The sequence below is a fragment of the Sphingobium sp. genome (assembly GCF_049304695.1).
In the GTDB taxonomy this organism is placed as follows: Bacteria; Pseudomonadota; Alphaproteobacteria; order Sphingomonadales; family Sphingomonadaceae; genus Sphingobium.
This window is the reverse complement of sequence record NZ_JBAQOK010000026.1, coordinates 1-55,555: the sequence shown is the minus strand read 5'-3', so window position 1 is coordinate 55,555 and position 55,555 is coordinate 1. Positions and strand designations below refer to the sequence as shown.

Genomic DNA, 55,555 nt, shown 5'->3' with positions numbered 1-55,555 from the left:
GTCATCGCCCACCATATTCCATCATCATCCATTTGTGCGGCTCGCCGTCGCTGCGCGCCATATTGCGGCGCAGCGCCGCCGCTGCTAGGCCGACGCCATGATCCAGCCGCCCGAAACCATCCGAGTCTCCAAGTCCCGCGTGTCCTGTGATGGATCGGGCGATATTCCCGCCGCATTGGGCCATCCGCGCGTCTATCTGGAAATCGACGAGCATGGCTATGTCGATTGCGGCTATTGCGATCGACGCTTCGTCCTGATCGGCGGCGTGGCGGATACACCCGAAGCGGTCAATCTGCCCGACATCGCATCGGGCGCCAGTCTCTAACGCGATTTTTCGTTGGGCTTGGGGACTGCCGCTCCTATATCGGACGGCATGACCGATCTTACCGCGCAATACACCGACGCCCGTGGCCTGCTCTATCGTCCGGGCCTGCTTGATCCTGACGGCGCGCGCCGCCTGACCGCCGACGCGCTTAAAGGCTGCGACGACGGCGAGCTTTATCTGCAATATCGGGCGAGCGAGAGCTTCGGCTTCGATGATGGGCGGTTGAAAACCGCCGATTATTCGACCGATGCGGGATTTGGCCTGCGCGGCGTGTCGGGCGAGATGACTGGCTTTGCTCATGCCAACGACATCAGCGAAACCGCGATTCGCCGCGCGGCGCAGACACTCAGCCTGCTCGATCCCGCCAAGGGTCAGCCTTCCCCGCCGCCGCGCAACACCAACCGGCATCTTTATACCGACGTCAATCCGTTAGAAATCGTGCCGTTTGCGGAGAAGGTCACGCTGTGCGCGGCGATCGATGCCGCCGCGCGGGCGCGCGATCCGCGCGTGGCGCAGGTATCGGTCAGCCTGGCCGGTAGCTGGTCGGTGGTGGAGATCGTGCGCGCGGACGGCTTTACCGCAACCGACATCCGCCCGCTTGTCCGACTGAATATCTCGGTCATTCTGGAAGAGGATGGCCGCCGCGAAACCGGCGTTTTCGGCATTGGCGGACGTTATCTCTACGATCAGGTCATGGACCCGGCGGTGTGGAACCGGGCCATCGATGAAGCGCTGGCGCAGGCGCAGATCAATCTGCGCTCCGTCGCTGCGCCTGCGGGCGAAATGACCGTGCTGCTTGGTCCCGGCTGGCCGGGTATATTGGTGCATGAAGCGATCGGCCATGGGCTGGAGGGTGATTTCAACCGCAAGGGCACCAGCGCCTTTTCGGGGCGAGTCGGCGAGCGCGTGGCGGCTCCCGGCGTCACCGTGGTCGATGACGGCAGCATGTCGAACCGGCGCGGGTCGCTGTCGATCGATGACGAAGGCACGCCGACACAGGAAAATATCCTGATCGAGGACGGCATATTGCGCGGCTATATGCAGGATCGGTTGAATGCCCGGCTGATGGGTGTTGCGCCGACCGGCAATGGGCGGCGCGAAAGCTATGCCCATGGCCCGATGCCGCGCATGACCAATACATTCATCAAGGGCGGGAATGACGATCCGGCGGAATTGCTGTCGCGGATGAAGTCGGGCATTTTTGCCAAGAGTTTCGGCGGTGGTCAGGTTGACATCGTGTCGGGCAAGTTCGTTTTTTCCTGCACCGAAGCCTATCGCGTCGAAAACGGCCGGTTGGGCGACCCGATAAAAGGCGCTACGCTGATCGGCGATGGCCCGACGGCGCTGACCAAGGTCGTGGGCATCGGAAACGACTGGGCGCTGGATGAAGGCATCGGCATGTGCGGCAAGGGCGGGCAGAGTGTGCCTGCTGGCGTAGGTCAGCCGACGCTGCTGATGGAAGGCCTGACCATCGGCGGTACGGCGACCTGAGCCAGATGCGCCCTCAACAGCGGAACCGGGGCGCGGCTGGCGATTTAAGCAATCATGGATATGCCCGCTGACCGTCGTGAATCCGTGACCGCCGATTGGGCGGCACCGCTGCTCGATTTCTGGTTCAATCAGGTTGGTGAGGATCGCTGGTATAGCCATGATCCTGCGCTGGACGTCCAATGTGTTACGCGGTTCTGCGACTTATGGGCCGGGAAACAGGCTATGGCTCCTGAAGTTTTCCTGGGCCGTGCCGATGAGGCGCTCGCCGCCACGCTGCTGTTCGATCAGTTGCCCCGCAACATGTTTCGCGACAGTGCGCAGGCGTTCCAGACCGACCCACTGGCGCGGGACGTGGCGCGCGGGGCGATCGCATTGGGCTATGACATCCAGATCGGCGGGGCGGGACGCCTCTTCTTCTACATGCCGTTCATGCATAGCGAGGCGCTGGAGGACCAAGAATTGTCTCTGACCCTATTCGAGGGCGCTGGGGATGCCCACTCGCTGGATTTTGCGCGCAAGCATCACGCGATGATCGAACGGTTTGGGCGCTTTCCGCATCGCAATGCGGCGTTGGGCCGCATATCTCTGCCCGAAGAAGAGCAGGCCATCGCGCAAGGGGCCGATTGGTAAGTCAGCCTGCCCATTTTTTGTGCATGGCTGAGCGATTGCCCATTTTTTTGGCGTGCTGTCGCGCCATCATCTCCCCCTATCGCCTGTTAACCCGCGTTTAACGAACTGGCACGCCTCTTGCTGAGTATGTCTTTGGCACACCAGTAACAGGGGGCGACATGAAACTTGTCATGGCTATCATCAAGCCGTTCAAGCTTGACGATGTCCGCGAGGCACTCTCCTCGCTCGGCATCGCAGGTATGACGGTCAGCGAAGTGAAGGGCTTCGGCCGCCAAAAGGGGCAGACCGAAATCTATCGCGGCGCGGAATATTCGACGAATATGGTTCCCAAGATCAAGATCGAAGTCGTTTGCGACGACGATCTGGCGCCACGCGTCGTGGAAGCGACGCAGGCTGCGGCCAATTCGGGCGCCATCGGAGATGGCAAGATCTTCGTCCTCGATGTCGGTCAGGCCGTGCGTATCCGCACCGGCGAGACCGGCGAAACCGCGCTGTAAGAAGGGGGGAATGATGACCTTTTCCAAGAAAATCTGCGGGATGGCGGGGGCAGCGGGGCTGTCGCTCTTCGCCGCCCTGCCCGCCTTTGCACAGGACGCCGCTGCGCCCGTGGTCGCCACCGTCAACAAGGGCGATACCGCCTGGATGATGATGTCGACCATCCTCGTGCTCGCCATGATCCTGCCTGGCCTCGCGCTGTTCTACGGCGGTCTGGTCCGCAGCAAGAACATGCTGTCGGTCATGACGCAGATCGGCGCTGCCGCCTGTCTCGCCATGCTGATCTGGGTCATGTACGGTTATTCGATGGCCTTTGGCCCCGACTACACGAGCGGCCTGTCCAACTTCGTATCGACATTCGACAAGGCGTTCCTGAAGGGCGTTACGCCTGCCTCGCAGGCTGCGACATTTACCGCCGGCGTCGAAATCCCCGAATATGTGTTCATCTGCTTCCAGATGACCTTTGCCGCGATCACCGTGGCGCTGGTGCTGGGTTCGGTCGTCGAACGCATCAAATTCTCCGCCGTGATGGTGTTTGCCGCCGTCTGGCTGACGATCGTCTACTTCCCTATCGCGCACATGGTGTGGGCGGCCAGCGGGCTGTTCTTCAAGCTGGGCGCGCTCGATTTCGCGGGCGGCACCGTGGTGCATATCAATGCAGGCGTGTCCGCACTGGTGGCCTGCCTCATCCTAGGCAAGCGTCTTGGCTTCCCCAAGGAGCCGATGGCACCGCACAGCCTGACGCTGACGGGTGTCGGCACTGGCCTGCTGTGGGTCGGCTGGTTCGGTTTCAACGCCGGGTCGGCGCTCGAAGCCAACGGCTCGGCCGCGCTGGCCATGATCAACACCTTCGTCGCGACCGCTTCGGGTGGCCTGTTCTGGATGCTGGCCGAAAAGCTCAATGGTCATAAGGGTTCGGCGCTGGGCTTCTGTTCGGGCATCATCGCCGGTCTGGTCGCGGTTACGCCAGCTGCTGGCAACTCCGGCCCGTTCGGTGCGATCATCCTGGGCGCTGTCGCCTCGATCGTCTGCTTCTACGCCGTCACCGTGCTCAAGCCTAAGCTGGGCTATGACGACTCGCTGGACGCATTCGGCATCCACGGCGTGGGCGGCATGATCGGCGCGATCGGCACCGCCATCGTCTACTCCCCCGCCTTCGGTGGTCCGGGCGCAGCGGACTATGACATGGGTGCCAAGCTGATCGTCCAGATCGAAGCGGTCCTGGCGACCATCGTCTGGGCATCGATCGGCACGGTCATCGCCATCTTCATCGCCAAGGCCGTCACCGGTCTGCGGGTTGCCCAAGAGGTCGAATATGAAGGCCTCGACCTCGGCGAGCATGGCGAACGCGCCTATAACGCATAAGTTTGGCAGGGCGGGCCGCCCGACAGGGACATGGCCCGCCCGCCCCACCTTGTTCCTCCTGCGAACATCCCTGGGACCGGTACGCAAGTATCGGTCCTTTTTTTTGGGCGTGAGGCAGAGAAGAAGGGCGCGCGCAGAGGCACGGAGAACATAGGAGAATAAGGACTTCCTTGCGCTCTCTGGGCCTCTGGGCGAATGAATCAGCCCTGCGGGCGGGTCCACAGATGATCGGCGCGCGCTGCGTCGGCCGGCCAGCGGCGGGCGCGACCGATCACCTGCCGACCGGCGCGCACGACCCAGCGCAGCTTGTCGCTCTTGGGCGTGATGACGCGATGGTCCCACGCCTGTTCCCCGCGCCGTCCCACTTCGCGGGCGATGTCGCCGTAGATGCCCGCCGCCGCCAGCACCGCCCAGGCCGCGCGCGGAGGCAAAGCGCCGGTGCCGTGGCGCGCGCTATCTTCATAAGCCGCCGCCATGTCCGCCAGCCGCCGCCCCAACACCGCCAGTTGCGGGCGCGCCCATGGCTTCATATGTTCGCCGGGCGGAATATCCATTTCTGCCAGCCACAACTGCGGCAGGTAGCAGCGGTCGGCCGCCTCATCCTCGCTGATGTCGCGGGCGATATTGGCCAGCTGAAAGGCGAGGCCCAGATCGCAGGCCCGGTCGAGCGTTGCATCATCATCGGGATCGACACCCATCAGCACGGCCATCATGCAACCGACCGCGCCCGCGACATGATAGCAATATTGCAGCATGTCGTCTTGTGTGCGGGGCCGCCATTCGCGGGCGTCGAGTGCGAAGCCCTCGATCAGGTCATGGGCGTAGCGATGGGGAATCGCACATTCGCGCATGACGACGCCAAAGCCGTCGAAGGCCGGATCACCCGTAGCTTCGCCGCGCAGCGCCTGATCGGTCAGGACGCGGATGGTGGACAGGCGCGCCTGCCCGTCCTGCACCCCGCGCAACGTGCCGCCATGGTCCTGACCATCGGCGATGTCGTCGCATTTGCGGCACCAGGCGTAGAGCAGCCAGGCCCGTTCGCGGATGACGGGGTCGAACAGTTTCGACGCCATGGCGAAGGATTTGGAGCCGCGCGCGATGCTGTCGCGGGCATGGGTGACGAGGGCTTGGCGGTCTGGGAGATCGGAGGACATGGGCAGGACATGCCCGGCCAGTCGCGTGCCTGCAAGCCGTGGCGGAACAAAGGGCAGGGTTCTCCCGCGTAGGCGGGAGTCCAGTTCCGGCGTTTCGACTAGGTTCCCGCCTGCGCGGGAGCACGGCTTTCTATGACTTTCCTACAGCCGTTCCGCTTTCATCGCGAAGATCGTTTCGTGCGGCTGGTAGGCGGCCATGGCGTCGAGCAGTGTATCAATGCCGTCGGCGTGCAGCATGATCCCGGCGTGCTGCGCGCGGATGAAGCCTGCCTCCACCATCTGGCGGTTGAAGCCGATCAACTGGTCGTAAAAGCCCGCGACGTTGAGCAGGCCGACCGGCTTTTGATGATAGCCAAGCTGCGCCCAGCTGATTGCTTCCCACAGTTCGTCCATCGTGCCGACGCCGCCGGGCAAGGTGACGAAGCCGTCCGACAGGTCGGTGAACATCTGCTTGCGCTGGTGCATGGTCTGGACGACGTGCAGTTCCGTGCAGCCCTTATGCGCGACTTCCGCGCCGACCAGCGCGTCGGGGATGACGCCGATCACTTCGCCGCCCGCCTCCAGCGCGGCGTCGGCCACCGCACCCATGAGGCCGAGGCGCCCGCCGCCATAGACGAGGCCAATGCCCCGCTGCGCCAATGTGCGACCGACATGGCGCGCTGCATCGATATAGGTGAGGTCGGCGGGAGTGGCCGAACCGCAATAGACTGCCAGTCTTTTCATCGTCATTCCATGTTGCGGGCGTGCGCCCTATGCCAGATCCTGCACCATCAGCGCCGCCGTCGCCTTCGCGCTGCCGACGACGCCGGGGATGCCCGCGCCCGGATGGGTGCCTGCGCCCACCAGATAGAGGTTGGGGATGACGTCGTCACGATTATGCGCGCGGAACCACGCGCTTTGCGTCAACAGCGGTTCGAGGCTGAACGCGCTGCCCAGATGGGCGTTGAGGTCGCGGCCGAAATCGCTGGGCGCATAGTGGAATTGCGTGACGATGCGCGAGCGGATGTCGGGGATGAGCCGATGCTGGATCTCGTCCAATATGCGCTCGGCATAGGCCGGGGCGAACTGGTCCCAGTCGATCGGCAGCTTGCCCATATGCGGCACCGGGGCGAGCGCGTAGAAGGTCGAATGCCCCTCCGGCGCCATCGACGGGTCGGTGACGGTGGGATGGTGCAGGTAGAGCGAAAAATCCTGCGGCAACACGCCATGGTCGTAAATGTCGGTCAGCAGCCCTTCGTAGCGCGGGCCGAACAGGATCATGTGGTGGGGGATGCCCGGCCAGCTGCCCTTGATGCCGAAATGCAGCACGAACAGGCTGGGCGACCAGCGTTTGTTGGCGAGCTTCTCGCCCTGCTTTTGCCCGCGCACATGATGGCCGAGCAGATCGCGATAGCTGTGCATCAGGTCGGCGTTGCTGGCGACTGCATCCGCCTCCCCGCGCCAGCCGGACGCGGTGTGGACGGCGGTGACGCGGTCGCCCGACGTTTCGATGCGGGTGACGGCATCGCCAAGGCGCAACGTGCCGCCCAGCCGTTCGAAATGCTTGGCCATGCCCTCGACCAACTGGTTGGTGCCGCCCTTGGCGAACCAGACACCGCCATCCTTTTCCAGCTTGTGGATCAGGGCATAGATGGAACTGGTCTTCATCGGATTGCCGCCGACCAGCAGCGTGTGGAAGGACAGCGCCTCGCGCAGCTTCTCGCTCTTCACATGGGATGCGACGACCGAATAGACCGAACGCCAGGCCTGATATTTCGCCAGTGACGGCGCGGCCTTTATCATCGACGCGAAGTCGAGGAAGGCGACGGAGCCGAGCTTGCGATACCCCTCTTCATACACGCCTGCGGCATATTCGAGGAAGCGTTCGTAGCCCGCGACATCGGCGGGATCGAGTTTGGCGATTTCGGCGCGCAGCGAGACTTCGTCGTTGCTATAGTCGAAATTGGTGCCGTCGCGCCAGTTGAGGCGATAAAAGGGGCTGACTGGCAACAAGGTCACGTCCTGCGCCATGTCATGCCCGCTCAACCGCCAGAGTTCGGCGAGGCAGTCGGGATCGGTGATGACGGTCGGCCCGGCGTCGAAGGTAAAGCCGTCCTTCTGCCACATATAGGCGCGGCCGCCCGGACGGTCGCGGGCTTCCACCAGCGTGGTGTCGATGCCCGCGGATTGCAGGCGGATGGCGAGCGCCAGGCCGCCAAAGCCCGCGCCGATGATGATGGCTTTCCGCGTCATCGGGCGGAGGATTTCAACAGGGTTCGCATGGCATCCCTTATGGGTACAGGCGGTCGGCCGCACAAGATGCGGGCGCGATCGGTCAGGGTGGAGCGCCCGGCATAGAAGCGCTGGATGAGGTCGGGGGAGAGGCGGTAGAAGCGATCGAAGATGCGCCAACGTTCCATGGGCTGCGCCGCGCCGAACAGCATCTTGCCCAGCAGGCGATAATAGCCGCCGCTGCGCCAGTGGCGGGCGGCATAGGCGCGGGTGGCGGCGGGCAGGGTGTCGAGCGGCTGGTCGGCGAGCCAGCGGGCAAAACGCACCGCGTCGGGCAGGGAATAGCCGGTCATCGGCTGGAACAGGCCAGCGCGGACACCGGCTCTGGCAACGGGATCGTCCTTTGGCCAGTAGCGGTCGAAGTCGCCGCCATGGACGACGGGCAGCACGCCCTGTTCGCGGTGGACCACCCTGCCCTGCCAGCCTTTGGCGGCGGCGTAGGCGGCGATCCGGGCGTCTATGGCCGGGACGTTCAGGTCGGGCGTGTCGCTATAATAGGTATCCTCGACAAAGATGGTGTGGTCGTCCCAGGGGAGGAGATAGACGAAGCGATAGCCGTCGATCTGGTCCACGGTGGCGTCCATGATGACCGGGCGGTCGAGGCCGTGCGGAGCGTCGAGTTGCAGGGCGTGGCCGACGAATTTCTGCCACCCGCAATCGAGCGTCGACAGGTCGCCTGCGCCGCGTGCGTCGATGACCGCGCGGGCGTTGATTTCCTGAGTGAGGGCCACAGTAATTTGCATTGGCGCGACTTTGGTGACGGGTGCGCCAGTCAGGATCGAATCGCCCAGGACGGCGCGGACATGGGCGTCCAGCCGGGGGGAGGCGATGCTGTTATAGGGGGTGTCGAGACGGCGGGCGTGGCCGGGGAAGCGTACGTCATGGCCCAACGGCCAGCGGTGGGTGATGAGCGGATCGACCAGCCAGCGGTCCTGCGGCGCGACATCGCCGTCGAAGAAGGACCAGATATGGTTGCCACCGATCACATCGTCCTGCTCCACCAGCAGCAGGCGGACTTCGGGGCGCAGGGCGGCGAAGGCGAGCGCGATCAGGCTGCCCGCCAGGCCACCGCCAAGGATCAGCAGATCAGGGTCGGGTCGTTGCGTCATTGCCCCCTGTTAGGGGAAGCAGGCCGACAAGGCCATGTTGGAGATGCCGGATCGGGCAGACTTTAGGGAAGGTTGCTGGGGACTTGCCCAGCGCGCCACTATAGGATACCCCCCTACCCTATGCACATCGTCGAGAATCGAGACAAGCTGTTGGCGCGGGTGCGCCGGATCGCCGGACAGGTGGCCGCCGTGGAGCGGCAACTGTCGGGCGACGCGGGCTGTTCGGAGACGTTGCAGCTGGTGGCGTCGGTGCGCGGCGCGGTCGGCAGCCTGATGGAAGAGCTGATCGAGCAGCATATGCGCGAGCATGTCGCCCGGCCCGGCCTGTCCGACGAAGCGCGCACCGCAGCCACCGAAGAAATGCTGGCGCTGATCCGCCGTTACGGGAAATGACGATGCATAACGATCACGATCATCACGACCACGATCACGCCCCCGATCAGGGATTGGCCAACATCGACGCGTTTCAGTCCGGCGATGGCGAAGACAGCCATTATTTCGACCATATCTATTTAAGCGCAGGGCATGACCAGAATGCGCGGCGAACGCTATGGGTGGTGTGGCTGACCGCCGCGACGATGGTGGTGGAAATCGCGTTCGGATGGATCACCGGTTCGATGGCGCTGCTGGCCGACGGCTTTCATATGGCGACCCATGCCGGTGCGCTGGCGGTGGCGGCGGCGGCCTATGGCTATGCCAGACGTCATGCGCGCAACCCACGCTTCACATTCGGCACTGGCAAGGTCGGCGACCTGTCGGGTTTTGCGTCCGCGCTGATACTGGCTGGCACCGCATTGTTCATCGCGATCGAATCGGGCATGCGCCTGTTCGAGCCGGTCCATGTCGCCTTTGGTGAAGCGACGCTGGTGGCGGTGGTCGGGCTGATCATCAACATCATCAGCGCGTTCCTGCTCGGCCATGACCATAGCCACGATCATGGGCATGGGCATGGGCATGGGCATGACGAGGCTGCGCATGATGGTCATGGCGGGCATACGGACAATAATCTGCGCGCCGCCTATGTCCATGTGCTGACCGATGCGCTGACGTCGGTGCTGGCGATCGGCGCGCTGCTGGCAGGGCGCTATCTGGGCTGGTGGTGGATGGACCCGGCGGTCGGCCTGCTGGGCGCAGTCGTCATCGCACGCTGGGCATGGGGTTTGATGAAGGATACCGCCGCGATCCTGCTCGACACCGCCGAACCGGCGTTGATGGCGCGGGTGCGCGGCGTGGTGGAGGGCGAAGGCGCGACCATCCGCGACCTGCATGTATGGCGCATCGGCCCGCACGCCCACGCCGCCATCGTCAGCATCGCCGACGGCGTGGACTGCGCCCGCGTGAGGGCCAGCGTGCGCGCCCTGCCCCGGATGGAGCATGTGACGGTGGAGATGGGGTAAGGCGTAACTGCCCATTGCGCATCGGCGCGGCTTTGCCGATGATAAGCTCATGGACTTCATGAAATGGATCAACTCGCTCGACGAGCTTCTGTACGAAGTCATGAGCTGGTTGCTGTTCTTTCCGATCACGCTGTGGCGGGCGGTTACACGGCCTTTCGCCATGATGGCCTATGCGGACGATCAACTCGCCCAGCCCGATGGCGAGCAATATAGCGCCGCGCTTAGTCCGCCCCTGTTTCTGGCCATATCCCTGCTGATCGCACATGGTGTTTCGGTGTCGCTGGGGCAGGTCGATCAGATCGTCGCCGACCGGCACGGACTGGCGGGGCTGGTTTCCGACGACGCGAGTGCGCTGGTGCTTCGGCTGGTCATCTTTGCATCCTTTGCGCTGTTCGCAGCCACGCGGATGGTGCGCAGACGTGGCCTGCCGGTCGATCGGACGACGCTGCGCGCGCCCTTTTACGCGCAATGCTATCCGGCGGCGGTGTTCGCGCTGGGGCTGAGCATTGGATTCAGCCTGGCCAGTGTCGCCCATCCGGTAGCGCATCATGGGGGACAGGCGCTGGCCGTGGCGAGCATCCTGCATTATGTCATAGTGGAAACGCGCTGGTTCGCGATGACATTGAAAACAGGCTATCTTTCCGCAGCCGGTGCGGTGATACTGACGCTGCTGGAATCATTTACCCTGCTGTTGTTCGTCGGATTTCTGTTCACGCGCTGATCGTCATGACCCGGCGCATCATCGGAAGGATCGAAGCCATGCGTCCCATCTATGCAATTCCCCTGTTACTGGCCGCCTCTGCCACCGCTGCGTCGGCCCAGACGCCGCCCGACGTCGCCGATCTGGTCGGCGCGCGCGGGGCCGGGGGCGAAACGCAACTGGAGGCGCGGGGCTATAGCTTCGTGACGAACAACATGGTTCGGGACACCAAATGGTCCTTCTGGTGGAGCGAGCGGCAGCGCCAGTGCATTTCCGTCGCGACCACGGACGGGCGCTATGCGGCGATCAATGTCGTGCCCGCCGCCAATTGCAGGGCGGCAGCGCCGGACGCGGCAGCGCGCCCTTATGGCGGGGACGGCCAGCGCGTGTCGCTCGTGTGCATCGGGGCGGGCAGCGGGCTGGCGACGCAAAGCACGTCGGGCTATCGCTACAACCGCAAGTCGCGCAAATTCGAATCGGAATATGGCACGACGCTGGGCCGCGAAGGCTTTTCATCCGACATCGAGATCGAGATTGATGGCAATGCCGGGCGGGTGCATCCGAGTGGCAAGCTGGTCTCACCGCTCCATTCCGGCGGGACGGATGGATGGTGGCCAATCACGGACCTGGTCGTGACGCCCGACCAGATCAGCGGCAGTTATCGCATGAACGGGCTGAACAAGCCGCGCATCGACTATAACCGGCGCACCCGCATCATCCGCATCCACGCGTCCACCGACTTTACCGGGCGGTGCGAGGAGCAGTGAGGGCTGGCTTTACTGCCCGGCGAGCGTGTCCATGATCTGGCGCACCGGGGCGATGTCGTATCCGGCCGCTGCCGCCTGCGCGGCCAGCACATCGCCATTGTCGCCTGCGCGCGCGCGGGCCAGCGCCCAAAGGAGCGTGCTGCGCGTGCCGGAGCGGCAATAGGCGAGCAGCTTGCCATCCTTTGCCTGTTCCAGCGCGGCGGCCATGCCGTCGAGTTGCCACGGTGCGAAGCCGCCATGGGCGACCGGCACGGCGACATAGGCGATGCCTGCCGCCTTCGCCGCTGCTTCGATTTCCGCGCCGTTGACCTGGCCCGGTTCTTCGTCATCGGGGCGGTTATTGACGATGAGGGTCACGCCCTGCGCCTTGGCCTGCGCCACCTGATCGATGCTGATCTGCGGGGCGACGAGGATGCGGTCGGTCAGTTGGCGGAACATGGGCGGTCTCCTTTGCCCGTCCCATGCGCCGGGACGAAGCGGGTTTCAAGATCAGGCGTTAGAGAAAGGGTCGGATCGCCGCCAGAAACGCGTCGCCCCACGCGTCGAGTTTCTTTTGGCCGATGCCGCTGATGTGGCTCATGTCGCGGATGGAGGACGGGCGCTGTTCGGCCATTTCGCGCAGGGTCGAATCGTGGAAGATGACATAGGGTGGCACGCCTGCATCCTGCGCCAGTTCGCGGCGGCAGGCACGCAGGGCGTCGAACAGCGGATCGCCGACCGGGTTGGCGGCGTTGCCGGAACCGCTGCCGTTGCGGGCGTTGCGCCTGCCCCGTTCGCGTTTGGGCGGCACGAGGATGCGCACCTCCTCCTCCCCGCGCAGGATCGGGCGGGCGTTGGGACCAAGCATCAGGCCGCCATGTTCATTCGTTTCGAGCGCGTCGCGGACCAGCAGCGCGCGGGAGACGGGGCGCAGCAGCGCGGTTTCATCGCCCGACACGATGCCATGGACGGAAATCTTGTCATGGCCGCGTTCGCGCACTTTATCGTTGGCCGCGCCGGTCAGGACGGCTTCGATATGGCCCGACCCGAAGCTCTGGCCAGTGCGATAGACGGCAGAGAGATATTTGCGCGCGGTTTCGGTGGCGTCGATGCTGGCCGGGGGGGACAGGCAATTGTCGCAGTTGCCGCAGGTGGCGGGTGGGTCTTCGCCGAAATGGCGCAGCAGGATGGCACGACGGCAAGTGGCGGTTTCCACCAGTGCGCCAAGCGCGGCAATGCGGGTGCGTTCGCCCTGCTGGCGGCTCTGGTCCAGTTCCATGATCCGCTGGCGCGCGCGGGCGAAATCCTCCGCCCCCCAGAAAAGATGCGCGACCGCCGGTTCGCCGTCGCGGCCAGCGCGGCCCGATTCCTGATAATAGCCCTCGATCGACTTGGGCAGCCCGGCGTGGGCGACGAAGCGGACGTCGGGCTTGTCGATGCCCATGCCGAAGGCGACGGTGGCGACCATCACCATATCTTCGCTGGCGATGAAGGCGGACTGGTTGGCGGCGCGGACCTTGGGGTCGAGACCGGCGTGGTAGGCACGGACGGCGCGGCCGCCCTTCCCCAGCGTTTCGGCCAGTTTTTCGGTCGCGGCGCGGGTCTGGGCATAGACGATGCCGGGGCCGGGATTGGCAGCGACCAGATCGGACAACTGGCGCGTCAGGCCATCGCGCGGGTGGACGGCGTAGCGGATATTGGGCCGGTCGAAGCCCGAAATGATCATGCCTTCTTCGGGAATACCAAGCTGACGCAGGATATCGGCGCGGGTGTGCGCATCGGCGGTGGCGGTCAGCGCGAGGCGGGGGACGTCGGGAAATTCGTCCAGCAACGGGCGCAGCAGGCGATAGTCGGGGCGGAAATCATGGCCCCATTCGGATACGCAATGGGCTTCGTCGATGGCGAAGAGGGCGACCTTTGCCGATCGGAGCAGATTGCGGAAGGCTTCCTGGCTGGCGCGTTCGGGGGCGACGTAGAGCAGGTCGAGATCGCCATTGCGCAGCCGATCCTGCGTTTCGCGCCAGTCGGCGTCGACGCTGGTCAGGCTGGCGGCGCGGATGCCCACGGCGGACGCCGCGCGCAGCTGATCGTGCATCAGGGCGATGAGTGGGGATATGACGACGCAGCAGCCGTCCAGCGCGACCGAGGGGAGCTGATAGCAGAGCGACTTGCCCGCGCCGGTCGGCATGATGGCGAGCGTGGCCCGGCCCGCCATGACGCGCGCGACCACCTGTTCCTGCACGCCGCGAAAGGCGGAAAAGCCGAATATGTCGTGGAGCAGCGTGGGGATGTCGGGGCGCATGGAGGGCGCTGTAGCGAGTGCAGGCGGCGGGGGCCAGCCCGCGCGCGCTACTTGGTCGGATCGAGCAGGCAGCCCCAGCCGGGGCGGAAGCGGGCGCTGGCATGGGCGAGCAGGGGGACGTGCGCGTCCACGGCGCGATCGTCAGGCCGGTCGGTCAGGCCCACGATCCACATGCCCGGTTCCTTGTCATCCTCGCAACTGCCCATCGCGCGTCCTTCGACATAGCGGCACGAGCAGGTCAGGCGCGCGCCATAGGCCGCGCCCAGCCGGGCACGGTCGCGAAGGGCGCTCCAGTACCAACCCAGCGCGACGATGGCGATGAGGGCAACCAGAGAAATGAGGGTCCGACGACGCGGCATATTCCCGACTCATATGGGCATGGGGTAGGGCGCGGCTTATGAAGAGTGAAATGAAGAGCGTAAAGCGCCTTGGCATGATGATCGGGCTGGTGGCGTTGGCCGGAGCTGGCGGCGCGTGGGCGGTGCGGGCCGCCGACCCGCAGCCGATCTATCGGGTGGCGGGCGATGCGGTGGTGGGGCAGGCCGCGCTGCGTGGTGCGATCGACCCGCTGTTCGATGATTCGGCGATGGGCGATACCCGCGCGCTGATCGTCATGCGCGATGGGGACGTGATCGCGGAACGCTATGCGCCGGGATTCGGGCCGGATACCAGGCTGATGTCCTGGTCGATCGCCAAGAGCGTGACGGCAGTCCTGGTCGGATTGATGGTCGCGGACGGGCGGCTGGCGTTGGATATGCCGGTGCCGGTGGCGGCGTGGAGCCAGCCGGGCGATCCGCGCGGCAAGATCACGCTGCGCCAATTGCTCCAGATGACGAGTGGCCTCGATCATGTCGAGGATGGCGATCCCCAGCCTGCGGGCGATACGGTGCGGATGCTGTTCACCGACGGGGCGCAGGATATGGGCGGTTTTGCCGAATCGAAACCTTTGGCGCACACGCCCGGCACGGTCTTTTCCTATTCGACGGGCAGCAGCGTCATCCTGGCCGACCTGATGGCACGGATGCTGACCAACAGCAGCGACCCGGACACGCGGCGGCGGGCGATGCAGGCGTTCATCGACGGGCGGTTGAAGGCGCCGGGCAAGCTGCCCAGCCTGACGCCCGAATATGATGCGGCTGGCACGATGATCGGCGGGAGCATCATGCATATGACCGCGCGCGATTATGGCCGCTTTGGCGAATTGTTGCGGCGGCAGGGGCGCGGCCCGGCGGGGCATCAGATATTGCCGGAAAAATGGGTCGATTTCATGCGCACGCCGTCCACCCGCAATGCAGCCTATGGCGCGCATCTGTGGCTGAACCGGGCGAGCGAGGACAGTGCGCTGATGCCCGGCCTTGCGCCCGCCAGCCTGTTTGGCTGTGTCGGGCATAATGGGCAGTATATATTGGTGTCGCCATCGCAGCGCCTGACGGTCGTGCGGATCGGCATGTCGCCCAGGAAGGAGCAGCGCGCGGCGGTTAGGGGTGCGCTGGCGAAGCTGGTTGGGTTGTTTCCGGGGTAAGGACACCGGGGGTTTGGGAGGTTAGAGGAAGAAGCTTCCCTCTATCACCGTGCGGCATGCGCCGGTCAGGATGACGCGGTCGCCCGACAGGGTGCAGCCCAGCCGCCCGCCCCGCGCCGACGCCTGCACCGCGCTGATCGCCGTCTTGCCCAGCCGCTTGGCCCAGAAGGGCGTGAGCAGGCCATGGGCCGATCCGGTCACGGGGTCTTCGTCCACGCCGCCGCCCGGCACGAACACGCGGCTGACGATGTCACTGTCGTCGCCCGGTGCGGTGGCGATCAGCATCGTGTCGCCCAGTGTTTTCAGTGCGGCGAAGTCGGGGGTGAGCGCACGCACGGCGGCGGCATCGGGGAAGAGGAACAGGCTGTAGCCGCCATCGCGCCAGTGCGATTCGATCGGCTGGCCACCCAGCCCCGCTGCCAGATCCGGCAGCGCACGCGGGGCCATGTCCCACGCGGGGAGGGAGAGCGCATAGCCCTCTCCTTCGCGCGTAACGGTCAGGATGCCGGCGTGGCGGGTGCGAAAGCGTATGGCTTTGCGATCCCCGATCAGCACATGGCCGCTGGCCAGCGTGGCGTGACCGCATAGCTGGACCTCCACCGTGGGGGTGAACCAGCGCAGGGCATAGTCGGCTTGCGGATCGTCGGGCGTCGCTATGGTAAAGGCGGTTTCCGAGAGGTTGTTTTCCGCCGCGATGGATTGCAGCGTTGCATCGTCCAGCCATGCGTCGAGCGGCATCACGGCGGCAGGGTTGCCGGTGAAGGGCGCGTCGGCGAAGGCGTCTACCTGGGTGAAGGGCAGGTTGGGCATGAGATGTGTCCTTGTCGTTGCGCCTGTTGTGGCGGATGGTCGCGATAGCGAACAGGGCCGCAAGGAGCAGACTGGCTATCCCTACTCCAGCAGCACCAGCGTCGTGCAGACGGCCAGTCCCACCACGATGTTGATCGGCACGCCGATGCGCACGAAGTCGGAGAAGCGATAGTCGCCCGCCGCATAGACGAGCGCGTTGGTCTGATAACCGATCGGCGTTGCGAAACAGGCCGAAGCGCCGATCATCAGCGCGATGATCAGTGGGCGGGCATCCACGCCCAGTTGATGCGCCAGCGCGATGGTGATGGGCGCCAGCAGCGCAGCGACCGCATTGTTACTGAGCAGTTCGGACAGGATGAGCGCGAAGAAATAGATGAGGAACACCAGCGACCATTGCGGCGCGCTTTGCAGCAGTGGCGTGATCCAGCCGACCATCAGCGCGACGCTGCCCGCCTGTTCGAGCGCGAGGCCCACGGCCAGCATCGCGAAGATGAGGATCAGCACGTCGCCGTCGATCGCGCTCCACGCTTCCTCCGGGTCGATGCAGCGCGTGACGAGGATGAGGCCAACGGCGATGACGGCGGCAAGGCCAATGCCGATGATGTTGAGCGCGGACAGCAGGACGACCCCGGCCATGGCGGCCATGGCGATCCACGCCTTTTTCCGGCGGAAGGCGCGCACGCGGCTGACATCGACGCCGATCAGATGCTGGTTATCGCGCAACGAGCGGATGGCGTCGGCGCTGCCCGCGATCAACAGCCGGTCCGCGCCGCGCACGCGGGCGCCCGACAGGTCGGGACCGGGCAAGTGTCGCGCGCGATGGATGCCGATGATCCGCACGCGCAGCGCGCTGAGGAACGGAATGTCCATCAACCGTTCGCCGATCGACGGATGGCTGGGGGCGACCATCGCCTCCACCACCGCGCCTTCGTCCGACGGCGTGCTGGAATCCGCCGCGATGCCAAGGCTTAATGCACCGGATTCGCGCAGCGTCATGATCGCCGCGCCGTCCGCCCGAACGATCAGCCGGTCGCCCGCGCGCAATTCTTCGTCCAGCAGGTCGCGCCGTCGGATATCGCCGCCACGTTTGAGCGCCAGCAATTCGACCGAGCGGCCCCACATGCCAAGCGATGCGATTTCCCGCCCGATCAGGTCGCTGTCATGCGGAACCACCAGTTCGGTGAGATAATCCTGTACATTGCCGCCGCCATTTTCGCCGTCGATCGTGGGCGGATCGCTGGGTAGCAGGAAAGACAGGGCAGCGAGCGCGGCTACGCCCGCGAGCGTCCCGGCGAGGCCATAGAGGGTGATGTCGAAGATGCCGAAGGGGGCCATGCCCTGATCGGCGGCGATGCCCGCGACGATCAGGTTGGTGGAGGTGCCGACCAGCGTCAGACATCCGCCCAGCACGGCAACGGTGTTCATCGGGATCAGCAGTTTTTTGACCGGATAGCCGGTCGCCTGCGCCAGTTTGAACATGATCGGGATCAGCAGCACGACGACGGGCGTGTTGTTGAGGAAGGCGGACAGGACGATCGTGCCGACGGCGACCTCCGCCAGGGCGAGGCGCGGATGCTTTTCCGCGCGCGCCATGATGATGTCGGCCACGCGGCTGATGACGCCGGTGCGGATGAGCGCGCCCGACAGGATGAACATCGCCCCGACGGTCAGCGGCGCGCTGTTGGAAAAGACCGAGAAGAGCGATTTTTCATCGAGCATGCCAAGCAGCGCATAGGCACATGCCCCGACCACCGCGATGACGGTGGGCGAATAGCGTTCGCGCACGAAGGCGAAGAACATCGCGGCCAGAATGACCAGACCGATTTCCGCGCGGTACACGCCCAGCAGCGCGGTGATGAAATGCATATCGCCCCGTTTCCCCTCGATCGCGCCCCAGCAAAAAAATCCGCGTCTCGACATAGGGCAAACGACACGGGCCAGCCAAGGTTGCATGGGCCGCGCGCTTCGTGACGTTCAAGCGAGATATTGACCCTCAGTCGTCGCTTTTGCCGCATTGCGCGCGGTGCAGCATCATCTGATCGGCCAGCACCAGCGCCATCATCGCTTCAACCACCGGCACGCCGCGTATGCCGACGCAGGGGTCATGGCGACCCTTGGTAATGATGTCGGACGCTTCCCCGTCGCGCGTAACCGTATCGACCGGGATCAGGATAGAGCTGGTCGGTTTGAATGCGACCCGCAACTTGATCGGCTGGCCAGTGGATATGCCCCCGGCGATGCCGCCTGCATGATTGGCGAGGAAGATGGGGCCGTCGGTTCCCGGTCGCATGGGGTCGGCATTTTGTTCGCCGCGCAGGCTGGCGGCGGCGAATCCGTCGCCGATCTCCACGCCCTTGACCGCGTTGATGCTCATCATCGCGCTCGCCAGTTCGCTGTCTAGCTTGGCATAGAGCGGCGCGCCCCAGCCTGCGGGCACGCCCGACGCGACGCACTCCACGACTGCGCCGAGGGAGGAGCCGTCCAGCCTCGCGCCATCGACCAGCGCTTCCCAGCGGACCGCTGCCTCTGCGTCAGGGCAGAAGAAAGGGTTCTGGCCGATCTGCGCCGCGTCGAAATTGTCATAGTCGATGGCGTCGCCGCCGATCGCGCTGACATAGGCGAAGATGTCGACATTGGGGATGACCGCGCGAGCGACGGCGCCCGCCGCGACCCGGCTGGCGGTTTCGCGCGCGGACGAACGCCCGCCGCCGCGATAGTCGCGAAAGCCATATTTGGCGTCATAGGCATAGTCGGCATGGCCGGGGCGATAGGCTTTGGCGACGTCGGAATAATCTTTCGATCGCTGATCGGTATTTTCGATCATCAGGCTGATCGGGGTGCCGGTCGTGCGCCGGACTCCGTCCGGCGCCTCGAACACGCCGGACAGGATGCGGACCTCATCCGCCTCGCGGCGCTGAGTGGTGAATTTCGACGTGCCGGGCTTGCGCAGATCTAGCCAGGGCTGGATGTCCGCTTCGCTGAGCGGCAGGCCGGGCGGGCAACCGTCAACCACAGCGCCGATGGCGGGACCATGGCTTTCGCCCCAGGTGGTGAAGCGGAATACGCGTCCGAAAGTGTTGAAGCTCATTGGCCCCTCTCCCTTTGGGGGAGAGGGAGGGACCCGCCCGGCGCAGCCGGGTGGGAGGGTGAGGGGTTCCGGCGCGCCGTCATCAACATCGTCTCCAACACCCCTTCGATATTGCCCATCACATCCCCATTGGCGAAACGCAGGACGGTAAAGCCTTCTTGCTCCATCCTCTGCGTTCGACGCTGGTCGGCTGCTGCCCTAACGCCATGGTCGTCACCGTCAACTTCGATGACCATATGCAGGTCGGCGCAATAGAAGTCCGCGATATAATCCAAGAGCCAGACCTGCCGCCGAAATTTCAGACCGCCGAGCTGTCGGCTGCGCAATCTGGCCCACAAGCGCTTCTCTGGCTCGGTCGGGTTGCGCCGCATAGCGCGAACGCGGTCGAGGGTATCGGGATTATCAGGATCAGGTCTGCGCATGTTCCCCCCTCACCCTCCCATCGCTTTGCGACGGGTCCCTCCCTCTCCCCCAAGGGGAGAGGGCTTTAGATCATTTATCCAGTGCGATGTCCGGGGCGTCTTCGGCTTTCATGCCGATGACGTTGTAACCTGCGTCGACATGGTGGATTTCGCCGGTCACGCCGCTGGCGAGGTCGGACAGGAGGTAGAGGCCCGCGCCGCCCACATCCTCGATCGTCACGTTGCGGCGCAGGGGGGAGTTCAGCTCATTCCATTTGAGGATGTAGCGGAAATCGCCGATGCCGCTGGCCGCCAGCGTCTTGATCGGCCCGGCGGAAATGGCGTTGACGCGAATATTTTCCGGACCCAGATCCATCGCCAGATATTTGACGCTGGTTTCCAGCGCCGCCTTCGCCACGCCCATGACGTTATAATGGGGAATGACCTTTTCCGCGCCATAATAGCTGAGCGTCAGGATGCTGCCGCCATTGGGCATCAAAGCGCGCGCGCGGCGGGTGACTGCCACAAAACTGTAAGCAGACACGTTCATGGTCAGCAGGAAGTTTTCGAGACTCGTATCGACATATTGGCCGCGCAGTTCATTCTTGTCGGAAAAGCCGATGGCGTGAACGACGAAGTCCAACGTGCCCCAGCGCGCCTCGATCTCGGCAAAGGCCGCGTCCAGCTTGTCCATGTCCGCGACGTCGCAGTCGATCAGGAAGTCGGACCCGACCTGTTCCGCCAAAGGGCGCACACGCTTGGCCAGTGCGTCGCCCTGATAGGAAAAGGCCAGTTCCGCGCCCTGTTCGTGCAGGGATTTTGCAATACCCCATGCCAACGACTTGTCGTTGGCGAGGCCCATGATGAGGCCACGCTTTCCTGCCATCAAGCCGTTCATATCGTCGTTCCATTTCCCTGATCTTCGGGCGACAGCTCCGTTTCCTCTTCGGGAAACTCCGCCAGCGCCGCGTTCAATTCCGCGCCAATTACCACGCCAAGCCCGACGAGAAAGAAAAAAATGAGGGTGATCATGACACCGGCCAGACTGCCATAGGTGCGGCCATAGCCGCCCAGCAGCGATAGCGTGGGTGGCAACAGCAGCGTCGTGGCATACCACCAGAGCGATGTCGCCAGCGCGCCGGGCCACTTTGGAAAGCGGCGATCCTTGTAGGCGGTAGGCGTCAGCGCCACGAACAGCGACCACAGCGCGACGCATAATATGGCCATCGGCACCAGCCGGGCCGAGGCGACCAGTGCGATGGCGTCGTCGGCCCATGGCAGGACGTTGGTCAGAAACTGATCGATGCCGGTCATGACGACCTGCAGGGAAAAGGCGAACATCACCGCGAATACGCTGGCCAGCGTGATGCCGATCGCGCCAAGGCGATAGCGCCAGAAGGGCTTGGTGCTTTTGGTGCCGTAAGCGCGGCGCAAGATGTCGCGGATCGTTTCGATCAGGCTGCCCACGGTCCACAGGCCAACAAGGCCACCCAGCCAGAGCAGCGGTCCCGACCGCGCGGTCAGCACGTCGCCGATCGGTTGGCGCACCACGTCGGCGACCCCGCGCGGCACGGTGGACAGAAAGGCATTGACCGCATGTACCCCATCCTGCGTGCGGCCAAAGATGCTGGCCACGGCGGCGGCGACGATGAAGAAGGGAAACAGCGTCATCAGCGAGAGATAGGCAAGGTTCCCGGCGTGGATGAACCCGTCGCTATAGGTGCCGACCGCGACCCGCTTGAAAACCTCGAACGGCTGGGTGCCGGGGCGGACGCGATCCATTTGCCGGTTGAATTGCGTCCGCGCATGATGCGTGACCTTATGACGGCGCGATTCGGGCGAATAGGGCGATGGTATCGGCATCCGCGCCTAACGCCTCAGACGCCCAGATGGGCGCGCACGGGTCGTCCGTCATGCCAGCTTTCGACCAGCGCCACGATGGTCGGATCATCGCCCGGCACGTCGATCAGCAGCCGGACCATCTGGTCGCCGCGCTGGCCGTCCTTGCCGGTAAAGCCCTTGCCGCGCAGGCGCAGCGTCTTGCCCGATGTCGCGCCCGCAGGCACGCCCAGCATCACCGCGCCATCGACGGTCGGCACCTTGACCTTGCCGCCCAGCACCGCTTCGTCGAGCGTGACGGGCAGGTCGAGCAGCACATTGTCACCGTCCCGCGTGAAAAAGGCGTGCGGACGAATGTCGATGGTGACGATCGCATCGCCCGCTCCGCCCGCGCCCGGTTGCCCCTTGCCCGACAGGCGCATCTGCGTGCCGTTTTCGAGGCCGGCGGGCAATTTAAGGTCGATGGTCTTGCCATCCTGCAAGGTGATCCGCTGGGGCGCGAGGGTCGCCGCATCGGCGAAAGGCACGGCGAGGCGATAGGCGACGTTCGCGCCCTTTGGCGCGGCCTGTCGTCCAAAGCCGCCACCGCCGCCCGCGCGACGTCCTGCGCCGCCGAACAATCCTTCGAAAATATCGCTGAAATCGCCGCCGCCCGCTTCGAATCCACCGCCCTGAGGGCCGCGCCCGCCACCGCCGCCATAGCCGAAGGGCGCGGTCGGATTGCCGTCGCCGTCTATCTCGCCCCGGTCGAAGCGCGCCCGCTTGTCCTTGTCGGACAACAGGTCATAGGCGTTGGTAACGGACGAGAATTTCTCTGCCGCCTTGGGATTGTCGCGATTCTTGTCGGGGTGCAGTTCCTTCGCCAGCTTGCGATAGGCGGATTTGATTTCCGCTTCGCTCGCGCCGCGCGCGACGCCCAATGTCGAATAGGGATCGGCCATTCATTCTACCTGTTGCACAAAAGCATCACTTGGCTTCTATGTGGCGGACTATGCGCCGACATTCAAGGCAAAGCATCATGCTGTTGGATCACATGGCCATATCGACAGCCACGCGCCCGACGCATAAGGATCAGCGCATGACCGATCCCTTTGCCCTGTTCGACGACTGGTATGCGCAAGCGCGCGACAGCGAAATCAATGACAGCAACGCGATGGCGCTGGCCACCGCCGATGCGCGCGGGCGGCCGTCCGTGCGGATGGTGCTGTTGAAGGGCCATGGGCCGGACGGATTTGTGTTCTACACCAATTTCGAGGGGCGCAAGGCGGGCGAACTGCTCGACAATCCGCATGCCGCTTTGCTGTTTCACTGGAAATCGCTGCGGCGGCAAATCCGGGTCGAGGGTGCAGTCGGCCCGGTGGACGACGCCACCGCCGACGCCTATTTCGCGACGCGCGGACGCGACAGCCAGTTGGGCGCCTGGGCATCGGACCAGTCCCGCCCCCTGCCCGACCGGCAGACTTTCATGGATCGTTATGACGCGGTCGCCGCGCGATTCGCGGATGGGCCGGTGTCGCGTCCGCCGCACTGGTCGGGCTTTGCGCTGAAGCCCGAACGAATCGAGTTCTGGCAGGATCGCGAACATCGGCTGCACGAACGACGGCTGTTCACGCGGTCGGGGGATGGCTGGAGCGAAGGGCTGCTCTATCCCTGATACATTTGGCCTAACGTCGCCATTTGGGACCAATTGAGGCGCGGAAAGCGGCAGCCCGTTCGTCTATATCCTATGCAGCATGGGTAAGCGCACCGATTGCGGGTGATCCATGCGCCTGTTAGGTGTCTTGCCTGACAGCAGTAAAAGGCGCGGCGAACCAGTCCCGCCCGGCCCTTAGAGGAATAGAATGCGCAACAGACTGACGGCCTTCATCCTGACCGGCATGGTTCTGGGCGTAATCGTGGGGTTCGTGGCCAATTTGTGGGTCGGCGGCGACGAGACGCTGGCCAAACAGGTTGCGGGCTATTTCCATCTGCTCGCCGACATATTCCTGCACCTCATCAAGATGATTATCGCGCCGCTGGTCTTTTCCACGCTGGTCGCGGGCATCGCCCATATGGGGGACAGCGCGGCGCTGGGGCGGATCGGCGGGCGGGCGCTCGCCTGGTTCATCATCGCCAGCCTGATTTCGCTGACGCTGGGCCTGATCTTCGTGAATTTCTTCCAGCCCGGCGCAGGGCTGAACCTTGTCCGGTCCGGTGTCGAATCGGGCGTGAATACCGAAGCGCTCAATTTCCGCGACTTCATCCTGCACGTCTTCCCGACATCCATGGTCGGCGCGATGGCGGAAAATTCGATCCTGCAGATCGTCGTTTTCTCGCTGTTCGTGGGTGTCGCGCTGACCGCAATCGGCGACAAGGGCAAGCCGATCGTCACCGTGATCGAGGCAATGGTCGACCTGATGTTGCAGGTGACCGGCTATGTCATGCGGGTCGCGCCCTTCGCCGTGTTCGGCGCGCTGGCGTCGGTCGTCACGACCGAAGGCGTGGGCGTGCTCAAGACGTTCGGCCAGTTGATCGGCGAATTTTATCTGGCGCTCGGCGCGCTCTGGCTGTTGCTGTTTGCGGCAGGATCGATTTTCCTGGGCAAGCGGATGTTCAAGCTGATCCGCTATGTTCGCGAACCGATATTGATCGCTTTTTCCACCGCATCGTCGGAAGCGGCCTATCCCAAGATGCTGGAGCAGCTCGACCGGTTCGGCGTGCCGCGCCGCATCTACAGCTTCGTGCTGCCGCTGGGCTATTCGTTCAATCTGGACGGGTCGATGATGTATTCGACCTTTGCCACCATCTTCATCGCGCAGGCCTATGGCATCGACCTGCCCATCGCGACGCAGATCACCATATTGCTGGTGCTGATGGTGACGAGCAAAGGCATCGCCGCCGTGCCGCGCGCGTCGCTGGTCGTCGTTGCCGCGACGCTGGGCCAGTTCGATTTGCCGGTCGAGGGCGTGGCGTTCATCCTGGCGGTGGATCATTTCATGGACATGGGCCGCACCGCCACCAACGTGCTGGGCAACGCCATCGCCACGTCGGTCATCACCAAATGGGAAGGGATGCTGGAGGTCGAGGAGCCGATCGACGGATCGCCACCCAAGGCGCCCGCCCACACCCCTGCCCATGGCCGGGGCGGGCTGGAGCTGGCGTCCGACATGATCGACGACGACCGCAAGGGTTAGGTCGCCATGCAGCACCCGTCCCTGCCCGGCTTTACTGTAGCGGCGCGGGGCGGTGCGGCCATTGTCGCGCTGACGGCGATGGCGGGACTTGCTGTGCAGGTGGACGCATCCATCGCGCAGACCGGATCGGTTGGTGCGGCCTTGTGGACGATGCTGCTGTATTTCACGATCTGGACCAATATGGCCGTCGCGATCAGCTTTGCCGTGGTGGCGATGGGACGGCGGGTTTCCGCGCACTGGCTGGGCGGGGTGTTGCTGGCGATTTTGCTGGTCGGGATCATCTATGGGTTGCTGCTGCGGGGGCTATTGTCGCTGAGCGGTGGGGCGTTGCTGGCCGACACGCTGTTGCACAAGGTGACCCCGCTACTGGCGCCGCTCTGGTGGATCGCTTTTGCGCCCAAGGGGCGGCTGGGGTGGCGCGATCCGTGGATCTGGGCGATGTTTCCGGCGGCCTATTTGCCCTACGCGCTGGTTCGCGGGGCGATGGAGGGGCGATATGCCTATCCCTTCATCGATGTTGCGCGGTTTGGCGCGGGACAGGTGGCGATCAATGTCGTGGTGATCGCCATAGGCTTCGTGGCGGCGGGATTGGCGCTGGTGTGGATCGACCGGCGGGCTGGGGCGCGGGGTTAGTGCGACATTAGCCTACCTCACATCCGTTCGCTTCGAGCGAAGTCGAGAAGCACATAGCGCCGTATCTGCGTTTCTCGACTTCGCTCGAAATGAACGGATCAAGGGTATACTGGTCATATTCTTACAGTCACGCTCTCCGCGCCGCCTTCGCTGCATCGGCCCACCAGATGAGGCTTTTTGCGAAACCGGCAAAGCCGCGCTCCAGCGCTGCGCCGCCCCCCCCTGCGGCTGGGCCTGATCGTCCAGCGTCTGGCTGATCTGGCCAACGCTCAGACGTTCCGGCACGACCGCCATGCCCATGGCCGACAGCGTAACCGTCCAGTCGGCATGGCTGTTGACGCCTGCAAAGCGGCCCGCCGAATAGCTGGCGATGGCGGCGGGGCGGCGATCAAATTCCTGGAGGTAATGATCGACCAGATTTTTGAGGCCCGGCTGCACGCCGCGATTATATTCGCCCGCGACGAAGATGAAGCCATCAGCGGCGCTCAGCCGATCGGCCAGCGCGGCCATGGCGGCGGGCGCTTCGCCGGGGCCATAATCGCTGTAACGCCTGTCGAGCATCGGCAGGTCGATCGCCCTGGCGTCGATCAGTTGCGCCTTGTGCCCCAGCGCATCGATGCCGCGCACGATATAGTCGGCGAGGCGGATGCCCAACCGACCCTGCCTGTACGAGCCGTAGAGGACGAGAATGTCGAGCGCCATGCGAAGCCTTTCCTGAGATGCGGAGCCGCGTGCGGCTTGGTAAAGGACGGGACTGCGCTCCCGCCTGCCGCGGGAGCATGTCGTTCTTCTTTCCTACCGCAGCTTGGCGATGTTCAGGCTGTCGTCCTTGGCGCGGGCTTTGACCGATTCCTCGGTGCGGGTCAGTGCCTTGGCGATGGATTTGAGGCCCATGCCTTTTTTGGCCAGCGTGTGCAGCTTCTGGATTTCGTCCTGAGTCCAGGGCTGTTTGTGCCGCTCGAAGCGTTCGGCTGCCATGTCCTTAATCCGCGAACGGATCGCGGACGAGGATCGTGTCGTCGCGTTCCGGGCTGGTGGAGACGAGCGTCACCGGGCAACCGATCAGTTCCTCGATCCGGCGGATATATTTGATCGCCTGCGCAGGAAGGTCCGCCCAACTGCGCGCGCCGGCGGTCGTATCCTGCCAGCCCTCGATATCCTCGTAGATCGGCTGCGCCTTCGCCTGATCCTGCGCATGGGCAGGCAGATAGTCGTAGGTTTTGTCGCCGATGCGATAGCCGACGCAGATTTTCAGCGTTTCGAACCCGTCCAGCACGTCCAGCTTCGTCAGCGCAATGCCAGTAACGCCCGACACGGCGACCGACTGGCGCACCAGCACCGCGTCGAACCAGCCGCAGCGGCGCTTGCGCCCGGTGACGGTGCCAAATTCATGGCCGCGCTCGCCCAGCCGCTGACCGGTTTCATCCTCCAGTTCCGTGGGGAACGGGCCGGAACCGACGCGGGTGGTGTATGCCTTGACGATGGCCAGCACGAAGCCCGCGCCCGATGGGCCAAGGCCAGTGCCGCTTGCCGCCGTTCCCGCCACGGTGTTGGACGATGTGACGAAGGGATAGGTGCCATGGTCGATGTCGAGCAGCGTGCCCTGCGCCCCTTCGAACAGGATGCGCTTGCCGTCCGCCTTCGCCTTGTTGAGGGTCAGCCAGACCGGCTTGACGAAAGGCAGGATGAAGTCGGCAATTTCGGTCAGTTCCGCCAGCAGCGCGTCGCGGTCGATCGGCGGTTCGCCAAAGCCTGCGCGCAGAGCGTCATGATGGGCGGTCAGCCGGTCGATCTGCGGACCCAGATCGTCGAGATGGGCGAGGTCACACACGCGGATGGCGCGGCGGCCGACCTTGTCCTCATAGGCCGGGCCGATGCCGCGCCGGGTGGTGCCGATCTTGCCCGCACCTGACGCATCCTCACGCAGGCCATCGAGGTCGCGGTGGAAGGGCAGGATCAGCGGGCAGGTTTCGGCGATCTGGAGATTGTCGGGCGTGATGGTGACGCCCTGCCCTGTCAGCTTGGCGACTTCATCGCGGAAATGCCATGGGTCGAGCACGACGCCATTGCCGATGACGCTGAGCGTACCGCGCACGATGCCCGACGGCAGCAGCGACAGTTTATAGACTTTTTCGCCCACGACGAGCGTGTGACCGGCATTATGACCACCCTGAAAACGGGCGACGACATCGGCGCGCTCCGACAGCCAGTCGACGATCTTGCCCTTGCCCTCGTCACCCCATTGGGCGCCGATTACGGTTACATTTGCCATGGATACAGATCTCCGCCCGCCGCGCGGACCGGCCATGCCCTTCGACGGGACTCGACATGCCAGTAGGATCGATTGGACGCCGATGCGCCCGGATGCGGTTGCGCGTTAGCGCCGCCCGGTCCAACCTGTCAAGGCACGGCTGTCGTCAGCCATTGACCGCAGCGAAGGCCGCGTCGAACCGCCCTTCCGCCTCGGCCCGGCGCAGGAAGCCGACGCGATCGACGGCGATCTCGTTCGGTGTCGGCTGCTGCGCGAACAGCGTCATCACTTCGTCAATAAAGGCGGCCAGCGGCAGATAGCCCTCCCGCGTCGCCTGACCGGGCGTCAGGTCGGTCTGCACCGCTGGCGGGATGAGTTCGATCACGTCCACCTTGCCCGCAAGCTGCGCGCGCTGCGCCAGCGTATAGCTGTGCATGGCCGCCTTCGTCGCATTATAGGTCGGCGTGTGTACCAGCGGCACGAAGGCAAGGCCCGACGTCACATTGACGATGGCCGCATCGGGTCGGCCCGACAAATGATCGACCAGCGCATTGGCCATCCGGATCGGTGCGAGCAGATTGGTGACGATCGTTTCTTCCGCATCGCTCAGGTCGCGGCGCACCGTCATATCCTCCATCCGCATGATGCCGGCATTGTTGATGAGGATATTGAGATCGGGATGCGCGGCCATAATGGCGCTGGCCATCGCATCGATCGCCGCAAAATCGTTCATATCGACGGCGACACCCACCATGCCGGGATTGGCGGCCGTCACTTCATCCAGCAGCGCCTGTCGTCGTCCGGCGATAATCACGCTGTTTCCCGCCGCGTGGAAGCGTTCGGCCAGCGCCCGTCCGATGCCCGACGTGCCACCGGTAATCAATATCGTGTTGCCGCTCATGTTCATCATGCATGTCCTTGCCTGTCGTGCGACCCATCTATGACGACGGGCCGCTCAGTTAAGGGGGCAGGCAAAAGAAATGTGGTCGCCCGATCAGAAGGCGCGCAGGTCGCCGCCGTCGAGCCAGTGGGAGCAACGCAGGGCTGCGCCATCCTCGTCCCCTACCAGCGCTGCAACCGTGTGCCAGCCCTCGCCACGCAGGGCGGCGGCGCGGGCGGTATCATGGCCGAGCGGCAGGAACAGGCGGCGTGGCGTTTCCGCGCCAAAGCCTGCGTCGATCAGCGGATCGGGATAGAGGGAGAAGCCGATAGCCGGTTCGTCCTGCCCATCGGCGCGGCGGATGGCGTAGCTGCCGCCCCGGCCGATTTCGCCGACGAATCCTTCGGCAAAGATCGAGAAGCCGAACCAGTTCTGATATTCGAAACCATGCCGTTCAGTGGGATCGAGCGTCAGGGTAATGTCCCAGCCGATCGGTTTGGCGATGGCGCGCAGGCCCGCGATGCGGCTGTCGATCGCGCCGCCCAGCGTGGCGTTGAACGCCTCCAGCCGGTCCATCGCGGCGTGGAAGGGACCGGTCGCTTCGATCAGCGGCAGATAGGCGGCAGCCTGTGGTCCGAGCGCGACAAGCGCGCCTGCGTCCTTGGCATCCAGTTCGGTGCGCACTGCTTCGAGTGCATCGGCATCGAGCGGCAACGGCCCGGCGGCCAGCATGTCGATGAGGTCAGGCAGGGTGAAGTCGATGGTGATGCCGGTGACGCCTGCCGCCTGCAACGCTTCGATCGCGACATTGACGATCTCGACCGCAGCGGACACGCTGTCGCTGCCGATCAGTTCGGCCCCGACCTGCAATTTTTCCCGCTCAGGCCGCAATTGATTGGCTTTGAGGCGGATGACTGGCCCGGCATAGGAGAGGCGCAAAGGACGCGGTGCGGCGGCGAGCCGGGTGGCGGCGATGCGGCCGACCTGCGCCGTCATGTCGGGGCGCAGCGCCAGGCTGCGTTGCGACACGGGATCGACGGCGCGAACCAGGTCCTGCGCACGCATGGATTTGAGGCGCTGCGTCAGCGTATCTTCAAACTCCGCGAGCGGGGGCATGACCCGTTCATAGCCATGCGTCGCCACCGTATCGAGCACGCGCCGCGCGAGGCGGGCGGAGGCTTCGGCCTGCGGCGGCAGGCGGTCGGATAATCCTTCGGGAAGAAGGCCGGGCGGGATCATGGTCATGGGACAAGCCCTTAGCGGATTATATTTCCGACGCCAGCCCTCCCCGTTCGGGCTGAGCGAAGTCGAAGCCCTTCACTGAACAGAGTGAAGTGGCTTCGTCTTCGCTCAGCCTAGCCCTTCGACAGGCTCAGGGCGAACGGGTCAATGGGTCATCCCATCACGCAAAGCGCAGCAGTTTTACCTGTTTGACGCCAGCCAGATTGCAGATTTCCCAGCGGAGCGGTTCGGTGACGGTGCCGTCTACGGACAGCAGCAACACGGCTTCGCCGCCCTGATTGCGGCGGCCCAGATGGAAGGTGCCGATGTTGACGTCCGATTCGCCCAGCTTCGACCCAAGGCGACCGATGAAGCCGGGCGCGTCCTGATTGACGATGTAGAGCATGGTGCCGTCAAGGTCCGCTTCCACCTTGATGCCGAACAGTTCGACAAGGCGCGGACTGTTCGAGCCGAACAGCGTGCCTGCGACCGAGCGTTCGCCGGTTTCGGTGGTGACGGTGACGCGGATCAGCGTCTGGTAGGCGCCTTCCCGATCATGGCGCACTTCGCGCACGTCGAGGCCGCGTTCCTTGGCCAGGAAGGGCGCGTTGACCATGTTCACCGTGTCGGAATAGACGCGCATCAGGCCCGCCAGCACCGCCGCCGTGATCGGCTTCTGGTTGAGTTCGGCGGCATGGCCCTCGACCTCTACCGCGACACCGGTGATGGCGTCGCCTTCGAGTTGACCGACAAGGCTGCCCAGCTTTTCTGCGATCGCCATATAGGGCTTGAGCTTGGGCGCTTCCTCCGCCGACAGCGATGGCACGTTCAGCGCATTGGTGATGCCGCCGTCGAGCAGATAGTCGGACAGCTGGTCGGCGACCTGCAACGCCACATTGACCTGCGCTTCGTCGGTGGACGCGCCCAGATGCGGAGTGGAGATGAAGTTGGGGGTGCCAAACAGCGGGCTTTCCTTGGCCGGTTCGGTCACGAACACGTCGAGCGCCGCGCCAGCGACCTGGCCGCTGTCCAGCGCTTCCTTGAGCGCGGCTTCATCGATCAGGCCGCCACGCGCGCAGTTGATGATGCGCACGCCCTTCTTGGTCTTGGCGAGGGCTTCCTTCGACAGGATGTTACGCGTCTGGTCGGTCAGCGGCGTGTGCAGCGTGATGAAGTCGGCCTTCGCCAGCAGCGTGTCGAGGTCCGCTTTTTCCACGCCCATGTCGATCGCACGTTCAGGGGTGAGGAACGGGTCGAAGGCGACGACCTTCATCTTGAGGCCCAGCGCGCGGTCGGCGACGATCGAGCCGATATTGCCCGCGCCGATCAGGCCCAGTGTCTTGCCGGTGACTTCCACGCCCATGAAGCGGTTTTTCTCCCACTTGCCCTGCTGCGTCGAAGCATCGGCCTCCGGCAATTGGCGGGCGAGCGCGAACATCAGCGCGATGGCATGTTCGGCGGTGGTGATGGAGTTGCCGAACGGGGTGTTCATGACGATCACCCCTTTGGCGGACGCGTAAGGGATGTCGACATTATCGACGCCGATGCCGGCGCGGCCAATGACTTTCAGGTTGGTCGCGGCGTCGAGGATCGCCTTCGTCACCTTCGTGGACGACCGGATGGCGAGGCCGTCATAGTCGCCGATGATGGCGATCAGTTCTTCGGGCGTCTTGCCGGTGATTTCATCGACCTCAATGCCACGTTCGCGGAAGATCGCGGCGGCGCGGGGGTCCATCTTGTCGGAAATAAGGACTTTGGGCATGGATTTTCCTATCGTTCATCGTCACCCCGGACTTGATCCGGGGTCCCGCTATTGCGCGGGCGGCGTGAAGGAGAAGCGGGACCCCGGATCAAGTCCGGGGTGACGCCGTGGGTGAGTTCAGGCGGACTTTACGGTCGCGTAGGCCCAGTCGAGCCAGGGGCCGAGCGCTTCGATGTCGGCGGTGTCCACGGTCGCGCCGCACCAGATGCGAAGCCCTGCGGGGGCATCGCGATAGCCAGCGATGTCGAACGCCGCACCTTCCTTTTCGAGCAGACCCGCAAACGCCTTGATAAAGGCTTCGTCGGCACCGGCCACGGTCAGGCAGACGCTCGTTTTCGAGCGCGAGGCCGGGTCAGCCGCGAGATGGCCGAGCCAGTCGCGTTCCGCTACGATCTTGTCGAGCGCCGCCGCATTGGCGTCGCTGCGCGCGATCAGGCCAGCCGCGCCGCCGATCGACTTGCCCCATTCCAGCGCGAAGATCGCATCTTCGACAGCCAGCATGGAGGGGGTGTTGATCGTCTCGCCCTTGAACACGCCTTCGGCCAGCTTGCCCTTCGACACCAGACGGAACACCTTGGGCAATGGCCAGGCGGGGGTGTAGGTTTCAAGGCGTTCAACGGCGCGGGGGCCAAGGATCAGCACTCCATGGCCGCCCTCGCCACCCAGCACCTTCTGCCAGGAGAAGGTGGCGACGTCGATCTTGGCCCAGTCGATGTCATAGGCGAACACCGCGCTGGTCGCGTCGGCGAAGGTCAGGCCTTCGCGGTCGGCGGGGATGAAGTCCGCATTGGGGACGCGCACGCCCGACGTGGTGCCGTTCCAGGTGAACAGCACGTCGGTGGCGAAATCGATGGCGGACAGGTCGGGCAGCTGGCCATAATCGGCGCGCACGACCGTCGGGTCGAGCTTCAACTGCTTGACCGCATCCGTGACCCAGCCTTCGCCGAAACTTTCCCAGGCGACGGTGGTGACCGGGCGCGCGCCCAGCATCGTCCACATCGCCATTTCGAACGCGCCGGTGTCGGACCCCGGCACGATGCCGATGCGGTGAGTGTCGGGGAGGTTCAGCAATTCGCGCATCAGGTCGATGCTGTAAGCCAGACGAGTCTTGCCGATCTTGCTGCGATGCGAGCGGCCCAGCGAATCGGTGGCGAGCGCAGCGGCGCTCCAGCCCGGAGGCTTGGCACAGGGACCGGAAGAGAAGAAAGGACGCGCCGGAAGGGTGGTCGGCTTTTGCGCAGGCGCAATGGTGGCGTCAACGGCAGTAAAATCAGTCATGTAGCGTCTCCTTACAGAGAGCAGCGCGGCGTTGGGACCGCGTGGCCCGTCGGTCGCCCTAAAGATTTCGGCGGACCTGTCAAGGAGATTGGCAAAATGGGACGAACCGAGCACCCCGTTAACCACAGGAAGTCTTTGCCCTGTTATCATCCCGAATCATGAAGTTACGTGCAAAAACAATGCGGTCGATGCGTGGCGTCGGTGTTGCGGTGATGGCGGCGAGCCTGCTGAGCGCGTGCAGCGGCGATCTGGTCCCGCGCGGGCGAGTGGCGAAGGCATCGAAACCCGCGCCGCGCCCCGTGCGCCAGATCGCGCCGCAAACGGTCGAAGTGAAACAGTGCCTCGCCAAACTCCAGTCCCAATCGGTGTCCTTCACCCCCCTGCCCGACCAGAATTTCGGCGGCGGGTGCAATGCGGTCAACAGCGTCAAGCTGCTCGACATCGGCGTGCCAGCGACCAATCTGGGCGCGATGACATGCCCGCTGGCAGCCAATTTCGCGGCCTGGGCACGTTATGGCGTGCAGCCTGCGGCCCGCGCCATATTGGGAACGGAAATCGTCAAGATCGAAACCTTCGGCACCTATAATTGCCGCCCGATCGCGGGCAGTGGCAAATTGTCCGAACATGCGCACAGCAATGCCGTGGACGTCGCCGCCTTCGTCATGAACGATGGCCGGCGCATCAGCGTGCAACAGGGGTGGAACGGCGACAAGGACACGCGGCGGTTCCTGCAGGTCGTGCATGACAGCGCGTGCAAGCGGTTCAACACCGTGCTCAGCCCCGATTATAATGCGGCGCATCACGACCATTTCCATTTCGATATGGGCGGGCGTGGGGGATTTTGTCGCTGACGAAGTAACATTGAGAATAGAAACATCGCGTGTTGCACGGTCAATCGCTTTTGCCACCAAACGAAAACCAGCGCAGCGGTCTTGGCTTTGTCATCGGTGGCCCTTAAATCGTCGCGATGACAAAAAAAGACATTGAAGAACGCAAATTCCGACCGGCCCGCGAAGAAGCGCATGACGCTCGCAACAATGCCGGCACGCCCCAGACGCAGAGCGCCGCTTATCGCCTTGCCTTTCAGGATACCGAATTTCTGTTGCGGGAAGATTTGCGCCCGGTGCGGTTCCAGCTGGAACTGTTGAAGCCTCAATTGCTGATGGATGAGGCGCAGATCGAATCGACGTTCGTTTTCTACGGGTCGGCGCGCATCCCCGAACCCGATCAGGTGCAGGCCCGCATCGACGCCGCCGCCACGCCGGAGCAGAAACGGATCGCGGAAAATCTGGGAGCCAAGGCGCGCTATTATGAGGAAGCGCGCGCACTCGCCCGCATTTCCGCGCAATATCCGGTCGCAGAGAATGGCGGGCGGCATTTCGTGGTCTGTTCGGGCGGTGGCCCCTCGATCATGGAAGCGGCCAATCGCGGCGCGATCGACGTCGGGCAGACAACCATCGGCATGAACATCGTCCTGCCGCATGAGCAGGCGCCCAACCGCTTCGTCACGCCGGAGCTGTCGTTCCAGTTCCATTATTTCGCCCTGCGCAAGATGCACTTTCTGCTGCGCGCCCGCGCGCTGGCGGTGTTCCCCGGCGGGTTCGGCACGTTCGACGAGATGTTCGAACTGCTGACGTTGATCCAGACCGGCAAGATGAAGCCGATCCCCATCCTGCTGTTCGGCAAGGATTTCTGGAACCGGGTGGTGGATTTCGAGGCGCTGGCGGACGAGGGCGTGATTTCGCACGCTGATCTCAACCTGCTGACCTGGGTCGAAACCGCGCAGGAAGCGTGGGACGCGGTGCAGGCATTTTATCATGTCGATGCAGCAGGGGCAGAGCAGGCGTAAAACCTGAGAGGGGGGCTGCGCGCCTTTCCCCTCTTCCAAATTCGCCTCCCGTGGGGAGAAGGGTTAGGTGTTGCCCTTCCCCCCCGACCGGATTAGGGCGCGGCCATGCGCGGAGACATGGCCCATATCGACAGCTGGATCTTCGATCTGGACAATACGCTTTACCCGGCCAAGGCGGACCTGTTCGCCCTGATCGACGTGAAGATGGGCGAATATATTCAGGGGCTGCTGGGTTGCGATGCACAGGTCGCGCGGGAAACGCAGAAGCGTTATTTCATGGAACATGGCACGACGCTGTCGGGGCTGATGCATCATCATGGCATCGAACCGCATGCCTATCTCGATTATGTTCACGATATTTCGATGGATCGGCTGGAGGTCGATGCAGACCTGAACGCGCATATCGCCGCGTTGCCGGGCCGCCGCCTGATCTTCACCAACGGCGATGCCGCCTATGCGCGGCGGGTGCTGGACCGGCTGGGTCTGGGCGACACGTTCGAGCTGATCCACGACGTCCATGCGTGCGAATATGTGCCAAAGCCCAATCCGGCGGGCTATGCGACGCTGTGCCGCGTGCATGATGTCGATCCGACCCGTGCCGCATTTTTCGAGGATATGGCCCGCAACCTGAAGCCCGCCAAGGCGATCGGCATGACCACCATCTGGGTCAATAACGGGTCCGAAGCGGGCAATCACGACCATCATCCCGACTTCATCGATTTCGAAACCGACCATTTAAGGCCGTTTCTGGCCGCCATCCTTGGGGAAAGCGCATGACCGATTTGATCGCCACTATCGAGGCCGCCTGGGAAGACCGGGCCAATGTCAGCCTGAACACGCAGGGCGCGGTCCGCGATGCCGTTACGCAAGCGCTCGCGATGCTCGACAGCGGCAAGGGCCGCGTCGCCGAGCCGACCGCCGATGGCTGGCAGGTCAACCAGTGGCTCAAGAAAGCGGTGCTGCTGTCCTTCCGCCTGAATGACAATGTGCTGATCGAAAACGGTCCGGGCGGCGGATATTGGTGGGACAAGGTGCCAAGCAAATTCGCCGGATGGGGCGAGGCGGAGTTCCGCGCCGCCGGTTTTCGCGCCGTGCCGGGCGCGTTCGCACGGGCGGGCGCACATATCGCCAAGAATGCGATCCTGATGCCCAGCTTCGTCAACATCGGCGCGTTCGTCGATGAAGGCACGATGGTCGACGCATGGGTGACGGTGGGCAGTTGCGCGCAGATCGGCAAGAATGTCCATCTGTCGGGCGGCGTGGGCATCGGCGGCGTGCTCGAACCCTTGCAGGCCGATCCGGTCATCATCGAAGACGATTGCTTTATCGGCGCGCGGTCCGAAGTGGTCGAAGGCGTGCGCATCGGCAAGGGATCGGTCCTGTCGATGGGCGTCTTCATCGGCCAGTCGACCAAGATCATCGACCGCACCACCGGCGAGATTTTCATGGGGGAAGTCCCACCCTATTCTGTAATCGTCCCCGGCAGCCTGCCCGGCAAGCCCCTGCCCGACGGCACGCCCGGTCCCAGCCTTTATTGCGCGGTGATCGTCAAGCGGGTGGACGCGCAGACTCGGTCGAAGACGGGCATCAACGAGTTGTTGCGGGATTGATCGGAAGTCATCCTCCCCGGCGGGGGAAGTGCATGGCGTAGCCAGACGGAGGGGCGTCCTGCCATCGATAGGGCGACACCCCTCCGTCAGCACCGCGTGATCCCCATAATTGCGCTATAGGGAGGAGCAGGAAAGCGCCATCCCCTGACCAACGGCTGATGCTGTTCGATCAACGACATTGAGACACCATATCATCGCTTGACCGATGCAGCGAAACGGTTGATCCCGCGTTATCGGGGCGCGGGCCGAAAGGGTCATGCGCCTTTTTACGACTTGTCGGAGTCCAGCCTTATGTCCCTGTCCCATATCCTGCCGCTGATGATCGCCGCCGCGCCGATCGCGCTGGCCGCTCCTGCACTGGCGCAGGTCGCGCCTGCCAAGGCCACTGGCCCCGCCGCCGGGATCACTACACAATTGCCGCGCGGCGCCGCGCCCAGCCATTATGCGATCGAAGTGACGCCCGATGCGGCGAACCTGAAATTTACGGGCAAGGTGACGATCGACGTGACGATCAGCGCGGCGATGCCCACGCTGGTGCTGAACGCGGCGGACCTGACCTTTGGCGACGTGATGCTGACGCCTGTGGGTGGCAAGGCGATGAAGGGCACGGCCAAGGTCGATGCCAATGCGCAGACGGTGACGCTGGATTTCGGCAAGCCGCTGGCGCCCGGCCAGTATAAGCTGGCCATCGCCTATGCCGGTGTCATCAACCAGCAGGCCAACGGCCTGTTCGCGCTGGACTATACCGACAATGCGGGCGCGGCGAAGCGCGCGCTGTTCACCCAGTTCGAAGCGCCCGACGCGCGCCGTTTCGTCCCCAGCTTCGACGAACCCAGCTATAAGGCGACGTTCGACCTGTCGGCCATCGTGCCTACGGGCCAGATGGCGGTCGGCAACATGCCAGTCAAAACGTCGAAGGACATGGGCGGCGGCAGGACGCAGGTGACGTTCGGCACCAGCCCCAAAATGTCGTCCTACCTGCTGTTCTTTGGTCTGGGCGAACTGGAGCGCGCGACGAAGATGGCGGGCGCTACCGAAGTCGGCGTCATCACCGGCAAGGGCAATAGCGGCAAGGCGACGCTGGCGCTGGATGCGACGGCGGCGATCCTGCCCTGGTATAACGACTATTTCGGCGTGCCTTTCCCGCTGCCCAAGCTCGACAATGTCGCAGGGCCGGGCCAGAGCCAGTTTTTCAGCGCGATGGAAAATTGGGGCGCAATTTTCACCTTCGAGCGCGCATTGATCGTCGATCCGCGCTTTACGTCCGAAGCGACCAAGCGGCGCATCTACGAAACCGTCGCGCATGAAATGGCACATCAATGGTTCGGCGATCTGGTCACGATGGCCTGGTGGGACGATCTGTGGCTGAACGAAGGCTTCGCAAGCTGGATGGCGACCAAAGTCACCGACAAGCTGCAACCTTCTTGGGAAATGCTGCTGACCCGTGTTGACGGGCGCGAGGCGGCGATGAGCCTCGATTCGCTCGCCACCACCCACGCCGTCGTGCAGAAAATCACCACCGTCGATCAGGTGAATCAGGCGTTCGACGCCATCACCTATCAAAAGGGCGAAGCGGTCATCACCATGCTCGAAGGCTATGCGGGCGACGATGTGTGGAAGGCGGGCATCCGCGCCTATATGCAGCGCCATGCTTATGGCAACACCGTGACCGACGACCTGTGGAAAGCGGTCGAGGGCGCGGGGGCCAAGGGGCTGGTCGCGATCGCCCATGATTTCACCAGCCAGCCGGGCATCCCGCTGGTCAAGGTGGAGAGCGCGCAATGTCAGGGCGGCCAGACCGTACTGACGCTGAGCCAGGGCGAATATAGCCGCGACCGCAAGGACAAGACGCCGCTATCGTGGAACGTGCCGGTCATGGCGCAGACCGTGGGCGGCACGCCGCAGCGGCTGATCCTGAAAGGCAAGGGTCAGGTGAGCGTGCCTGGATGTGGCGCTTATCTCGTCAATGCGGGGCAGACGGGCTATTATCGCTCGCTCTATCCGGCGGCGAACGTCAAGGCGCTGGCGAAGGATTTCACCAAACTGGCCAGCATCGACCAGACCGGCCTGCTCGCCGACAATTTCCAGCTTGGGCTGGGCGGATATCAGCCGATCGGGCTGGCGATGGACCTGATCGACGCGGTGCCCGCGACGGCGACACCTGCCGTGATGGCCGAAGTGCCTGAATATCTGGGCAGCGCCTATGTCATGCTGGAAAGCGACAAGGCGGCGCAGGCGCGCGTCGCGGCCTATACGTCGGCCAAGCTGACTCCGGTTCTGACCGGCATCGGCTATGACGCCAGGCCGGGCGAAAATGCGCAGGTGCCGGTGCTGCGTTCGGCGCTGGTGTCGACGCTGGGCGACATGGGCGACAAGGCCGTGGTGGGCGAAGCCAACCGGCGCTTTGCCGCGCTGGCGACCGATCCAGCGGCGCTCGACGGGCCGCTGCGCAATGTGTGGATGGCGATCATCGCGAAGAATGCGGATCAGGCGACGTGGGACAAGCTGCGTGGCCTCGCCAAGGGCGCGAAGAGCGATCTGGAAAAGAGCACTGTCTATGCTTTGCTGGGCGCGGCGAAGGATGAGAAGCTGGCGGCGCAGGCGCTCGACTTGGCACTGACCGACGAGCCGAGCAAGACGACCAGCGCGGCGATCATCAGTCAGGTCGGTGTGGCGCATCCGATGATGGCGGTGGACTATGTGCTGGCGCACCGCGCGCAATATGAAGCGCTGATCGATGTATCGGCACGCAGTCAGGCTCTGGCCCGGCTGGGCGGCGGATCGGCGGACCCGGCGATGGCGACCAAGTTGGACGCTTTCGCCACCCAATATCTGACGCCGGAATCGCGCAAGGTCGTGGATCGCTCCATCGCCGCAATCAAGACGCGGATCGAAACCCGCAACCGGTTGAAAGCGCCACTGGCGGCATGGTTTGCGGGTAAGCGGTAAACGGCCATCATTCTCCCCTCCCTTTCAAGGGAGGGGCCGGGGGTGGGTGCCTCCGCAGGAGGCTCGCTTCGCTCGCGCCCACCCCTAACCCCTCCTTAAAAGGGAGGGAATTGGGTTGCTTTACTTCCCCAACCCCAGCGCCTTCGCAATATCGTCCCACGCCACCAGCTTGAAATTCTGCGCGGCTGCCGCGTTGTGGCCATCCTGCGCCACGAACAGCCCGCCGGGGAAATTCGGACCGAAATCGCCCAGCATCACGTCGATGCCGTCGGTTTCCTCCGACCCGCCGATGGCGCCGTCCACGACACGGAAGCGGCCGACATAGCTGTCGTCGGTCAGGCGATAGGCGACATAGGCATTATCACCCTGACTGGAGACGAGGACATAGCCGTCCTTTTCACCGATCGGGGCGATGGCGACGCCTTCGGCATCCATGACGAGGTTCCTGCCATCGGCCGCCGCGATCTTCGTGGGCGTGGTGGAGCCAGTCGCGCGCGCGTCGAAGCGCCAGAGGCCGACATCTTCCTCCGCGACATAGAGCGTGCCGGTGCGATCATCGACGGCGCAGCCTTCCGACTGGGTGCCCAGTTTCATCGTACGCACGATCCTGCCGGTCGGCGTCGCGCCCGATGCGTCGATCGCGACCTGATGGATCGTACCGTCCTTCAACACGATGAAGGCGGACAGGACACCCGCGTCGCGGCCAAGGCAGATGCCATAGGCTTCGCCCGCGCCGCCATCGACCTTGCCCAACGCGGTCAGTTTCGCGGTGGCGGGGTCGAGTCGGAACAGCGCGATCCTGGCCTGCGCGACATCGTTGCGGTCCGACGCGGCGACCAATATGCCGGGCTGGCCAGTGATGGAAACACCATCCTTCAGATCGACATTATTGACCCGGCCCGCGTCCAGAAAGTCGCGCACCTTGCCGTCCAGCCCGTAGACATAGAGGCCCGCTTTCTTGTCGGTCCCCACGATCAGGCTTTGCAGCGGATCGGTGGCGTTGCGCCAGATTGCCGGATCGTCCGCCGCATCGGCATTGGCCGTGCCGACCGGGGCCGTCTCACCGCGCGCGGTGATGCTGACCGCTGGCGTGGCGTTGGCGATGCGCTGCGCCACCGGGATTTCGGCTGGCGCGCTGGCGCACCCGGCCAACAGCAGCAGGGCGGTGGTAATGCCGCCCGAAATATATGGTCTGGTCATGAAAAGTCCCCCTGTCTTGCCACCGGCCTTTGGACAGGATGCGTGACACAGATGTGACGAAAATGTCCAAAAGGCTGTTCCGAATGTCACGGAACCGTCACGCTATTTTCATTTAGATGACTTGAGAGCGCTCTACTTGCCCCCCTCATTCGCCGAAGCGCGACTGTTCAAGGGGGAAATCATGCAGCATTCATCCATCCGGCCACGCGCCGGTTTCCAATCCGTTCGCCTTGCCCTGATCGGCGGGATTGCCCTGTCGGCGATGCTGACGTCGCACGCCATGGCGCAGGCACCCGCCGCTGAAGAGGATATGGGCGAGATCGTCGTGACCGGCGCGCGTCCGATCGCCGAATCCGAAGCGGCTGCGCTGACCGTGCAGAAGAACAGCGATTCGCTGGTCGCGGTGGTCGCATCCGATAGCGTGGGCCGCCTGCCCGACCAGAATATCGCTCAGGCCACCAGCCGTCTGCCCGGCGTCAGCGTAGAGCGCGATCAGGGCCAGGCCCGCTACGTCAACCTGCGCGGCGCGCCCAAAAGCTGGACCACCCTGTCGTTCGACGGCATCAACGTGGTCAGCCCCGAAGGCCGCGACGCCCGGTTCGATTCCATTCCCTCGGCCATTGCGGGCAAGATCATCGTGTCGAAGGCGGTGACGCCGGACATGCCGGGCGAGACGGTGGCGGGCAACGTCAACGTCATCACCCGGTCGGCATTCGATTATAACGGCTTCCATCTGGCCGGTAAGGGCGGCTTTGGCATCGCCGAACTGGGCGACGACAAGCGCGAATATGAAGGTGCGCTGGTCGTATCGAACCGGTTCAATACCGGCATCGGCGAAATCGGCGTCCTGCTGGCGGGCAGCTATTACGAACGCAACATGATCACCGACAATTTCGAAGTGGATTATGAGCGCGTCAATCAGGATCAGCGCCCCGGCAACGCCACCCGTTTCTGGGCCCAGGAAGCCGAAAACAAGCTGTATCGCCTGACTCGCAAGAACTGGTCCGTGTCGGGCCGGGTCGACTGGAAGCCGGACGATGCCAACACCATCTCGCTGCGGTCGGTCTATACGATTTTTTCCGATGACGAAGCGCGCGACAATTATCGCTTCGATCTGGACGATCAGCAGTCGGCCCTGTCCAGCAGCAGCGCGGCTTGCCCGACGACCGTAAACGCATCGCCTGCGACCACCGGCTATGCCGACGTGTGCATCGGCAATACCCCGGAAAAGGGGACGATCTATGGTATCGACATCCGCCAGCGTTCGACGCTGCGCGCGTTCCGCCAGTCCATCTTCACCAACACGATTGCGGGCGATCATGACATCGCCGATGGCTGGAAACTGTCATGGGTAGGCAACTACACCGAATCGAAGGACGATCGTTCGGTTACCGGCGAAGCGACATGGGACAGCCCCAGCACGCGCACGCTGCGCCCGACCGTCAGCTATGATTTCACCAATCCCAATCGTTCGACCCCGACGCTGTTCCGCACGCTCGCGACCGGCACCGGTGCTGCGACCCGCTATTCCGCTGGCGCGCCAGTCACCGCGATCGACAATTTCACCAAGCCGCTGTCGTCCTTCACCGTGCTGGACGCAGTTGACACGACCAAGGCCTATACCGGCCGCATCGTGCTGGCGCGCGAACTGGACAATGCGACGCTGAAGGCCGGTTTCCAATATGATCGGCGCAACAAGATCGCCAACGAACAGAACATCGTGCTCAACACCGCTGCCCAGTTCGCAGCGGTCGGCCTGCCCACCGATTATAACCAGTTTTCGACCAATCTGGCGTTTCAGGGCGCGCTGCCGATGGGATATACATTCGGCTATTTCGACACTGACAAGATGCAGGCGGCGTCGGACAAGGCACAGGAACTCTATGCCTTCACACCCGTCACCGGAAATAATTATAACGTGCGCGAGGAAGTGTTCGCAGGCTTCCTGATGGGGACGGTCCGTTACGACTGGGGTTCGGTCGTCGGCGGCGTGCGCGTGGAGCATATCAAAAATCATGGCCGCGCCATTGCGACCGTGGGCAGCACGACCGGGCTGGTCGTTGCCGACGACAGCCAGACGCTGGCCTTCCCCAGCCTGCATGTGAACTATAATATCGACGATACCAAGAAGCTGCGCCTGTCGTTCAACAGCGGCGCGGCGCGGGCGGACTATGACCAGTTGCGCCCCAACGTCGTCGTCAACGACACCAATGAAACGATTTCGGGCGGCAACCCGGCGGTAAAGCCCGAACGCGCCTATGGCGTCGATACCTATTTCGAATGGTATCTGAAGCCGCAGGGCTATCTGATGATCGGCGCTTTCTACAAGAAGGTCGAGGATGTGCTGTATAACCAGCGCCGTACCTTCGGATCGAGCGCGCTGAACAGCGGCAGCATCGACCGGTCCAACTACATCTTTTCCGGCATCACCAATGGCGGCGGCGGTCGCGTGTTCGGCATGGAAGCTGCCGCGCAATTGCAGCTGGAGCCATGGACGCAGAATCTGGGCCTGCCAGAATTCATGGGCGGTTTCGGCATTTCGGCCAACGTAACGCTGAACGACAGCAAGGTCGAAAAGCCCGCGCTGGGTGCCATCCCGACGCGCAACGTGCGCCTGCCCGGCACATCGGACGTCGTCTATAATCTGGGCGGCTATTATGAGAAATATGGCCTGTCGGTGCGCGTGCAATATCAGCGCCGCAGCGCGTGGCTGGACACGATCGCCGACGATCTGACCGACGCGGGCGACACATATTGGGCAGCGGACGAGGAAATGGATGTTTCCGCACGCTATGCGATCACGAAGAATTTCGAGATTTATTTCGATGTGTCGAACGTGCTGAACCAGCCGGGCCGCCGCTATGTCGACCCTGCCAGCCTTCTGAGCGCGACTGGCACGCCGACTTCGGCCAGCAGCGGTCGTACGATCGAGTGGGAACGCTTCGGTCGCCGCTACGCTGGTGGCATCCGCTTCAACTTCTGATCGGATTGATGGTTACGAAAAAGGGGGCGCGGCACCGATGTGCCGCGCCCCCCTTTTTTACGTCAGGCTCAGTGAGGAATCAGCGGTTCAGATAGACGGCGACCGCATCCACACTCTCGCCCACCGTCTCGACCGCTTCCTCCAGTTCCTCGCGGGACACGCCGAAGCGGTTGGTCCAATATTGAACATCCCGATCCTGTTCGAGCGAGACGCGATTGACGTCTCGTGGGGACGCTCGTCCCGGCTGCGCACTCATGGTTTGGCCAAGCTCCTGTTCGTTAATCCACAGAATTAACGCACAACCGCCGCCTGTTTTCCATTGCCCTTTAAGTCAGGGGATCGGACGACCAGCGCTTGAGCCGCGCATAGAGCGCCGCGATCACGCCCGCGAAGATCAGGATGGACAGCGGCACCGCCCAGTGATTTTCCGCGACCAGCGCCAGCGGGGCATCACTGTCGGTGCTGGCCACGATCCCGGCGAAGGCCACGCCGAACAGGCTTTCGCCCACGATGAAGCCAGTCGCCATCAGCACGCCCATCCGCTCGGCAAATTCCGGGTTCGCCTGACGCAGCGACCAGCGGTTGTAAAAATGGCCGATGACCGCGCCGACCGGGATCAGCAGGGTGAGCGCCATCGGCAGGTAGATGCCCATGCCGACTGCGAGCGGTGGCAGGCGCAACTTGCCCGCCCGGCCCAGCAGTTCGTCGATCAGCACGACGACCGCGCCGATGCCAGCGCCGATGCCGATCAGCCCCCAGTCCAGATCGCCACCCAGGACGCCCTTGGCCAGCGCGGAAATCAGCGCCGCCTGCGGAGCGGGCAGCGCGTTGGGACCAGCACCGGGCGCACCTGCAAAACCGAACGCGCTGTTGAGCAGGTCCAGCACCGGCGGAATGACCAGCGAACCGAACAATACGCCCAGAATGAGCGCGACCTGCTGCTTCCACGGCGTCGCACCGACCAGCTGGCCAGTCTTGAGATCCTGAAGATTGTCGTTGGAGATGGTGGCGATGCCGAACACGATCGCGGTGGTGAACAGCGCATAGGCGATCAGCGCCTGTGTCTGCTGCGGATCATTGCCCCCTGAACCATAGATGGCGGCGAGCATCAGCGACGCGCCCAGCACGGCGAGGATGCCGACGCCCGAAATCGGGCTGTTCGACGCGCCGATCAGGCCCGCCATATAGCCGCACACCGATGCGATGACGATGCCCGCGACCAGCACATAGGCCAGCGTCAGGCCGATGATCGGCACCGGATTGGCCGCGATCGGCCCACCCTGCGCAAAGGTCCACAGCAGGAAGCCGATCGGAACGAGTGCGGCCAATATGGTGCCGCCGACGATGGAGATGGGCAGGTCGCGTTCGGTGATGTCCAGGCTGGCGGCATTGCCCGACCGGCGCGTGGCGTTGGCGACCAGCGCGGATCGGATGCCGCTGACGATCGGTCCCAATATCTTGAGCAGGGTCCAGATCGCCGCGACGCCGATCGTCCCTGCACCGATGAAGCGCGCCTTCATACGGAACGTCGTGCCGACCAGATCGGCCAGGTCCGCGCCAGACGGGACGGGCGTGGTCAGATAAGGCACGATGCCCAGCCAACTGATGAGCAGGCCGATGAACATGGCGACACCCACCGACAGGCCGACCAGATGCCCGACCCCGATCAGTGCCATGGAAAAGCTGGTCGAAACCGACGTCGCGCCCGCGCCGAATTTGAAGAAGGTCGCCGCTTCCTCCGCCAAAATGCGCGTCTTGGCGATGATGGAAAAGGACGCAGCGGCCACGGCGCTGGCGAGGATTGCGGCAAGGCCACGCTTGTTTTCCTCCAGCCCCGCGCGCGAACCCGCGCCGACTTTCAGCACTTCGGCAGCGGCAACGCCTTCGGGATAGGGCAGGTCCGATCCGGTGACGAGCGCACGGCGCAGCGGCACCGAATACATGACGCCCAATATGCCGCCCAGCGCGATGGTGAAGGCCGACAGCCAGTAGGGGAAGCCCTGCCACCAACCGATGATGACAAGCCCCGGCAGCACGAAGATGATGGCCGAAAGCGTGCCAGCCGCCGACGCGATCGTCTGAACGATGTTGTTTTCAAGGATCGTGCCGGTGGAAAACAGCCGCAGCACCGCCATGGAAATGACGGCGGCGGGGATGGACGTGGCGAATGTCAGACCGATCTTGAGGCCCAGATAGACGTTGGCGGCCGTAAAGATGAGCGTGATGAGCGCGCCCAGGATAACGCCGCGCAGCGTCAGTTCGGCCATCGCGCCGGTTGGCTGCGCACCCTGTGCCTTGTCCCTCGTCACCCTATATCCCCTTTGCGATGCGGCTGTTTTGTGACGTTGGTAATAATGTTGCTTGAATTTGGATCAATCGGAAAGTGCATTCAGGATAATTTGCCCTGCGCCAGCCAGCCCGCCACCAGCCGGGTCCAGCGACGATAGCCTTCCGGATTCATGTGCAGCCCATCAGCGCGAAACAGCGATGCGTCGGGCAGGCCATCGGGGGCCAGCAGCACGCCGCCGACATCGATGAAATCGACGCGCATCGCCCGCACGCGGTCCGCCACGGCCCTGTTCACTGCCGCCAGCTTGGGCCAGAGCGTCCAGCGAATCGGGCTGGGTTTCAGGGACAGGCAGGCGATCCGGGCGCGGGGATAGTCGGTGCGCAATTGCCGCAGCAGCATGACCAGATTGCGCGCGACAGCATCGGGCGTTGCGCCCCCTGCCAGATCATTCTCGCCGACATAGACGATCACGGCGCGCGGCGGGACCGGGGGCAACAGCCGCTTATAATGGCGCAGAACGTCCGGTGTCGTCGCCCCGCCAAAGCCGCGATTGACCACCGTATTGCCGGCAAAACTGCGCGCTATGTCCCACAGGCGGATGCTGGAACTGCCCAGGAACAGCGTCGCATCGCGCAGCGCCGGACCGCTGGCGTCGGCCTGCGCAAACGCCTCGATCTCGCGCGCGAAGGGAAAGCTGGGGTCGGCATTGGGTGCAGGCCGGGCGGTGAGGGCAGGTGGTGCAGGCAGGGCGGCGGCGGGCAGCGGCAGAGCGGCGATGCCCAGCAGGACCGCCAACCGTGCGCGTGATGCCACGCCGCGCCCGTTCATCAATGGTGATGCATCGGCCGCAGCCGGTATTTGCCATCGGCATAAGCGCCGAACATGCCGTTGATAGCAGGATGATCCACCGGTTCGTCGCTGTCGTCGGCGATCAGATTTTGCTGGCTGACATAGGCGACATAGCTGGATTCGCCATTTTCGGCGAGCAGATGGTAGAATGGCTGCTCCTTGTTCGGGCGCGCATGTTCGGGAATCGCGTCATACCATTCATCACTGTTGGCAAAGACGGGATCGATGTCGAAAATGACGCCGCGAAAACCGAACAGGCGGTGCTGCACCACATCGCCGATGCTGAAACGGGCATGGACGACATGGGGCGCCTTCATGGCCGTGCCGAAATTCTGAATCGTATCTCTCATATGACCAATTTAGGATGGTTGGGCGCTGACACAAGAAAAATACCCCAAAGGATGCTTGGCAAGGATGATTTCATTCGCTAATGGCCGCCGCTCGACCGGGAACGCACGGTGCCTCTGGCATGGCGAACCTTCTGCGGAGAGGTGGCAGAGTGGTCGAATGCACCGCACTCGAAATGCGGCGTGCCCGAGAGGGTACCCAGGGTTCGAATCCCTGCCTCTCCGCCATTAACTTTCATAACTCGTTGATTTTAAACGATTTTATGAAGGACGCCGATTTCAGACCCACATAACGCCCCACATGTCGAATGGGAACGGATAGGAACGATTGCGTTCAGAAGTCCGCCAAAGAATCAGGACCGTTGTGCGAAGGTGCGCTAGCCGGTTATTTCCGAAAGCAGCGCGTCCAAGATCGCCGATGAGGCTTCGCCTTTAATGGGCAACCCAGCCGTTTCTTCAAATTTCATTATAGCGAACTGTGTCTTTGGGTTCATCAAACCGGTAGCAGGGCCGGGCTGATAGCCAAGGCGTGATAATAGCTTCTGAATAGTCTCGACCTTGGAGTCGGCAGCGGCTGAGATCGCGCGGTTCATGAGAGTCGGAGGGGCGCTATAGGAGCGTTGTGGCGTAGATGGGGAAACAGAAGGTCTTGGGTTGGCAATAACAGCAGGAGGGCGTCTAGGAGTCACTACAGGGTGGCTAGGTGCGCGATGACAATGATATCCGCCATTCTTACGGTCATTATGACACCCGGCAGCGTTCAGGCCACCACCATGCCCTAGGGCCGGACTAACTATCACAGTAGTGGACAAAACTGCGAGCCATCCCATCGTCTGCTCAAAGCATCTTTTGATAAGTGAATTTCTACCGATGCTGCTCATACTAAAGCTGCTGCAATAAAGCATCCTCTAACGCTCTTTTCGTCCACTGCTTCTTCCACCTACGAGAAATCTTTAGATCGTCATCAATAAATATGTCATAAATCAGTCCAAGAGTTTTCGATGCGCGCTCTTCCTCCCAGTCCGCTCTTGCACGCCACTTGTAAGTCCATCTATCGCACATCGCATTGAAGATTTCCCGGTTTAGCAAATGCACCAAACCTGAAAGAACTAAAACAACCTCCTGCAATCGATTCATATCTATTGCTATGGACAGTTCTCTGCTCGACCGAGGTATTTCGAGTTTTACCGCGTTCCTTCCCGGAAGGATTCCATCCGCATGAACAATTGCATGCCTAAGATGCATTATTCTGTCAAAATTACTAAGATAATCGGAGAATAAGTTAGAACCTATATCAATACCTAGGTATTCTTTAAAACAACTCTTAAGTTCTTTAGAATCAGTGAATGATTTATGTTCGAACGCACTCCTGTTAAAGTTTCCACGCCTTCCATGCCAGATAGCGCCACCTAAATTGGTGTTCTTTTCCGAAGATAAAGACTGAGCAATCGGACATATGTCGAGACAGCTAGATAAAACACCCCGACAATAATTTTCAAACGCAGAAACGGAACCCACAAGTAACAAGCGTCCTAGGTGCGGATGAGTAATCATCTGACCTAAGGCACCTAACTGAATTATCTCTTTCTGCGCATCTTTATAAGAGCTTATTGGATTCTTGAGTGTAGGTGTTAAAAAAAACTGAGATATGTCACCTAAGCTAGCTGAACCGGGAGCTTGTGAGCAGAAGTCTTTGACATCAGTCATGCAACATACTCTTGGGCATATCTTGCTATTCGTTCAGCCCATTTTGGGCCAATTTGTGGAACACTTCTTAATTCTTCTTTAGTATTATCCAGAAGCATATCTTTTATCGTTTTGAGAGAAGAATGCTTTTTAATGCTCGCAGATCGAGCTTTAGTAATCGGTAGGACGGAGATGTCCTGCGCGATCAAAGCATGATACAAGGATGCCGTTTTTAGTTCGCTCCCGCAGTTTATGCAGAACTTGGCATCCTCGTTCGCTCTCTCTGCCCCACATGACTGGCAAGGCGGAAGTGATAGGGGAAATGCGTCCGACACCTTGCCTGAGCCTATAAGGCGCTCTGCTGTAATGCGAGGATATGCGAGATGAGTGCGCGAAGAAAACACCGCATTAAATGCCGAAAGGCTTTTGGATCGTCTTCCGACAATAGCGTTCTCGGTAATTAGATCAGCGAAATGAATAAAGTAAATATCAAATACCCCTTTTTCACCTCTGCTGTTCTCTCCTACCGGCATCATTAAGCCTGCGTATTGATAAAATCCAATAACTCGTGAAAGCTCTGGTGGCATAGGTCTTTTTAGACCAATTTCAAAACCATTAGAGACAGTATTTTTGTTTTTATTAAATTCCTTTAGTATTGCTATGCAGTAGTTGTAGACATCTTGTCCTTTATGGATGAAATTCTTATAAACTGGTATCTTGTAAACTAGGGAATCAAATACCGCGTGGGCGTCTTGCTTGCTCTGCTTAGCAGCATCGAGAACCTTTCTCCGGTCTATCGACATGTTCCCTGAGATCATTTCGGATTCTATGATCCGCAGCATGTTTAAGAACGATCGAGGGATACCGAACGCTGCATATGCGAGGAACGGTATTATGTCGGTAGCGCCGTCGAGGGCGGCTAGGAGATTCTCGCCAAGGCGGCGATGAGCAATTTGCCGCATGAAAGAGACGTATTCAGGGGTGTCGGGCCTAATCCATACGTCGATCTTTTCTGCATCATGTCCCACATGAAAGCTGGCTGAGTGGCTGGTAATGCCCGGATATATCGCAGCCTTGGGGGCAATGTTGGTACTCTTAATTCTACGGAAGAAATCGAAGAAATCTTCTTGCTGCTTTGGTGAAAATGCGTGCGCAGCGTCATCCAAAAGTAGAATGCATCTGGAAAGGCCGTTGTTATTAAGCAATGCATCAATGACCGCCTTTAATTCATCGGTCTGATATTCAATTGTCTTATTAAATGAAGTAGGATCACCAGATTCTATTGTAAGTATAGCTAAGGTTATTTCGTCCCGCGTTGGTATCGCTTCGATGTCCTCAATAGACAGTTGTTCGCACGCATCATGAAGAGCGTCATATATCTTTAATATAAGCCATGTTCTGAACCAAAATGTTGCATTAGGAGTTGTCTGATATAATGGCTCTAGCTTTAAAGATAGTTTGAAGTTTACGTAAACGGGAAGTGCAGGAGTTGATTTATCTCCTGCCATTTTATGCCACGATTTAAGCATTAAGGTGGTTTTTCCGCAACCTCTTGGTCCGACCAGAAGCTTAGCGCCACCTGAGCACAGTTTTCTGATGATTTCTTGTTCGCGTGGATGATCGATCGTCCATGCAAGGAAGTTTTCTGGCGGAATGTATTCAGCTTGCTCAATGTAAGCTGTGGGGTCTTCAATGTGTTCGCCGTTTCCAATGTCCATGATGTCGTGCTCCATCAATCCAGATAGTCATTTCTTATTGCATCGAGCAAGATGGATGTTCGCTGGCCTCGTCGGTGCTAGCCCGCAAGGCAGTAACTGTGTAACAAAATCGTTGGCTTCGGATGCAGGCAGCGGGGCATTATCGTTAGATAGGCTTTGAAGCTTTCGATGCGGCGCACACAAGCATGCTTCGTTTTGGATACAGAAAGCCAGCCTCCGCCACCCGATAGGTCGCTGCTTTAGCCTTCAATCGAATATGGCGTCGATTTCCTTTTCGGTGACACCCGCAGGCACAACATCGTTCAAAGCCCGATAGACGCTTCCACGCCCGATCTTAAGCTGCTTGGCAATGTCGGTTGGCCTGATCCCATCAGCATGAAGACGGCGAACCTCATCCATAGGAACGGATGGCTTACGGCCTTTATAGACCCCTTGGGCCTTCGCCTTTGCTATACCTTCCATCTGACGCTCTTTGCGTATGGCAGTCTCGAACTGAGCGAACACACCTAGCATCTGTAGGAAGGCCATGCCCGCAGGGGTGGAAGTATCTACCGTCTGTTCCGTGGCGCGAAGGAAAGCGCCCTTGGCCTTAAGAGCTTCAACAATCTTTTCTAGATCGGCAACCGACCGTGCCAGCCGGTCAATCCGAGTCACCATCAACGTGTCTCCGGTGCGGAGAAAGGCAAGAATGGTATCAAGTTCCTGCCTACCTGCTACGGTCGTTCCGCTCTTCTTCTCCGAACGGATGATGGTGCAGCCTGCTTCGCGCAGTGCTGCCTCTTGGATGCTGCAATCCTGATCTTCTGAACTGACTCTTGCGTAACCGATGACGTTCGACATGCGATATGTCCTAATAGACTCTAGACCCTTCAATCTTTAGTGTTCGATAAATCGGAGTCAACTCTATTTGAACGGATTTCTTGTTCGAGGCTGATGTGCGTGACGGCTATACCCATTTCGAACATGGTGCGGCGCATAGGGTGCCCTGCGGCAGACGGCTTAGCTCGATACCTCTTTTTAGGTAAGTTGTGGACCGAGGTTTCACGTCGAAGATGACGGCATGGGATGCTACAACTTTTGAACCGGTCGATCAGGACAGGTGATCGCAAAGCCGAAGTCCTAGAAAAAGCATTAGATGCCAGTAGGAATGGATTCAGCGACGGGAGCTAAAATTAGGTGAAGCTCACAGGTTGGTTTGCAGGCCAATAAAATCTATACAGCGGTTCTTCGAAAACAGGATCGTATATGGAAATCGAAAATCAGGCCGATGCAACCGAATTGATGGTTACGCTTACCGCCGATATTGTATCTGCCCACGTAGCTAATAACAGCGTTGCGGTAGGTGATGTCGCTACCCTTATTGCTAATGTCCACGCTGCACTAACCGGGCTTAATAATAAGCCTGCTGAACCGGTGGAGGAGAAGCCAAAGGGCGCTGTGTCTATCCGCGCATCCATTAAGCCTGATCACCTTGTTAGCATGATCGATGGCAAGCCTTACAAGATGCTCAAGCGCCATATCCAACAGAACGGATATACGCCGGAAAGCTATCGGGAGACGTTCGGTCTTCCAAAAGACTATCCACTTGTTGCCCCTAGCTATGCTGAACAGCGCCGTGACCTTGCCAAGCGGATCGGTCTAGGCCGCAAGCCAGGAACCAAGGTGAAGGCTGCGACCCCAGCGCCAAAGGGTAAGGCAAAGAAGGCTGCTGATCCGGCACCAGCGGAATAATTATGAAGCAAGAGCATGTCGCTTGGAAAGCCGCTACCATGCTCCTTAAGCGACATGATGACCTTGGCAATCACAGCGGTGAACTCGCCACGCCCGGTCGAGAGAGGATGACAATGAAAAACTGGGTTTATGGATGCCTGCTCTTTATCGCAGGCGTATCGTCCTCTGCACATGCTTGCTCGCTTAATTATGTGACTGATCCGCAAAAAATAAAAGCCGGTACCAAGAAAATATATTCAGAAGCCATTGCCATAGTAGATTTACAAATATTGGAGCCTGCAAATTATCGGAACAGCAAAAAATTCAAATTTACAAAAGCTAAAGTTATTCGATCTTTTAAAGGAAATCTAAGAGAAGGACGTATAATTCTAATCCCTTTCTATACCACATGTGATTATTTGCCCGGAAAAGAAAATAGTCAGGTAAGGTTATTGCTGGGTGTTGAAAATGGATTTCTTAATTCTGGATTATATTTGAATGGTGGGGGATTTGATAGCGTCATATTTAATAGAGAGATAGATCGCATCTTAAAGAGCGATCGTAAATCATTAAACGTGTCTTGATAGTTTGGGGAAGGGCAACGGGATGATGCGCCGCCCGACTGGTTTGGAAGTCGAATTCATTTTCCTTGCGGCCTTGACGGTGCCGCCGCTGCTATTGGGATTTGCGTTAGCGGCAGGCAAGCTTTTGGGCTTGCGGTAGGCTTAGGCGTATAACAATGATTTGTAGATTTCACATTATATGAAACAATGAGCATTTCGAGGTTGCTCTGCGCCCCACTGAAATCTACTATTTGCATCTATTTTATTAAACGGGGGCAATAACATGCGTTTAATATGCTTGGTAGCGATGGCTACTTTGGCGAGTTGCGCGACCACGCCGGGTCCGGTGGATCAGCGTAATAGCGAACTTACCCAAGGTAACGTTCAAATGAATTTGAAGGTTGGCACCACTACAAAAGCCGAGGTGCTGGACAAGTTCGGTTCTCCGAACATTACAACGCGTGACGGAGCAGGCCAAGAAGTCTGGTCATATCAGCGTATGGCAACCGTGTCGCAATCGTCGTCATCATCCAGCTATTGGACAATCTTGCTGGCGGGCCAGAGTAAGTCAGCAGACGGGTTTGCACAATCATCACGGACAATGACGCTCATAATCAAGTTCGACAAAACTGACGTGGTTAGCGATTTCCGCAGCCGCACTAGCGATTTCTAATTGGGGGCAACGATGAAAAAAATAGCAACTGCGCTAGCAGGAATTGCGCTGGTAATAACACCTGCTGCTTACGCAAAGAAGAAGCCTGAACTGACTCCGATGGAAATTCAGGCTCTACAGTCTCACGAATATGAGACGACCAAAGAAGTGCTTTTCGCTTCTGTTGTTAGCGTGTTTCAAGATTTGGGTTATCAATTGGCTAATGCGGACGTGGCAAGTGGTTTTATTACCGCCGCATCACCGATGAAGAATAAAACTAGCTTTCTTGATGCACTGGCGAGTCAGCAGGGATCGGGGAACACCAAAGTCACTGCGTTTGTCGAACAGATGCCGGGTGGCGCAGCGCGCGTCCGTCTGAATTTCGTTAATTCGAAGAACATTTCTGGTGCGTGGGGACGTTCTTCGGCGGAAGACAAGCCAATCTTCGATACGGTGACATATAAATCGGCTTGGGATAAGATCGATGAAGCAGTCTTTACCCGCACGGCTACCGCTGCTGTTGCTGTCCCTGCAACACCAGTTACGGCGGCGACTGTCGCAGCCTCCCCACAGTAACCCATTCAATCTAGATTGGGATTAGGCTTGATCAGTTAAGGCCAAATAGGGGTAGGGCTGCATCGAATTTGGTATGATGATTAGGAGGATCAGTCAGCGTGGATCAAGTCAGCTAGCCGATGGTTATAGCGTCTCCCTATCAGGAGAACACCATGAGCACCGACAGCACAATTTCCACGCTGAACAGCCTTATCAAGACGACCCTCGACAGCATGAAGGGCTATCAAGATGCTGCGAAGGACTCGGAAAGCACGCAGTTCGCCACGATGTTTGCCGACTTCGCGCGCGACCGCAGCGCCGCAGCAATGTCGCTCCAAGGTGAAGTTCGTCGGCTTGGCGGGAACCCGGAAGATGATAGCAGCTTCCTAGCCGCTGCCCATCGCACGTTCATGGACCTCAAGCAGGCGTTTACCGGCAAGGATGACAAGGCCATCATCCAAGAAGTTGAACGTGGCGAAGACCATATCAAAGCTAAGTATGAAGAAGCGTTGCGCGACACTGATCTTGATCCAACATCGCGTTCCGTTGTGGAACAGGCGTTTGTGTCGGTGAAAGAAGGCCATGACCGCATGAGCCAGCTAAAACATAGCCTAGCATAAATGAAAAAGGGCCGTTCCAATGGGACGGCCTTTATTAGTATGACAGTTTATTTCGCTGCCAGTTTCAGCGAAGCAAAAACCTTATCGGCATAATTTCCAAGCGCGCCTTTGCCCTCCCGGTAATCAATGCCTTGCACAGCGCTAACTGTTGTTGTTGTCCCTACCGCAATGCACTGCACGGTGAAAATACCGGTCCCTCTATTGCCACCTTTTACGAGGACAAGCTGCCGGGGAAAGCTCTGTGACTCTGCGCTTAATTTTGATTGCCTTGCGACCTGCGTCGCGATCCTACTGCATGTTTCAATGCTAAGCTTCGCTGCCGGTGTGCGCTCGACGTGATACGTTAGGTTAAAATCTGCGCTCTGTGCCGATGCGGGAGGGGACAAGGATGCCAGACCTGCAACGGATAGGGCAAATATAGCTACTTTCACGGCTTCGCTCCCGAACATTATGGATACGGATCGAACGTGTTTGAGACATAGGGGTTCCCGCCTTAATAACAATCGTATATTGTAGGCGATTTAAGGCATTCCACAGCGCGAATATTTTAATTTAGCTAGTAATTATCCAAATATAAATATCAACTCTCTACGGGCTTTAAATCGCGTAATGGATGGAATTGCCAATTTTATTCTCTAATCGTCCTTTACTATTGCTGTATATTATTAATTTAATCTAATCTCTATTTCTAACTCTGGAAACAATGGCAATGGCTGTGGGTCGGCTGGCTCCACTACGTTTGGGTCATAGGTTGATACCGCAGCCCATTCTATTCCACGCCAATCAATAAAGGCTGCGCCCTGTTCAAGGCGAACAAAGCCAGCGCCATCACGGGCCACGTCGAACCTGCAATGTAGGTCATCGTCATAGGAACCGACCAAGAGCGTTCCATCGCTTAAACCGATCATGAACCTATCATCATCCTCATATGGGACGGCGATAACCGTTTCTACGTCGCCCGATATCCGCAAGCGCACCGATTCCGGGATAGCCTCAATCTTTACGTATGCATCCGGTGAGAACCGCGGATCAGGCCGCTTGGCGTTGATCGTCTGTGACGCGCCAGTTCCAGGGGAGCAGTTCGTGGAGCCGGCTCTGTGGGATGTCGGCGATGCGGCTGAGCACATCGGC

The 55,555-nt window shown here is 61.5% G+C and carries 55 protein-coding genes, 2 tRNA genes and 2 pseudogenes (1 of these 59 cut by a window edge); 26 read left to right on the top strand and 33 right to left on the bottom strand.

The genetic code is table 11. The annotated features are described in order from the left end of the window. From WA070_RS03640 to WA070_RS03615, 6 genes are all read left to right on the top strand, one after another. Positions 1 to 14: transfer RNA gene (locus WA070_RS03640), tRNA-Val, on the top strand (it extends 62 nt beyond the left edge of the window). Positions 15 to 97: 83 nt separating this feature from the next. After that, positions 98 to 325 carry a zinc-finger domain-containing protein gene (locus WA070_RS03635; RefSeq protein WP_422632792.1) on the top strand — a complete coding sequence of 76 codons (228 nt, stop codon included), beginning with the start codon at positions 98 to 100 and terminating at the stop codon, positions 323 to 325. Between the two features lie 48 nt (positions 326 to 373). Beyond that, on the top strand, positions 374 to 1,816 hold the full coding sequence (tldD, locus tag WA070_RS03630) for a metalloprotease TldD (protein WP_422632791.1): 1,443 nt from the start codon (positions 374 to 376) through the stop codon (positions 1,814 to 1,816). A gap of 54 nt (positions 1,817 to 1,870) precedes the next feature. Further along, positions 1,871 to 2,446 (top strand): DUF924 family protein, encoded by a 576-nt coding sequence (locus tag WA070_RS03625; protein WP_422632790.1) that lies wholly within the window; start codon positions 1,871 to 1,873, stop codon positions 2,444 to 2,446. Between the two features lie 158 nt (positions 2,447 to 2,604). Continuing rightward, the gene (locus WA070_RS03620) at positions 2,605 to 2,943 is read left to right on the top strand and encodes a P-II family nitrogen regulator (RefSeq protein ID WP_004209785.1); all 339 of its coding nucleotides are present in this window, start codon (positions 2,605 to 2,607) and stop codon (positions 2,941 to 2,943) included. A 13-nt stretch (positions 2,944 to 2,956) separates the two neighbouring features. Then, entirely contained in the window at positions 2,957 to 4,306 is a 1,350-nt protein-coding gene (locus WA070_RS03615) for an ammonium transporter (RefSeq protein WP_422632800.1), read from the top strand. Between the two features lie 200 nt (positions 4,307 to 4,506). Here the strand turns inward: WA070_RS03615 and WA070_RS03610 are convergent, their stop codons facing one another. The 4 genes from WA070_RS03610 to crtY all read right to left on the bottom strand — a co-directional run bounded on the left by WA070_RS03610 (position 4,507) and on the right by crtY (position 8,840). After that, a complete protein-coding gene (locus WA070_RS03610; RefSeq protein ID WP_422632789.1) occupies positions 4,507 to 5,460 on the bottom strand; it encodes a phytoene/squalene synthase family protein in 954 nt (317 codons plus the stop codon). A 141-nt stretch (positions 5,461 to 5,601) separates the two neighbouring features. Next, the gene (locus tag WA070_RS03605) at positions 5,602 to 6,183 is read right to left on the bottom strand and encodes a TIGR00730 family Rossman fold protein (RefSeq protein WP_422632788.1); all 582 of its coding nucleotides are present in this window, start codon (positions 6,181 to 6,183) and stop codon (positions 5,602 to 5,604) included. A gap of 27 nt (positions 6,184 to 6,210) precedes the next feature. Next, positions 6,211 to 7,692, bottom strand: a complete 1,482-nt coding sequence (locus WA070_RS03600) for a phytoene desaturase (protein ID WP_422632787.1) — start codon at positions 7,690 to 7,692, stop codon at positions 6,211 to 6,213. Then, a complete protein-coding gene (gene crtY / locus WA070_RS03595; protein WP_422632786.1) occupies positions 7,689 to 8,840 on the bottom strand; it encodes a lycopene beta-cyclase CrtY in 1,152 nt (383 codons plus the stop codon). The genes WA070_RS03600 and crtY overlap by 4 nt, the downstream gene beginning before the upstream one ends. A 120-nt stretch (positions 8,841 to 8,960) precedes the next feature. Here crtY and WA070_RS03590 point away from each other — a divergent pair, with 120 nt between their 5' ends. From WA070_RS03590 to WA070_RS03575, 4 genes are read left to right on the top strand one after another with little or no spacing between them, the layout of a single operon-like run. Further along, a complete protein-coding gene (locus WA070_RS03590) occupies positions 8,961 to 9,233 on the top strand; it encodes a metal/formaldehyde-sensitive transcriptional repressor (RefSeq protein WP_422632785.1) in 273 nt (90 codons plus the stop codon). Then, positions 9,230 to 10,237 carry a CDF family Co(II)/Ni(II) efflux transporter DmeF gene (gene dmeF, locus WA070_RS03585; RefSeq protein ID WP_422632784.1) on the top strand — a complete coding sequence of 336 codons (1,008 nt, stop codon included), beginning with the start codon at positions 9,230 to 9,232 and terminating at the stop codon, positions 10,235 to 10,237. The genes WA070_RS03590 and dmeF overlap by 4 nt, the downstream gene beginning before the upstream one ends. Positions 10,238 to 10,286: 49 nt before the next feature. Next, complete coding sequence (locus WA070_RS03580) at positions 10,287 to 10,958, top strand: hypothetical protein (RefSeq protein ID WP_422632783.1); 672 nt, start codon at positions 10,287 to 10,289, stop codon at positions 10,956 to 10,958. 38 nt (positions 10,959 to 10,996) lie between these two features. Beyond that, on the top strand, positions 10,997 to 11,704 hold the full coding sequence (locus WA070_RS03575) for a hypothetical protein (protein WP_422632782.1): 708 nt from the start codon (positions 10,997 to 10,999) through the stop codon (positions 11,702 to 11,704). Between the two features lie 9 nt (positions 11,705 to 11,713). Here WA070_RS03575 and WA070_RS03570 read toward each other — a convergent pair whose 3' ends face one another. Genes WA070_RS03570 through WA070_RS03560 form a run of 3 tightly spaced genes read right to left on the bottom strand, consistent with a single transcriptional unit; the run spans position 11,714 to position 14,344 of the window. Continuing rightward, positions 11,714 to 12,142 (bottom strand): TIGR01244 family sulfur transferase, encoded by a 429-nt coding sequence (locus WA070_RS03570; RefSeq protein WP_422632781.1) that lies wholly within the window; start codon positions 12,140 to 12,142, stop codon positions 11,714 to 11,716. A gap of 58 nt (positions 12,143 to 12,200) precedes the next feature. Continuing rightward, positions 12,201 to 13,985: a DNA helicase RecQ gene (gene recQ, locus WA070_RS03565; protein ID WP_422632780.1), complete on the bottom strand. Its 1,785-nt coding sequence runs from the start codon at positions 13,983 to 13,985 to the stop codon at positions 12,201 to 12,203. 47 nt (positions 13,986 to 14,032) lie between these two features. After that, positions 14,033 to 14,344 carry a hypothetical protein gene (locus tag WA070_RS03560; RefSeq protein WP_422632779.1) on the bottom strand — a complete coding sequence of 104 codons (312 nt, stop codon included), beginning with the start codon at positions 14,342 to 14,344 and terminating at the stop codon, positions 14,033 to 14,035. A 38-nt stretch (positions 14,345 to 14,382) separates the two neighbouring features. Here WA070_RS03560 and WA070_RS03555 point away from each other — a divergent pair, with 38 nt between their 5' ends. Then, complete coding sequence (locus WA070_RS03555; protein ID WP_422632778.1) at positions 14,383 to 15,507, top strand: serine hydrolase domain-containing protein; 1,125 nt, start codon at positions 14,383 to 14,385, stop codon at positions 15,505 to 15,507. A gap of 21 nt (positions 15,508 to 15,528) precedes the next feature. Here WA070_RS03555 and WA070_RS03550 read toward each other — a convergent pair whose 3' ends face one another. The 7 genes from WA070_RS03550 to WA070_RS03520 form a co-directional block, all read right to left on the bottom strand. Beyond that, a complete protein-coding gene (locus WA070_RS03550) occupies positions 15,529 to 16,317 on the bottom strand; it encodes a PhzF family phenazine biosynthesis protein (RefSeq protein ID WP_422632777.1) in 789 nt (262 codons plus the stop codon). Positions 16,318 to 16,398: 81 nt separating this feature from the next. Beyond that, a complete protein-coding gene (locus WA070_RS03545; RefSeq protein ID WP_422632776.1) occupies positions 16,399 to 18,183 on the bottom strand; it encodes an SLC13 family permease in 1,785 nt (594 codons plus the stop codon). Positions 18,184 to 18,310: 127 nt separating this feature from the next. Further along, positions 18,311 to 19,405 (bottom strand): chorismate synthase, encoded by a 1,095-nt coding sequence (gene aroC, locus WA070_RS03540; RefSeq protein ID WP_422632775.1) that lies wholly within the window; start codon positions 19,403 to 19,405, stop codon positions 18,311 to 18,313. Next, positions 19,402 to 19,827, bottom strand: coding sequence for an endonuclease domain-containing protein (locus tag WA070_RS03535; RefSeq protein WP_422632774.1), 426 nt, complete (start codon positions 19,825 to 19,827; stop codon positions 19,402 to 19,404). The genes aroC and WA070_RS03535 overlap by 4 nt, the downstream gene beginning before the upstream one ends. Positions 19,828 to 19,897: 70 nt before the next feature. Further along, the gene (gene fabI / locus WA070_RS03530) at positions 19,898 to 20,704 is read right to left on the bottom strand and encodes an enoyl-ACP reductase FabI (protein WP_422632773.1); all 807 of its coding nucleotides are present in this window, start codon (positions 20,702 to 20,704) and stop codon (positions 19,898 to 19,900) included. Continuing rightward, positions 20,701 to 21,669, bottom strand: a complete 969-nt coding sequence (locus WA070_RS03525) for a YihY/virulence factor BrkB family protein (protein WP_422632772.1) — start codon at positions 21,667 to 21,669, stop codon at positions 20,701 to 20,703. The genes fabI and WA070_RS03525 overlap by 4 nt, the downstream gene beginning before the upstream one ends. 14 nt (positions 21,670 to 21,683) lie before the next feature. Beyond that, on the bottom strand, positions 21,684 to 22,586 hold the full coding sequence (locus WA070_RS03520) for a DnaJ C-terminal domain-containing protein (protein WP_422632771.1): 903 nt from the start codon (positions 22,584 to 22,586) through the stop codon (positions 21,684 to 21,686). A gap of 92 nt (positions 22,587 to 22,678) precedes the next feature. Between WA070_RS03520 and pdxH the strand changes: the two genes are divergently transcribed. The 3 genes from pdxH to WA070_RS03505 all read left to right on the top strand — a co-directional run bounded on the left by pdxH (position 22,679) and on the right by WA070_RS03505 (position 25,451). Beyond that, on the top strand, positions 22,679 to 23,299 hold the full coding sequence (gene pdxH / locus WA070_RS03515; protein WP_422632799.1) for a pyridoxamine 5'-phosphate oxidase: 621 nt from the start codon (positions 22,679 to 22,681) through the stop codon (positions 23,297 to 23,299). A 187-nt stretch (positions 23,300 to 23,486) separates the two neighbouring features. Then, a complete protein-coding gene (locus WA070_RS03510; RefSeq protein WP_422632770.1) occupies positions 23,487 to 24,818 on the top strand; it encodes a dicarboxylate/amino acid:cation symporter in 1,332 nt (443 codons plus the stop codon). A 6-nt stretch (positions 24,819 to 24,824) separates the two neighbouring features. Next, positions 24,825 to 25,451: a Pr6Pr family membrane protein gene (locus WA070_RS03505; RefSeq protein ID WP_422632769.1), complete on the top strand. Its 627-nt coding sequence runs from the start codon at positions 24,825 to 24,827 to the stop codon at positions 25,449 to 25,451. A gap of 127 nt (positions 25,452 to 25,578) precedes the next feature. Here WA070_RS03505 and WA070_RS03500 read toward each other — a convergent pair. The 7 genes and pseudogenes from WA070_RS03500 to WA070_RS03470 all read right to left on the bottom strand — a co-directional run bounded on the left by WA070_RS03500 (position 25,579) and on the right by WA070_RS03470 (position 32,843). Next, positions 25,579 to 26,153 (bottom strand): annotated as a pseudogene (locus WA070_RS03500) (NADPH-dependent FMN reductase). Between the two features lie 93 nt (positions 26,154 to 26,246). Further along, a complete protein-coding gene (locus WA070_RS03495) occupies positions 26,247 to 26,429 on the bottom strand; it encodes a hypothetical protein (protein WP_422632768.1) in 183 nt (60 codons plus the stop codon). A gap of 4 nt (positions 26,430 to 26,433) precedes the next feature. Next, the gene (locus WA070_RS03490) at positions 26,434 to 27,723 is read right to left on the bottom strand and encodes an adenylosuccinate synthase (protein WP_422632767.1); all 1,290 of its coding nucleotides are present in this window, start codon (positions 27,721 to 27,723) and stop codon (positions 26,434 to 26,436) included. 145 nt (positions 27,724 to 27,868) lie between these two features. Further along, positions 27,869 to 28,609 (bottom strand): SDR family oxidoreductase, encoded by a 741-nt coding sequence (locus tag WA070_RS03485; protein WP_422632798.1) that lies wholly within the window; start codon positions 28,607 to 28,609, stop codon positions 27,869 to 27,871. A gap of 87 nt (positions 28,610 to 28,696) precedes the next feature. Continuing rightward, the gene (locus tag WA070_RS03480) at positions 28,697 to 29,827 is read right to left on the bottom strand and encodes an ATP phosphoribosyltransferase regulatory subunit (RefSeq protein ID WP_422632766.1); all 1,131 of its coding nucleotides are present in this window, start codon (positions 29,825 to 29,827) and stop codon (positions 28,697 to 28,699) included. Between the two features lie 157 nt (positions 29,828 to 29,984). After that, the gene (gene serA, locus WA070_RS03475; RefSeq protein ID WP_422632765.1) at positions 29,985 to 31,565 is read right to left on the bottom strand and encodes a phosphoglycerate dehydrogenase; all 1,581 of its coding nucleotides are present in this window, start codon (positions 31,563 to 31,565) and stop codon (positions 29,985 to 29,987) included. 117 nt (positions 31,566 to 31,682) lie between these two features. Further along, positions 31,683 to 32,843, bottom strand: coding sequence for a phosphoserine transaminase (locus tag WA070_RS03470; RefSeq protein WP_422632764.1), 1,161 nt, complete (start codon positions 32,841 to 32,843; stop codon positions 31,683 to 31,685). 158 nt (positions 32,844 to 33,001) lie between these two features. Between WA070_RS03470 and WA070_RS03465 the strand changes: the two genes are divergently transcribed. From WA070_RS03465 to WA070_RS03445, 5 genes are all read left to right on the top strand, one after another. After that, entirely contained in the window at positions 33,002 to 33,694 is a 693-nt protein-coding gene (locus WA070_RS03465; protein WP_422632763.1) for an extensin family protein, read from the top strand. Positions 33,695 to 33,810: 116 nt separating this feature from the next. Then, positions 33,811 to 34,692 carry a TIGR00730 family Rossman fold protein gene (locus tag WA070_RS03460; RefSeq protein WP_422632762.1) on the top strand — a complete coding sequence of 294 codons (882 nt, stop codon included), beginning with the start codon at positions 33,811 to 33,813 and terminating at the stop codon, positions 34,690 to 34,692. 105 nt (positions 34,693 to 34,797) lie between these two features. Then, on the top strand, positions 34,798 to 35,469 hold the full coding sequence (locus WA070_RS03455) for a pyrimidine 5'-nucleotidase (protein WP_422632761.1): 672 nt from the start codon (positions 34,798 to 34,800) through the stop codon (positions 35,467 to 35,469). Beyond that, positions 35,466 to 36,302 (top strand): 2,3,4,5-tetrahydropyridine-2,6-dicarboxylate N-succinyltransferase, encoded by an 837-nt coding sequence (gene dapD, locus WA070_RS03450; RefSeq protein WP_422632760.1) that lies wholly within the window; start codon positions 35,466 to 35,468, stop codon positions 36,300 to 36,302. Before WA070_RS03455 ends, dapD begins: the two co-directional genes overlap by 4 nt. Positions 36,303 to 36,593: 291 nt before the next feature. After that, on the top strand, positions 36,594 to 39,251 hold the full coding sequence (locus WA070_RS03445; RefSeq protein WP_422632759.1) for a M1 family metallopeptidase: 2,658 nt from the start codon (positions 36,594 to 36,596) through the stop codon (positions 39,249 to 39,251). A gap of 120 nt (positions 39,252 to 39,371) precedes the next feature. Here the strand turns inward: WA070_RS03445 and WA070_RS03440 are convergent, their stop codons facing one another. After that, entirely contained in the window at positions 39,372 to 40,451 is a 1,080-nt protein-coding gene (locus WA070_RS03440) for a phytase (protein ID WP_422632758.1), read from the bottom strand. Between the two features lie 181 nt (positions 40,452 to 40,632). On the opposite strand from WA070_RS03440, the gene WA070_RS03435 reads away from it, so the two are divergent. Continuing rightward, a complete protein-coding gene (locus WA070_RS03435) occupies positions 40,633 to 43,434 on the top strand; it encodes a TonB-dependent receptor (RefSeq protein ID WP_422632757.1) in 2,802 nt (933 codons plus the stop codon). Positions 43,435 to 43,513: 79 nt separating this feature from the next. Here WA070_RS03435 and WA070_RS03430 read toward each other — a convergent pair whose 3' ends face one another. The 4 genes from WA070_RS03430 to hspQ all read right to left on the bottom strand — a co-directional run bounded on the left by WA070_RS03430 (position 43,514) and on the right by hspQ (position 46,923). Further along, on the bottom strand, positions 43,514 to 43,690 hold the full coding sequence (locus WA070_RS03430; RefSeq protein WP_422632756.1) for a DUF3606 domain-containing protein: 177 nt from the start codon (positions 43,688 to 43,690) through the stop codon (positions 43,514 to 43,516). 70 nt (positions 43,691 to 43,760) lie between these two features. Then, positions 43,761 to 45,701, bottom strand: coding sequence for an OPT family oligopeptide transporter (locus WA070_RS03425; protein WP_422632797.1), 1,941 nt, complete (start codon positions 45,699 to 45,701; stop codon positions 43,761 to 43,763). 122 nt (positions 45,702 to 45,823) lie between these two features. Next, the gene (locus WA070_RS03420; RefSeq protein ID WP_422632755.1) at positions 45,824 to 46,552 is read right to left on the bottom strand and encodes a GDSL-type esterase/lipase family protein; all 729 of its coding nucleotides are present in this window, start codon (positions 46,550 to 46,552) and stop codon (positions 45,824 to 45,826) included. Beyond that, entirely contained in the window at positions 46,552 to 46,923 is a 372-nt protein-coding gene (gene hspQ / locus WA070_RS03415) for a heat shock protein HspQ (RefSeq protein ID WP_422632754.1), read from the bottom strand. Before hspQ ends, WA070_RS03420 begins: the two co-directional genes overlap by 1 nt. A 135-nt stretch (positions 46,924 to 47,058) precedes the next feature. On the opposite strand from hspQ, the gene WA070_RS03410 reads away from it, so the two are divergent. After that, a tRNA-Ser gene (locus tag WA070_RS03410) sits at positions 47,059 to 47,148 on the top strand. Between the two features lie 149 nt (positions 47,149 to 47,297). On the opposite strand, the gene WA070_RS03405 is transcribed toward WA070_RS03410, so the two are convergent. From WA070_RS03405 to WA070_RS03385, 5 genes and pseudogenes are all read right to left on the bottom strand, one after another. Beyond that, positions 47,298 to 47,513 carry a peptidoglycan-binding domain-containing protein gene (locus WA070_RS03405; protein WP_422632796.1) on the bottom strand — a complete coding sequence of 72 codons (216 nt, stop codon included), beginning with the start codon at positions 47,511 to 47,513 and terminating at the stop codon, positions 47,298 to 47,300. A 126-nt stretch (positions 47,514 to 47,639) separates the two neighbouring features. Next, a pseudogene (locus WA070_RS03400) lies at positions 47,640 to 47,750 on the bottom strand (YHYH domain-containing protein); the annotation flags it as partial. A gap of 52 nt (positions 47,751 to 47,802) precedes the next feature. Continuing rightward, a complete protein-coding gene (locus WA070_RS03395) occupies positions 47,803 to 48,627 on the bottom strand; it encodes a HEPN domain-containing protein (protein ID WP_422632753.1) in 825 nt (274 codons plus the stop codon). Further along, complete coding sequence (locus WA070_RS03390; protein WP_422632752.1) at positions 48,624 to 50,339, bottom strand: hypothetical protein; 1,716 nt, start codon at positions 50,337 to 50,339, stop codon at positions 48,624 to 48,626. The genes WA070_RS03395 and WA070_RS03390 overlap by 4 nt, the downstream gene beginning before the upstream one ends. A 231-nt stretch (positions 50,340 to 50,570) precedes the next feature. Further along, complete coding sequence (locus WA070_RS03385; RefSeq protein ID WP_422632751.1) at positions 50,571 to 51,164, bottom strand: recombinase family protein; 594 nt, start codon at positions 51,162 to 51,164, stop codon at positions 50,571 to 50,573. 405 nt (positions 51,165 to 51,569) lie between these two features. On the opposite strand from WA070_RS03385, the gene WA070_RS03380 reads away from it, so the two are divergent. The 5 genes from WA070_RS03380 to WA070_RS03360 all read left to right on the top strand — a co-directional run bounded on the left by WA070_RS03380 (position 51,570) and on the right by WA070_RS03360 (position 54,424). Further along, a complete protein-coding gene (locus WA070_RS03380; RefSeq protein ID WP_422632750.1) occupies positions 51,570 to 52,055 on the top strand; it encodes a MucR family transcriptional regulator in 486 nt (161 codons plus the stop codon). Positions 52,056 to 52,057: 2 nt separating this feature from the next. Beyond that, entirely contained in the window at positions 52,058 to 52,618 is a 561-nt protein-coding gene (locus WA070_RS03375) for a hypothetical protein (RefSeq protein WP_422632749.1), read from the top strand. A 286-nt stretch (positions 52,619 to 52,904) separates the two neighbouring features. Further along, complete coding sequence (locus tag WA070_RS03370; protein ID WP_422632748.1) at positions 52,905 to 53,270, top strand: hypothetical protein; 366 nt, start codon at positions 52,905 to 52,907, stop codon at positions 53,268 to 53,270. Positions 53,271 to 53,282: 12 nt separating this feature from the next. Then, a complete protein-coding gene (locus WA070_RS03365; protein ID WP_422632747.1) occupies positions 53,283 to 53,825 on the top strand; it encodes a hypothetical protein in 543 nt (180 codons plus the stop codon). 152 nt (positions 53,826 to 53,977) lie between these two features. Continuing rightward, positions 53,978 to 54,424 carry a ferritin-like domain-containing protein gene (locus tag WA070_RS03360; RefSeq protein WP_422632746.1) on the top strand — a complete coding sequence of 149 codons (447 nt, stop codon included), beginning with the start codon at positions 53,978 to 53,980 and terminating at the stop codon, positions 54,422 to 54,424. Positions 54,425 to 54,471: 47 nt separating this feature from the next. Here WA070_RS03360 and WA070_RS03355 read toward each other — a convergent pair whose 3' ends face one another. Together WA070_RS03355 and WA070_RS03350 are read right to left on the bottom strand one after the other, a co-directional pair. Then, a complete protein-coding gene (locus WA070_RS03355) occupies positions 54,472 to 54,873 on the bottom strand; it encodes a DUF6180 family protein (protein ID WP_422632745.1) in 402 nt (133 codons plus the stop codon). Between the two features lie 216 nt (positions 54,874 to 55,089). Next, positions 55,090 to 55,332, bottom strand: coding sequence for a hypothetical protein (locus WA070_RS03350; protein ID WP_422632744.1), 243 nt, complete (start codon positions 55,330 to 55,332; stop codon positions 55,090 to 55,092). Between the last annotated feature and the right edge of the window lie 223 nt (positions 55,333 to 55,555).

Coding starts and splice junctions, on each gene's coding strand:
- WA070_RS03635 (WP_422632792.1), top strand. CDS start 98: ATGATCCAGCCGCCCGAAACCATCCGAGTCTCCAAGTCCCGCGTGTCC.
- tldD (WP_422632791.1), top strand. CDS start 374: ATGACCGATCTTACCGCGCAATACACCGACGCCCGTGGCCTGCTCTAT.
- WA070_RS03625 (WP_422632790.1), top strand. CDS start 1,871: ATGGATATGCCCGCTGACCGTCGTGAATCCGTGACCGCCGATTGGGCG.
- WA070_RS03620 (WP_004209785.1), top strand. CDS start 2,605: ATGAAACTTGTCATGGCTATCATCAAGCCGTTCAAGCTTGACGATGTC.
- WA070_RS03615 (WP_422632800.1), top strand. CDS start 2,957: ATGACCTTTTCCAAGAAAATCTGCGGGATGGCGGGGGCAGCGGGGCTG.
- WA070_RS03610 (WP_422632789.1), bottom strand. CDS start 5,460: ATGTCCTCCGATCTCCCAGACCGCCAAGCCCTCGTCACCCATGCCCGC.
- WA070_RS03605 (WP_422632788.1), bottom strand. CDS start 6,183: ATGAAAAGACTGGCAGTCTATTGCGGTTCGGCCACTCCCGCCGACCTC.
- WA070_RS03600 (WP_422632787.1), bottom strand. CDS start 7,692: ATGACGCGGAAAGCCATCATCATCGGCGCGGGCTTTGGCGGCCTGGCG.
- crtY (WP_422632786.1), bottom strand. CDS start 8,840: ATGACGCAACGACCCGACCCTGATCTGCTGATCCTTGGCGGTGGCCTG.
- WA070_RS03590 (WP_422632785.1), top strand. CDS start 8,961: ATGCACATCGTCGAGAATCGAGACAAGCTGTTGGCGCGGGTGCGCCGG.
- dmeF (WP_422632784.1), top strand. CDS start 9,230: ATGACGATGCATAACGATCACGATCATCACGACCACGATCACGCCCCC.
- WA070_RS03580 (WP_422632783.1), top strand. CDS start 10,287: ATGGACTTCATGAAATGGATCAACTCGCTCGACGAGCTTCTGTACGAA.
- WA070_RS03575 (WP_422632782.1), top strand. CDS start 10,997: ATGCGTCCCATCTATGCAATTCCCCTGTTACTGGCCGCCTCTGCCACC.
- WA070_RS03570 (WP_422632781.1), bottom strand. CDS start 12,142: ATGTTCCGCCAACTGACCGACCGCATCCTCGTCGCCCCGCAGATCAGC.
- recQ (WP_422632780.1), bottom strand. CDS start 13,985: ATGCGCCCCGACATCCCCACGCTGCTCCACGACATATTCGGCTTTTCC.
- WA070_RS03560 (WP_422632779.1), bottom strand. CDS start 14,344: ATGCCGCGTCGTCGGACCCTCATTTCTCTGGTTGCCCTCATCGCCATC.
- WA070_RS03555 (WP_422632778.1), top strand. CDS start 14,383: ATGAAGAGTGAAATGAAGAGCGTAAAGCGCCTTGGCATGATGATCGGG.
- WA070_RS03550 (WP_422632777.1), bottom strand. CDS start 16,317: ATGCCCAACCTGCCCTTCACCCAGGTAGACGCCTTCGCCGACGCGCCC.
- WA070_RS03545 (WP_422632776.1), bottom strand. CDS start 18,183: ATGCATTTCATCACCGCGCTGCTGGGCGTGTACCGCGCGGAAATCGGT.
- aroC (WP_422632775.1), bottom strand. CDS start 19,405: ATGAGCTTCAACACTTTCGGACGCGTATTCCGCTTCACCACCTGGGGC.
- WA070_RS03535 (WP_422632774.1), bottom strand. CDS start 19,827: ATGCGCAGACCTGATCCTGATAATCCCGATACCCTCGACCGCGTTCGC.
- fabI (WP_422632773.1), bottom strand. CDS start 20,704: ATGAACGGCTTGATGGCAGGAAAGCGTGGCCTCATCATGGGCCTCGCC.
- WA070_RS03525 (WP_422632772.1), bottom strand. CDS start 21,669: ATGCCGATACCATCGCCCTATTCGCCCGAATCGCGCCGTCATAAGGTC.
- WA070_RS03520 (WP_422632771.1), bottom strand. CDS start 22,586: ATGGCCGATCCCTATTCGACATTGGGCGTCGCGCGCGGCGCGAGCGAA.
- pdxH (WP_422632799.1), top strand. CDS start 22,679: ATGGCCATATCGACAGCCACGCGCCCGACGCATAAGGATCAGCGCATG.
- WA070_RS03510 (WP_422632770.1), top strand. CDS start 23,487: ATGCGCAACAGACTGACGGCCTTCATCCTGACCGGCATGGTTCTGGGC.
- WA070_RS03505 (WP_422632769.1), top strand. CDS start 24,825: ATGCAGCACCCGTCCCTGCCCGGCTTTACTGTAGCGGCGCGGGGCGGT.
- WA070_RS03495 (WP_422632768.1), bottom strand. CDS start 26,429: ATGGCAGCCGAACGCTTCGAGCGGCACAAACAGCCCTGGACTCAGGAC.
- WA070_RS03490 (WP_422632767.1), bottom strand. CDS start 27,723: ATGGCAAATGTAACCGTAATCGGCGCCCAATGGGGTGACGAGGGCAAG.
- WA070_RS03485 (WP_422632798.1), bottom strand. CDS start 28,609: ATGAACATGAGCGGCAACACGATATTGATTACCGGTGGCACGTCGGGC.
- WA070_RS03480 (WP_422632766.1), bottom strand. CDS start 29,827: ATGACCATGATCCCGCCCGGCCTTCTTCCCGAAGGATTATCCGACCGC.
- serA (WP_422632765.1), bottom strand. CDS start 31,565: ATGCCCAAAGTCCTTATTTCCGACAAGATGGACCCCCGCGCCGCCGCG.
- WA070_RS03470 (WP_422632764.1), bottom strand. CDS start 32,843: ATGACTGATTTTACTGCCGTTGACGCCACCATTGCGCCTGCGCAAAAG.
- WA070_RS03465 (WP_422632763.1), top strand. CDS start 33,002: ATGAAGTTACGTGCAAAAACAATGCGGTCGATGCGTGGCGTCGGTGTT.
- WA070_RS03460 (WP_422632762.1), top strand. CDS start 33,811: ATGACAAAAAAAGACATTGAAGAACGCAAATTCCGACCGGCCCGCGAA.
- WA070_RS03455 (WP_422632761.1), top strand. CDS start 34,798: ATGCGCGGAGACATGGCCCATATCGACAGCTGGATCTTCGATCTGGAC.
- dapD (WP_422632760.1), top strand. CDS start 35,466: ATGACCGATTTGATCGCCACTATCGAGGCCGCCTGGGAAGACCGGGCC.
- WA070_RS03445 (WP_422632759.1), top strand. CDS start 36,594: ATGTCCCTGTCCCATATCCTGCCGCTGATGATCGCCGCCGCGCCGATC.
- WA070_RS03440 (WP_422632758.1), bottom strand. CDS start 40,451: ATGACCAGACCATATATTTCGGGCGGCATTACCACCGCCCTGCTGCTG.
- WA070_RS03435 (WP_422632757.1), top strand. CDS start 40,633: ATGCAGCATTCATCCATCCGGCCACGCGCCGGTTTCCAATCCGTTCGC.
- WA070_RS03430 (WP_422632756.1), bottom strand. CDS start 43,690: ATGAGTGCGCAGCCGGGACGAGCGTCCCCACGAGACGTCAATCGCGTC.
- WA070_RS03425 (WP_422632797.1), bottom strand. CDS start 45,701: ATGGCCGAACTGACGCTGCGCGGCGTTATCCTGGGCGCGCTCATCACG.
- WA070_RS03420 (WP_422632755.1), bottom strand. CDS start 46,552: ATGAACGGGCGCGGCGTGGCATCACGCGCACGGTTGGCGGTCCTGCTG.
- hspQ (WP_422632754.1), bottom strand. CDS start 46,923: ATGAGAGATACGATTCAGAATTTCGGCACGGCCATGAAGGCGCCCCAT.
- WA070_RS03405 (WP_422632796.1), bottom strand. CDS start 47,513: ATGAACCGCGCGATCTCAGCCGCTGCCGACTCCAAGGTCGAGACTATT.
- WA070_RS03395 (WP_422632753.1), bottom strand. CDS start 48,627: ATGACTGATGTCAAAGACTTCTGCTCACAAGCTCCCGGTTCAGCTAGC.
- WA070_RS03390 (WP_422632752.1), bottom strand. CDS start 50,339: ATGGAGCACGACATCATGGACATTGGAAACGGCGAACACATTGAAGAC.
- WA070_RS03385 (WP_422632751.1), bottom strand. CDS start 51,164: ATGTCGAACGTCATCGGTTACGCAAGAGTCAGTTCAGAAGATCAGGAT.
- WA070_RS03380 (WP_422632750.1), top strand. CDS start 51,570: ATGGAAATCGAAAATCAGGCCGATGCAACCGAATTGATGGTTACGCTT.
- WA070_RS03375 (WP_422632749.1), top strand. CDS start 52,058: ATGAAGCAAGAGCATGTCGCTTGGAAAGCCGCTACCATGCTCCTTAAG.
- WA070_RS03370 (WP_422632748.1), top strand. CDS start 52,905: ATGGCTACTTTGGCGAGTTGCGCGACCACGCCGGGTCCGGTGGATCAG.
- WA070_RS03365 (WP_422632747.1), top strand. CDS start 53,283: ATGAAAAAAATAGCAACTGCGCTAGCAGGAATTGCGCTGGTAATAACA.
- WA070_RS03360 (WP_422632746.1), top strand. CDS start 53,978: ATGAGCACCGACAGCACAATTTCCACGCTGAACAGCCTTATCAAGACG.
- WA070_RS03355 (WP_422632745.1), bottom strand. CDS start 54,873: ATGTTCGGGAGCGAAGCCGTGAAAGTAGCTATATTTGCCCTATCCGTT.
- WA070_RS03350 (WP_422632744.1), bottom strand. CDS start 55,332: ATGATCGGTTTAAGCGATGGAACGCTCTTGGTCGGTTCCTATGACGAT.